The following is a 44,968-nucleotide window of genomic DNA, read 5'->3' as shown; positions in this document are numbered from 1 at the left end:
GTGGACCTGACAAGATTCGAACTTGTGACCTCCCGGTTATCAGCCGGACGCTCTAACCAACTGAGCTACAGGTCCATCATGGTGGAGGTTAGGGGGATCGAACCCCTGACCTCAGGCTTGCAAAGCCCGCGCTCTCCCAGCTGAGCTAAACCCCCACGGAGAAAGTAATAAACACCCCAGCGGCGACTCGGCTCTCGCTGGGGTGTTTATTGCGAAAGAAAGTGGTGGACCTGACAAGATTCGAACTTGTGACCTCCCGGTTATCAGCCGGACGCTCTAACCAACTGAGCTACAGGTCCATCGCGCAAGGGATATATTAGACGAGTCGTTACGCGCGCGTCAACAACTTTTTTGAAAAACTTTGGAGGGTGCCCGCCGAGCGGGCGAGATGGGTTAGGTTTGCTGCTCGGACAGTCCTGCGCAAGACGAAGGCCACATTAAGTGGCCTTCTTTGCGTGCGGAACTCGCGACAAACCTAACCCATCTCACCCGCTCGGCGGGCACGGGGTCCAAGATTGTCAAAAAAGCGGTCGGCGCGCAGGTGCGCCGACCGCCGATATATGGGGTCTGATATTTCCTACCAGCTAGTTCCTCTTACTCGTCGAGGAGATCTTCTGGCATGTCGTCGCCGTCGCCTAGGTCGACTGGGGCCTCTTCGGCGTCGGCTGCGGCCTCGGTGGCTTCGCCTTCGGGCTTCTCTTTGGCGGCCGTCATGCGGGCTACGGCGCAGATGCGGTCGTTGTCGTCGACGGCCATCATCTTGACGCCCTGGGTGGCGCGGCCGGTCTGGCTGATCTCGTCGGTCTTGACACGAATGACCGTCGCACCCTCCGTCACGATGAACAGCTCGTGCTGCGGGCCCACCGTCTTCATGGCCGCGAGGTTACCCTTACGCTCGGTCATTTGGATGGTGTAGACGCCCTGGCCGCCGCGGTTCTGCTCCGGGTAATCCGAGACCGGCGTGCGTTTGCCGTAGCCGCGCTCGGTAATGACAAACAGGTCACCGTTGCCGTTGGTAACCTCCATGCCCAGAACGCTCACGCCGTCCTTCATGCCGATGCCGCGAACGCCGCTGGTATCGCGACCGGTGGCGCGCACCTGATCCTCGGGGAACATAATCGCCTTGCCCGCGGTGGTTGCCATGATGATCTTGTCACCCTCGCGCACGCGACGCACAGCGAGCAGCGCGTCGTCGTCCCTCAGGTTGATGGCGATCAGGCCGTCGCGGCGGCTACGGTCGTAGGCGCTCATCACGGTCTTCTTGACCATGCCACTCTTGGTGGCAAACATCAGGTACTCGTCGGCGGGGAACTCGCGGCAGCTGATGACGCTCGCGATCTTCTCGCCCTCCTCGAAAGGCAGCAGGTTGACGATCGCGGTGCCGCGCGCCTGGCGCGTGCCAACCGGCAGCTCGTGCACCTTCAGGCGATAGACTTTACCCTTGCTCGAGAAGAACAGCACGTACTCGTGCGTGGATGCGATAAACATCTCGTCGATAACGTCGTCCTCTTTAAGGTTGACGCCCGACACGCCCTTGCCGCCGCGCTTTTGGGCGCGATAGGCGGCCACCGGGATGCGCTTGACGTAGCCGGTGTGGGTGATGGTCACGACCATGTCCTCGTCGGCAATCAGATCTTCGACGTCCAGGTCCTTCTCGACATGGCTGATCTCGGTGCGGCGCTTGTCGCCGAACTTCTTGGAAATCTCGCGCATCTCTTCCTTGATGACGCCCAGGATTTTCTCCTCGTGCGCCAACAGGTCCTCGTAGTAGGCGATGGCGCGACGCAAGCCGTCCAGCTCTTCCTGAATCTTGTCGCGCTCCAGGCCGGTCAGGCGGCGGAGCTTCATCTCGAGGATGGCCGTAGTCTGCTCGGGCGTAAAGCCAAAGCGCTCGATCAGGCGACTGCTGGCCTCAGAGTCGGTCTGCGAGGAGCGGATGATGCTGATGACCTCGTCGATATGGTCGAGAGCCATCAGGTAGCCCTCGAGGATATGGGCACGCGCCTGGGCCTTCTTGAGGTCAAAGCGGGTGCGGCGGGTGACGACGTCGACCTGGTGGTCGATGTAGTGCTGCAGCATCTCGCGCAGGCTCAGGCATTTTGGAACGCCGTTGACAAGCGCCAGGTTGTTGGCACCGAAGGTCGTCTGCAACGAGGTGTACTTGTACAGGTTGTTGAGTACGACCTGCGGAATGACGCCCTTCTTGAGCTCGATGACCAGACGGATGCCCTTCTGGTTGGACTCGTCGCGCATGTCCGAGATGCCCTCGATACGCTTGTCGTTCACGAGCTGGGCGATCTTCTCCTGCAGGGTGCCCTTGTTGACCATGTAGGGGATCTCGGTAAAGACCAGGCGGCTGCGACCGGTCTTGGTGGATTCCACGTGAGCCTTGGCGCGCACGGTGATGGAGCCGCGGCCGGTCTCGTAGCTCTGCTTAATGCCGGCACTGCCCATGATGATGGCGCCGGTGGGGAAGTCCGGACCGGGCATGATCTGCATGAGCTCGTCGACGGTGGCGTCGGGGTTGTCGATAAGGTAGCACGTGGCTTCGATCGCCTCGGTGAGGTTGTGCGGGGCGATGTTGGTGGCCATGCCGACGGCGATGCCCTGGCTGCCGTTGACCAGCAGGTTGGGGAAACGCGCGGGCAGTGCCTGGGGCTCGGCGAGCGACTCGTCGTAGTTGGGCTGCCAGTCGACGGTGTCCTTCTGCAAGTCGCGCAGGAGCTCCATGGCGGGCTTTGCCAGACGGCTCTCGGTGTAACGCATGGCGGCGGCGCCGTCGCCGTCGATGTTGCCGAAGTTGCCGTGACCGTCAATGAGCGGCGTGCGCATGGAGAACCACTGTGCCAGGCGGACCATGGCCTCGTAGACCGCGGAGTCGCCGTGCGGATGGTACTTACCGATAACTTCGCCGACCGTCCAGGCCGACTTCTTGTGCGGACGGTTGGGGTAGATGCCGCTCTCGTTCATTGCGTACAGGATGCGACGGTGTACCGGCTTTAAGCCATCGCGCACGTCCGGCAGGGCGCGCGCCGTGATGACCGACATCGAGTACTCGATAAACGACTGCTTCATCTCACGGCCGAACTCCGAAATCTGGAGCTGGCCACCGTTGATATCCTCTCCGGCCGAGGCACCACGGTCGACTTCGCCAAAGCTCTCCTCGAGCTCGCCGTCGTCGTCTTCTTCCTCATCATCATCGGCATCGGGGTTATAGGCGTCCGGGTCGCCATCCTCGCCCTGCTCAGCACGGGCAAGCAGGCGCTTCAGATCGTCGGGCATGCCGGCGTCGCCGGCCTCGCCCATACCCTCGTTATTGTTGATATCGTCTGCCACGTTACCTCCTCATGGTTTGCGTGGTCCATTAGTTCCCTACCACGGAGACGGATTACCGGGAACACCGGATAACCCTCCTAGGTTTTCCAGGCACCCCAGGTTGCCCTGAAGGATGAGGGCGCACGCCTTGCGTGCGGCGCCCGAAATCCTGAAGGGCAAGATGGGGTGCCTGGGAAAGCTAGGCGTCCAAGAAGCGTGCGTCATGTGCGTGCTTCTCGATATATTCGCGGCGGTAGCCGACCTCGGAACCCATGAGCTCGCGCACGGCGCGGTCCGCCACCACGGCGTCCTCGATCGACACGCGCTGCAGAATGCGGGTCTTGGGGTCCATCGTCGTCGAGGCAAGCTGCTTGGGGTCCATCTCGCCCAGGCCCTTATAGCGCTGGACGGTGTAGCCCTTGCGCTTCTTAGTGATCTTGCCGTCCTTGGCTTTGCCGTCCTCGTCGTTGTCGTCGGGGTTCAGTCCCAGGCTCTGGATGGTGTCGCGCAGGATCTCGTCTTCGGGCTGGCGGCCGTTGGGATACACGTAGTGAATCTTGTTGCGCACCTTGATGCCAAAGATGGGCGGGCACGCGACGTACACGTAGCCGGCATCAATCAACGGGCGCATGTACTTGTAGAAGAACGTCAGCAGCAGGATGCGGATGTGCGCGCCGTCGACGTCTGCATCGGTCATGATGATGATCTTGTGGTAGCGAGCCTTGGTAATATCGAAGTCGCCGCCGTCGCCGGCGCTCGTCGTGACGCCGCAGCCGATCGCAGTGATGAGTGACTGGATGGTGTCGCTCGAAAACGCACGATGATCGCCCACGCGCTCGACGTTCAGAATCTTGCCGCGCAGGGGCAGGATCGCCTGGATGTCTCGGCGGCGGCCGTCCTTGGCCGAGCCGCCTGCCGAGTCGCCCTCTACGATAAAGAGCTCGGTGAGCTCAGCGTCGCGCACCGAACAGTCGGCGAGCTTGCCGGGCAGCGATGCCGTCTCGAGCAGGCTCTTGCGGCGGGTCGCCTCGCGCGCCTTGCGGGCGGCGTTGCGCGCCTTGCAGGCCTGTTGGGCCTTCTTGACGATCTCGCGAGCGGGCTTGGGATGCTCCTCGAGGTAATCGGCCAGACCGTCGGTCATGATCTTGAGCGTCAGCGCGCGCATATAGGAGCTGCCGAGCTTGGCCTTGGTCTGGCCCTCAAACTGCGGATCGGGCAGCTTGACCGAGATAACAGCCGATAGGCCCTCGCGAACATCGTCGCCGGTCAGGTTGGCGTCTTTTTCCTTGAGCAGGTTCTGCTTGCGAGCGTAATCGTTAATCACGCGGGTGAGTGCGGTACGGAAGCCCTCAAGGTGCATGCCGCCCTCGGGGGTGTAGATGTCGTTGGCAAACGACATGACGTTCTCACCGTAGCCGCTATTCCACTGCAAGGACACCTCGACCTCGCCCATCTTGGTCACGGGCGCATCCGGATCCGATTTGCCCTCAATATAAATGGGCTCCTTAAAGGCCTCGGGGACATCCTTGCCCTCGTTGAGGAACTTGACGAAATCGATGATGCCGCCGGCATAGCAAAACTCCTCCACATGGGGAGTCGCCTCGCGCTCGTCGGTCAGCACGATCTTGAGGTTCTTGTTGAGGAATGCCGTCTCCTGCAGACGGTTGTGCAGCGTGTCGAAATCGTAGATGCAGGTCTCGAAGATCTCGTCGTCGGGCCAGAAGCTGACAGTGGTGCCCGTCGAGGTCGAGGTGCCCACGACCTCCATCTTCTTGACGGTCTTGCCGCGCGAGAACTCCATCTCGTAGATGTTGCCATCGCGGCATACCTGCACGACCACGCGCTTGGACAGGGCGTTGACGACGGAGATACCCACGCCGTGCAGGCCGCCCGAGACCTTGTAGGCCGAGTTATCGAACTTACCGCCGGCGTGCAGGATCGTCATGACGACCTCGAGCGTCGGGATCTTTTTGATAGGATGCTCGTCGACGGGGATGCCGCGCCCGTTGTCGACGACCGTGATGGAGTTGTCGGCGTGGACCGTCACCTGAATCTCGGTGCAGAAACCGGCCATGGCCTCGTCGACGGAGTTGTCAACGATCTCCCACACCAGGTGATGAAGACCGCTGGCGCTCGTCGAGCCAATGTACATGCCCGGGCGCTTACGAACGGCCTCGAGACCTTCGAGAATCTTAATCTCGCCGCCATCGTAATCGTTTTCGTTTGCCACACGTCCTCCTTCAGTTAAGAAAATGTGTACAGCCTTACTAGTTTATCGTAAAAAAATACCCTCGGGGACGAGGGTATTTGGCTCTACAAGGCCACCAGATGCGATTTAAGGCTCTTTTTTGCTCTGCACGCCCTTGGCCCACTCGGCACTGGCTCTCATGGCGTTCTCGAGGGCCTCGCGCAGTTTTTGGTCCTCGATGGGTGCCACTTGGTGCTCGATCTCGGCACGTTCGGCATCGCTGAGGTCGGCATGCGGAGCCGGCGGACGCTCGGCCACGGCCGGACGCAGGCGCTCTTTTGCAGCGGGCGGTGTGTGGCCGGGGGCGGTCGTCTTGAACACCAGCCCATCGACGTGCGCGCCGGCACGCTCCATGCGCGCGCGGATAATCTCGCGCAAAAGCGTCATCTCCTGCGTCCATGAGGGCGAATCGAGGTACACCAGCAGTTCGTTGGACTCGGGCAGGTAGCGCAGACCGGTCACATGGCGTCCCTCACGCGTGCCCGAGCACACCGCATTCCAGGCGCGATAGACTGCACGAGATTCCTCTGCAGCCTCCATCTGCGCGCGGCGCTCAGGTGTCGCGGCCGCCAGGATGCGCTGACGCTCGGCATCCAAAAAGCCGCCAAAGGCAACCGTTCCGTTCTCGCACTCGTAATTAGCACGTCTCACCCATGCTCACCACCTTGGCTCGATCAAGCAGGTCATCGGTAAAATACCCTAGATTGGTGGTGGTTATGACCGTCTGGATATCATCACCGATCAGCTGCAGGAAAGCGCCTCGGCGCCCGGCGTCGAGCTCGCTCATCACGTCGTCCAAGAGCAGCAGCGGCGCGGTGCCCAAGATATCACGCGCCACTGCCACCTCTGCCACCTTCCAGGCAAGCACCAGCGTTCGCTGCTGCCCTTGGCTGGCAAATGAACGGGCCGATCGACCCGCGACGGAAAACTCAATCTCGTCGCGATGCGGACCCACGAGCGTCACGCCGCGGCGGATCTCCTCGTCGGCGCGCTCATCGAGCGCCGAGAGCATGTGCTCATACGCCCAGCCCCTGAGCTCGTCGCGATCCTCGGTGCGAGGCAGGTCGCCAAGCGTGGACACATAGGACACGCCGGCGGACTCGCCGGATGCCACGCGACCATAGGCGTCGCGCACATGGCCCGACAGCCGGTCGAGCAGGGCCAGACGATGCACGAGCAGGGCCGAACCGGCGCGGGCAATAGATTCGTTCCAGGCGCCGAGCATCTCGCGGCAGCACCAGGTCTCCTTGAGCAGGGCATTGCGCTGGGTCACGCAGCGCCCGTAGGCGCTAGCCAAATCGGCATAGCGCGCACTCAGCTGAACGCCAAAATCATCAAGTGCGGTGCGGCGCACGCTGGCACCCCGCTTGACCATATCCAGGTGGTCCGGGCAAAACAGAACGCTCGGCAGTACCCCGTGCACGCCGGACGCAGCGCAGCGCTTGCCGTTGCGGCTAAACGAACGCTTGCCATCTTCCACGCTCAGCCCCATGTCCAGCACGCGCCCGTCACCTTCGAGCCTCAGCTCGACCTTGCATGAGCCCACGCCGTCGTGCACGAGCTCGGCTGCGGTCGGATGCCTAAACGAGGCGCCACTCGTCAGCAGCTGCAGCGCCTCTATGAGGTTGGTCTTTCCCGCCGCGTTGGGGCCTGCGAGCACTGTCACGCCGTCGCTCAGGGCAAGGCGGTAACTGTCGAAGCTGCGATAGCGCGCAACGGAAAGATCGCGTGCGAACATGGTCATGGGTAGTGCTAGATGCGTACCGGCATGACCAGGTACAGGTAGTTGATCTTGTCATAGGACTTGAAGATGCCAGCCTGCGAATAGCTCTTGAGCTCCAGCGTGATCTCCTTCTCCTTGGACAGGGCATTGAGGCAGCCAAAGATGTAGTGGTAGTTGAAGGCGATGGTGCCCGACTCGCCCTCGGCCTCGACATCGATCGTCTCCTGCGCCAGATCCTGGTCGTTGGAAATGGAGGACAGGCCCATCTGGCCGTTCTCGACGTCAATCTCAAACTTGACAGCGGGGTTGGCGCTCGCGATAACGGCCACACGCTTAAGGGCGGCGTTAAAGGCGGCCACGTCGATCTTGACGCTCGTCACGCACGAATCGGGGATGAGCTGCTTGTAATTGGGATATACGCCCTCGATGCGGCGCGACACGTAGGTGGTGTTGCCGGCCTCAAAGACAACCTGGGTGTCGGTGGCGCCGATCATGATGGTAGCCTGACTCGCCATGATGCTCAGCGCGTCGTTGAAGGCGTCGGCAGGCACGTTGAGCTCAAAGGAACCTTCGAGGGTCGAGGTCTCGACCTGCGTATCGCACACGGCCAGTCGGAAGGAGTCGGTCGCGACCAGGCGCACGGTGTTGTTCTCGACCTTCATGTGCACGCCACCCAGGATGGGGCGGGCCTTGTCAGTCGAGGTGACGCGCCATACGCGACTTACCATTTCGGACAGAATATCAGTCGGTAGCTCGACGGCGCTCTCGATGGCGTATGCCGGGAACTCGGGAAAGTCGTTAGCATCGAGCGTGTTGAGGCGGAAAGAGCTCTTCTCGCAGCCAATCAAAACCTGACGCTCGGACAGCTCAAAGGTGACCGGTGCATCGGGAAGGGTCTTGGTGATGCTGGAGAGCATCTTACAGGGAATCACCATCTCGCCCTCCTCTTCGACATGAGCCGCGATGCGGTGACGAATCGAGATGGTGTAGTTGGAGGTCTGGAATTCCAAGATGCCGTCTTGTGCCTTAACGAGCACGCCCGACAGAATGGGAAGGGTGGATGCCGAAGCGACGCCTTTCATAACGACGCCGATGGCTTGCGTAAGCGAGCTCTGGCTGACGGTGAACTTCATCTTTTAATACCTTTCTATAGATATAAATATCTTAATAATAGTAATAGTACTGACGAAACTGTTGATTACTCCTAAAAGTGCAGGTCAGCCCTAAAAAGAGAATCGACAGGAACCTGTGTGCAATCGGGTATGTTTTCCACGTTCAAAACCTGCGCAAAACTTTTCATCACCGCGGCTCGAGTTTTCGACACCTTATAACCGCCGTTTCGACAAGTTTTCAACAGCTGTGTCAATTTACCTACGAGCGCAGTGTAATTTTATCGCGCAGCGACTTGAGGTCTTCGGTAACAGTCCGGTCTTCCTGAATCATCTTCTGAACCTTTTTATAGCTCGTGCTGACGGTCGAGTGGTTGCGGTTGCCAAACTCGGCGCCCACGGCCGTCGTCGTCATCTCGCACATCTCAATCGCCAGGTAGATAGCGATATGGCGCGCCTTGGCGATATTGGCGTTGCGGCGAGGCCCGATGAGTTCCTCGTGCGTCACACCGTATTGCTCCTCGATGACGGACTGGACCGTCTGCACATTGATCTTCTTGGCCGATGTGTCGAAGTACTGGTTGGCGATGGCGTCGATGTCGTCAAAGGTGAGCTCCCCGCCCTCGCGCTCGCGATCGCCCGCTTCACCGGCGCAACGCTCGCAAAAGCTCTCGAGCTCGCGAATGTTGGTGCCCGAGACCTCGGCCATGTGTTTAAAGTGCGCGTCGGTCAGATGTCCGCCGCCGCCCCCGTAGGCCGCCAGCAGCGAGTCGTTGCCCGCCTCGGGTGCGGTGGCGATCGTGTTCTCGTAATAGCGCTGCAAAATCTTGTACTTCATCTCGTAGCTGGGCTCCGCCACCAGGCACAGCAGGCCGGCATTAAAGCGGCTGGTCAGGCGCTCGTCCATATTGAGGTCCTTGGGAGCGCGATCGGCGGCGATCACGACCTTCTTGTTGTTACGGATGAATTCGTCCATCAACTGGAAGAAGTAATCCACGCTCGCGCGCTTGCCAATGATGTTCTGGATGTCATCGATGATAAGCACGTCGACGCCGTGGTATGCCTGCATAATGGGGGCGTTGCTCTTCTTTTGGCGGTCGAATTCCGTCATCAAGTCGTCCAGATATGCCTGCGAGTTGGCGTACTTCACCTTGATCTCGGGCGATTTCTCTGCCAACTCGTTTTTGATGGCGAGCAGCAGGTGCGTCTTGCCCAGGCCCGATTTGCCGTAGATGAACAGCGACGTGCAGGTGCCGGGCGTGTCTGCAAGCATGGCGAATTTGAGCGCCGATCGGTAGGCAAGACTGTTCTCCGGTCCGAAGACGAAGTTTTCAAACGTGAATTTCGAATTCGCTGCGAGGGGTGCCCCGTCCGCGTTTTTCTCGACTGCCGTCGGGGCCGCCGAAGGTGCTGCCGGCGCTGCGGACGAACTTGCGCTTTTCGCCGGTGGCCTGCCATTCATTTGGGTCATCATGCGGCGGAAATCGTCGGCGGACAACGTGTTTTTGATTGCAATGCCCGATTCCTCCCCGGGTGTCGCCTCGTGTGCGACGGGCATGTGCGTGGCGGTCGGGATGGGCGAGGGGGCTGGCTCTACCGCCGGTGCGACCGAAGCGGTCGGCTGCGGTGCCATGGTTTCACGGGAAACATCGTCGCGTCGAGGTTCGGGCGCCGGCGTTGCCGCTGCGGCGGCGGTCGCTACCGGGTGAGTGACCGGGGCCGTATCTGCCGAGGCGCCTTGCGGTGCCACGATGTTGAGCGCGATCGGCGCAAAGGCTATCTCTTCCAGATAGGCCTCGATGGTCGGCTGATGCTTTTTGAGCTGAGCGATGGCAAAGCGTGAAGGGGCCTCAATCGTCAGAGTGTCCTCGGTTAAACTCACGGGGCGCGATTGTCCCAGCATATTGATGAGGCGTGCATCTTGGCCGTCGCGCTGACAAAAGGCGATGGCATCCCCCAGGATGATGCTTGCTTCCTCGTCCACTGTCTCTCCCGTTCCTTAACTTTGGGCTCGCACGCGAGCGCTGCCTATTTCGGTCAGATGATATTTCTGGCCATGTTTGATGACCAAGCCGGCTTGCGCCAAGTCGTTGAGCGTTCGCGACCACGTGGGCGCCGAGTTTCCAAACGCTCGTGCCAGGTCGGTTGCGCCACACTCCTGGTTTTGAGCCAGATAGCCCAGTGCCGCTTCGCCGCGCTCGCTCACAAATACGTTTTGCTGCGGCTGTGCATATTGATTCGCCGCATTAGGATACATCATTTGAGCTGCTGGTTGTTGAGAACTCTGCATGGGCAGCGGCTGCTGTTGAAAACTTTGCGGCCACTGTTGGTAAGGCTGCGGAGGCATCTGCTGGGCCCATGGGTTGTACTGCGCCTGGGGCATCTGTTGGTACGGCTGCTGGTATCCCTGAGGATACTGTTGGGGATACGGCTGGGCGTATCCCTGCTGCGGCATATATTGGGGAGGATACCCTTGCGGGTACGGTTGATAGCCCATTTGCGGGGCGTTTGGCATGGCCGCTGCCTGCTGCACGGTGCCTGTGTCCAGATCTGCCGAGCCTATGCTCTCCGGCATGTTTTGCATTGCGTTGCCCAGCGGTGCCTGGGGGTCTTGCATGGGGAAACTTCCAGGCTGCTGCATCTGCTGCGCCGCAGGCTGCTGTGCAAACGTGTTGGTTAGGGGATATGCCTGCTGCTCTGTTTCGGGTCGCACGGCTGCCCCGCGCCCGCCAGCACGCTCGATTTCCTGCACGCGCTTGGGGTTCAGACTTACCGTCACGACGGTGCCGTTACCCATGTTGTCCTCGATGGAGACGGCGCCGCCGGCGTTTTCCAAGTACTCCTGTACCATGGGAAACCCGGCGCCGGTGCCGCGGATATACCGTTTCATCTTGCTGTTTGCGCTGGTTACGCCAAAGTCGAAGGCACGCTCTTTGTCGTCGATGCCCGGACCCTGATCGGCAAAGCGGATGGTATCGCCACCGTCGAGAATTGAGATGATGGGCTCTGCGAAATGCGCGTGGATAAAGTTTTCGACAATCTCGCGGATAACCATCAGCGAGATGCGTCCTCCCTGCTCTTTCATGCACTGGTAGACGGTGTTGGTTGTCTCTTCCAGGTAGGTACGGACGTCTTGCGGTTCGATGACGATGACACGCGGTGTCGACAGCATGTCATCGTAGACCGCGATGCGCGCTGCATACATGGCCTTTGGTGCTTGTGCGGTGACCTGCTCGCTCTCGTTGCGTTCTTCGCGCACGCCGGTGATGTGCTCGTTGTCGGGTGCCGGATCACCGGAATCGACCATGGTGTAGAAGTCGTCAGACATGCCGCTCGCAATCTTTCAAAAGGTTTTGAACAAATAGTAGCTCACCGCGCAATGTTTCTCATCTTTCGACAAGTTTTCAAAACCTGTTGAAAACTTTGGAAAACGGACGAAAAGTTCTCAACATTTCCAATATGACCTGTTGAAAACTCGATGAAATATCGTGAAAAGTTGCCTGCTGCCTCAAATGCCGGTTCTGCTTATGGGGGAACCGTGTACTCTTTGCAACCTTTTACCTTTGATTTCTTGACATTTGAACATTGATTTCCCTACAATCTTCAAGCTCACGTGTCTATATCTGCGTCCGCGCCCCCGCGGACACTCGAAATGCAGCAGGAGGAACTTAAGATGAAGCGTACGTATCAGCCTAATAAGCGTAAGCGTGCCAAGACCCATGGCTTCCGTGCCCGTATGGCCACTAAGGGTGGTCGTGCCGTGCTCGCCCGTCGTCGCGCCAAGGGCCGCAAGCGTCTCACTGTCTAGCAGCGATACACACATCTCGCATGAAGACTATTAAGTCTCGGCAAGATTTCGAGCATGTGTTCAGTCAGGGGCGTCGTTTCAATCACCCTCTGATTCGAATGACCATATGTGAATCGGTTGGCGAAGGCGACTCCGGAAGGGTCGCCTTCGTTGGTGCTAAACGACTCGGTTGTGCTGTCGTGCGCAACCGATCTAAGCGTGTGATGCGCGAGGCCGCCCGCAGCTGTGGATTTCCCGTTGCGGGTTATGACATCATCTTGTTCGCGACTCCCAAGACGAGGGTTTCCTCGCCGCAGGAGATGGACAAGGCATTGCGTTCGCTTATGAAACGCGCCGGCGTTGCCGGGGAGGAGCGATGAGCAATCACGTTTTGCGACGTGTTGCCATCGCTCCTATTCGCATATATCAACAGGTTGTTTCGCCCTTATTACCTGACGCCTGCATTTATTACCCAACGTGCTCGCAATACGCCGTTCAGGCGATTGAGAAGTACGGTGTTTTGAGAGGCTGCTGGCTTGCCGTGAGGCGCATCGCTCGCTGCAATCCCCTGCACGTCGGCGGTTATGACCCTGTGCCTTAGCGGGCACTCGCTATCGGAGGAAAACTTACATGTGGGATTGGATCGTTAACATCCTTTTTGAGCTGCTCAAGCTCATCCAGACCTTTGCGGTCGACTGGGGCCTGTCCATCATCATTTTGGTGGTCATCATCCGTCTGCTGCTGACGCCGCTTATGCTCAAGTCGACCAAGTCGACGGCTCGCATGCAGGTGCTGCAGCCTAAGATGCTCGAGATCCAGGAGCGCTATGCCGACGATCCCCAGCGTCAGGCCGAGGAGATGCAGAAGTTCTACAGCGAGAACAAGTTCAACCCCATGGCTGGTTGTCTGCCGCTGTTGATCCAGATGCCCGTCCTGTTCGCCCTGTTTACGCTACTGCGTAACCTGCCGAACTACTTTAGCGACGGCACGTTCTCGTTCTTCAACATCCTGCCTGACCTTACCACCACGCCGAGCGCTTCCTTTGCCGATGGCTTTATGGTTGCGCTGCCTGCGCTGGTTTGCCTGATTCTGTTCGCTGTCTTGACCCTGATTCCGCAGCTGTATATGTCTCGCAATCAGACCGGTCAGCAGGCCCAGAGCATGCGCATGATGGCCGTTGTCATGACCGTCATGATGCTTTGGATGGGCTGGAGCCTGCCCGTCGGCGTTCTGCTTTACTACGATGTGTCTTCTGCCTGGCAGGTTATCCAGCAGATTTTTGTGACGCAGAAGGTTATCGACAAGGCCAAGGCCGATGAGGAGGAGCGCCTCAAGAACGCTCCGCTACAGGTCGAGGTTACCCGTCGCGAGAAGAAGCCGCGTCCGCACAAGAAGAAGTAGTCGGGATATCAATCTTATTTAGGTACCTAACTTTTGGAGTACGTTATGTCTGAAGAGATCATCGAGGATATGCTTGAGGAGGTTGCCCCGCAGATTGCGGGCGATTATCCCGAGATTGCACAGCGCTACAAGGCCGGTGAAGAGCTGACCGATGAGGAGCTCGACACCATTGCCGATGTTGCGATTTCCATTCTGCGTTCCATCCTTTCGCACTTCGATGCCGCCAACTCTCCTATTGATGAGTACGAGGGCGACGAGGGCGAGCTGATTTTGGATGTTACGGCTCCCGATCTTGCTGTTCTCATTGGCCGTCATGGCCGTACCCTTGATGCCCTTCAGGTTATGTTCTCTTTGCTGGTGAGCCGCAAGCTTGGCTTTAGGTATCCGGTTGTGGTTGACGTTGAGGGCTACAAGAGCCGTCGTCAGGACAAGGTTGCCTCTATGGCTCAGTCTGCCGCCGAGCGTGCCATTCGTACTCATAAGAGTGTTTCGCTTCCGCCCATGAATGCCTATGAGCGCCGACTGGTTCACATTGCACTTCGTGGCAATGATGCCGTCGATACTCATTCTGAGGGTTCTGACCCTGATCGCCATGTGGTGATTGTTGCTCGATAATCTGCTCGAGCTTATGCTAAGGGGACGTGGTTTCCACGTCCCCTTTTTTTGTCAAAAGTTCTCGATACACTGATTTTTGTCAGAAAGGAGCTTTCGTTGTTAGTACTTACTGATCAGCAAGCTGACGAGATGTTGACTCGTCTATCTTCCTATTGCAAAGAGTATTCCTTGAGCGTATCTGATGTTGAGCTGAGGAAATGTATTCAGCATTTGGATTTGGTTCTGGAAACAAATAAGACAACTAATCTCACCCGTATTCTTAACGTAGAAGATGCTGCGGTACTTCATATCCTCGACTCACTTGTTTTGCTCCCCTATATCAATAAGGCTCCTGAGGGAGCTTTGCTCGATATGGGTACAGGTGCGGGCTTCCCTGGTATTCCGTTAACCATAGCCACGCATCGTAAAACTACTTATATTGACTCTGTTGGTAAGAAGGTCGATGCCGTCAATTCTTTTGTTCATGCTCTTGGGTTGAAACATGCTCATGCGATTCATGATCGCCTTGAAGAATATGCTCGAAGGCATAAGAAGCAGTTTTCTGTCGTAACCGCCCGCGCACTTGCCCCTCTACCGATTCTTGTTGAGTATGCGGCTCCGTTCCTCAAGGATGGAGGTCTATTTGTTATCACCAAGGGTAATCCTTCGGATGAGGAGCTAGTTTCCGGTATGTCGGCAGCTAAGATTTGCGGCTTCACTTTGCTTCTTAATGACGCAATCGATTTGCCTGAGGGCTTGGGCCACAGGGAGTTCATTGTTCTCAAGAAGAGTCATCCAGCATCCGTTTCATTGCCTCGTGCAAATGGCATGGCTAAGAAGAATCCGCTTGCCTAGATGTTTCACGTGAAACATAATGGATACTAACAACTTGCAGTGTTTCACGTGAAACATGGCGGTTGATATCGAATCGGAATGTTTCACGTGAAACATCCTCCGTTTGACAGCTTTAATACACACCAGGAGGGACCGTGGGATTTCGCGACGTTAAGCGTTCTAAGAACGCAAAAGACACGCGTATCATTGCAATCATCAATCAAAAAGGCGGCGTCGGTAAGTCAACGACGGCTGTAAACCTTGCAGCAGCACTGGGTGAGCAGGGTCGTAAGACACTGATTGTCGATTTTGATCCGCAGGGAAACAGTACCAGTGGATTTGGAATTGAAAAAGAAGACCTTGATCACTGCATCTATGATGCATTGTTGAATGATGTGCCGGCAGAATCGCTTGTTCTTGATACAAATTGCAAAAAGGTATTCGTAATTCCAGCTACGATTCAGCTTGCAGGCGCCGAAATTGAGCTCGTAAGCGCAATTGCTCGTGAAACCCGCCTCAAAGATTTGCTTGAGCCGATTCAGGACGAGTTCGATTTTATTTTCATTGACTGTCCTCCTTCGCTTGGCTTACTTACCATCAACGCCTTGACTGCAGCAGACAGTGTTTTGATTCCAATCCAGTGCGAGTATTACGCACTCGAGGGCGTTACGAAGCTGCTTGAGTCAATGAAGATGGTCAAATCACGTCTGAACAAGAGTTTAGACACCTATGGTGTGCTTATGACCATGTATGACTCGCGTACTTCTCTATCGAATCAGGTTGTTGAGGAGGTTCAATCGTACTTTGGGGACAAGGCGTTTAAGACGCTGATCCCCCGTACGGTTAAAATCTCCGAAGCTCCGTCTTTTGGAGAACCAGTAATTACCTATGCACCTCAAAATAAGGGTGCAAAAGCGTATATGAACCTTGCAAAAGAGGTGATCAAGCGTGCCTAGTGCAAAGAAACGTGGCGGATTGGGGCGTGGACTCAATGCTTTGGTCTCTGAGGCCGAGTATGAGACCGGTAGTTCGTCTGCACCTGCTTCAAATGCTGCATCTGAAACAAAATTACCTATTGAAGATATCGTTCCTAACCCTAATCAGCCGCGAATTCACTTTAACGAAACTGAACTTCGTGAGTTGAGCGAGTCAATCCAAGAACATGGCGTTTTGCAGCCGCTTTTGGTTCGCAAGAATGGAAACGGCTATGAGATCATCGCTGGAGAGCGTCGTTACCAGGCGTCAAAGCTTGCTGGTCTTGAGGAGCTGCCTGTCATCATTAAAGATGTTAATGATGAAGAGATGCTGGCTCTTGCTCTTATTGAAAACCTTCAGCGTTCTGATCTGAATCCCGTTGAAGAGGCTAAGGGATATCGCCAGCTCATCGATGCCAGCGGTATGACCCAGGAGGCATTGTCGAAGGCTGTAAGTAAGTCACGCTCTGCAATTACAAACTCGCTGCGCCTTCTCGATCTCCCTGAAGTTGTTCAGCAGATGATTTTTGAGGGTAAACTTACTGCTGGTCACGCACGTGCGATTCTTGCAGTTCCCTATGAGGATGCTCGAATTCGACTTGCAGAGAAGGTTATTGCGGAGGGCCTTTCCGTAAGAGCGACAGAAAATCTTGCTCCATTGTTTTCTGCCGGAGAGACACCTAAGGCGCCGCGACCTGCAACGCCTCAGTCTTTTAAAAAGGCCGCGCGTGTACTTCGTCAGGTGTTTAATACCAACGTGCGTGTGAAGAGCTCGCGTGGAAAGAATAAGATTGAGATTGAGTTTAAAGACGAGGAAGAGCTCTCTCGTATTCTTGGCGAAATGATTCAGTTTGATCAAGGAGGCCAAGATGAGGAATAAGATTTTAACTGTAATTGCATTGGCGACGACTGTCGCGGCTGGTGCCTTTGCTGGATATAAGATCGCGACAGACGATGAACTTCGAGGCCGTTTGCTTCGTGGCGCGCAAGATATCGTTGATACGTCCAAGAAGAAAATGGATGTTATGACAGAAGATGTTGCCATGCGCACTGCTCAGGTAACGAAAAATCCTAGGATTAATCAAGGTTGGGTTAGCAACCAATGGGAAAATGTAGGCTATTAGGTACCTAACAATTACCCTGCATATTTTTTCGGGCCCTTGTCTGATTCATGAGACAAGGGCCCCTTATTTTGTCCGTAAAAAATGGGAAAGGTAGCAGTTGATCCAAAATCGAGGTCAATAAATGAAACGGCCCCGGTTGCATATCCTGCAACCGGGGCCGTTCGATGTTTCACATGAAACGTTTTGGAGCGCGACTCCCCTATGCGTTCTTCTGAACTTTGAAGCGCTGTTTCAGCTGTCCGCAAGCGGCGTCAATATCGTTACCGCGGGAGTTACGAATCGTGGTCTCGATGCCACGGGACTCAAGACGACGCTGAAGGTCCTCAACCTTATGAATCGGAGACGGCTTGAGCGGGCTGCCCTCGATGTCATTAAGCTGAATCAGGTTAACGTGGCACAGCGTTCCCTCGCAGAAGTCGCAGAGCGCCTGCATTTCGGGATTCGTATCGTTGACGCCTTCAATCATGGCATACTCATAGGTCGGGCGGCGCCCGGTTTTCTCGGTGTAGAGCTGCAGCGCCTCGTGAAGGCGCAGAAGCGTGTACTTTTTGACGCCAGGCATAATCTTGTTGCGCGTGGACTGGATGGCGGAGTGCAGCGACACGGCGAGCGTAAACTGCTCGGGAATGTCGGCAAACTTGCGAATACCGGGAATAACACCGCTGGTAGAGACAGTAAGGTGACGGGCTCCAATGCCGATACCATCGGGGTCGTTGAGGATTCGCAGCGCCTTGAGAACCTCGTCGTAGTTGGCAAACGGCTCGCCCTGGCCCATGAAGACAACGCTTGTGGCGCGCTCGCCAAAATCATTCGAGACGTGCAACACCTGGTCGACGATTTCCTGAGCGGTCAGAGAGCGCTTGAGGCCGTTGAGACCGGTAGCGCAAAAGGCGCAGCCCATGCCACAGCCTGCCTGTGTGGAAACGCAGACGGAAAGCTTGTTACGACGAGGCATACCGACGGTCTCGACGGAAATGCCGTCGTGGTACTCGAGCAGATATTTGCGAGAGCCATCTTTGGAAACCTGCTTGGTGAGTTCAGTCGGCGTATCAAAGGCAAAAGCCTCTTTAAGCTGCTCGCGGAAAGCCTTGGAAAGGTTGGTCATATCGTCAAACGAACAAACGTTCTTCTCAAAGACCCATTCGATGAGCTGCTTCGCACGGAAGGCGGGCTGGCCAAGTTCGGCAACAAGCTCGCGAATATCGTTTTGGCTCAAGTCGCGAATGTCCTGAGATTTAGTCCTGGGATTCATGGAAGCCTTTCGATTTTGGGGAAACGTAGAGGGTATCGCTACAATATGGTATCAGCTGCAGAAATTATAGAGGAGGAGTCTGCCCATGCCGGGTAAAAGCCTAGAGAACATGCACGTAGCGGTCTTGGCGGGCGGTCATTCCGCCGAGCGCGAGATCTCGCTCGATTCGGGAAAGAACGTTGTGGTGGCACTGAAGGAAGCCGGCTACACCTCGGTGGAGCTGCTTGACACGGCCGCCGATGACTTTATGGTAACCATGGCGACCGGCGGATTCGATGTGGCATTTATCGCCATGCACGGCGCCGGCGGTGAGGATGGCGCCATGCAGGGTGCCATGGAGACCCTGGGTATCCCCTACACGGCCTCGGGCGTACTTGCCAGCGCCTGCGGTGCCGACAAGGAGGTCTCTAAGCTCCTATACGCCAAGGCGGGCATTCCCATTGCCCCCGGCCTTGCGCTCGAGGTGGGCGATGAAGTCGATATCGATCATATCGTCGGGGTTTGTGGCGAGCGCTGCTTTGTGAAGCCGGCCGTCAACGGTTCCAGCTATGGCATTTCCCTGGTCCATGAGCCCTCCGAGCTGCCCGCGGCAATCGCCAAGGCGTTTGAGTACGGCGATAAGGTGCTGGTCGAGAAGTGCATCGAGGGTACCGAGATCACCGTCGGCGTATACGGCGAAGATGACGTGCGCGCTCTGCCGATTGTCGAGATTCGTAAGCCCAAGGACTGCGAGTTCTACGATCTGGACGTGAAGTATATCGACCCTACGGACATCCATCGCATTCCGGCGCAGATTTCACCCGAGAATTACGCTCGCGCTCAGGAACTTGCCTGTGCCGCTCACAAGGCCCTCGGTTGCCTGGGTATCTCGCGCAGCGACTTTATTGTGAGTGAGGACGGCCCCGTTATCCTCGAGACCAATACCATTCCCGGAATGACCGATACGTCGCTGTATCCGGATGAGATCCGTCACACCGACGACATGACGTTCCCGCAGGTCTGTGACAGCCTGATCCGTATGGGCCTTCGTCGAGCGGGCATTGCATGCTAATCGAGGACGCGGTTTCGTCAGGAACGCCGCAGTTTGTCATCGACTCCTATGCCAAGCTTGCTGAACGCGCCAAAACGCAGTCCTTCGGTCTTATCGAGGAAGATGTGATCGTTCTCGATACCGAGACCACGGGTCTTTCGGTGCAGGACAATGAACTGATCGAGATCTCGGCGGCCCGTCTTTCGGGCCGCGAGATCGTCGACCGCTTCGATACCTTCGTGCATCCCAAGCAGCTGATTCCCGCCGAGATCACCGAGCTCACGAGCATTACAAATGCCGATGTGGCAGATGCCCCGTCGGCCGTTGAGGCCGTCGCCGCTCTCGCCGATTTTGTCGGTGGCTGCCCGGTGATCGCACACAACGCCACGTTCGACCGCTCGTTTATCGAGTCGGTCAAAGGCGGCGTCAACGTGAGCGATATTTGGATCGATTCGCTGGCGCTGTCGCGCATCGCGCTTCCGCGCCTGGCCTCGCACAAGCTGTCTTTTATGGCCGATCTGTTTGGCTGCGACTCGGTATCACACCGTGCCAATGCCGACGTCGACGCCCTGTGTGGCGTATGGCGCGTGTTGCTCGTGGCGCTCACCGACTTGCCCCAGGGCCTCATGGCGCGCCTAGCCGACATGCATCCGGACGTGCCTTGGTCCTATCGTCCTATCTTCTCGTTCTTGGCAGGGCAGAACCCTGGTTCTATCTTCTCTCTCAGCGCCGCCCGCGCCGACGTACTCAAGGCCGATCGGGCCGATGATCGCGTTGATGCGGACGAGCTTCCGGTCCTTAAGATGCCGAGCCGCGAGGAAATCGAGGCGGACTATGCCCCGGGCGGCCTGGTCAATCGCATGTATCCCACCTACGAGCCGCGCGATGAACAGATCGCGATGGCGCTCGAGGTCCGTGACGCACTCGTTACGGGAACGCATCGCGTGATTGAGGCGGGGACGGGCGTCGGCAAATCGATGGCTTACCTGGTGCCTTTTGCTGAGGCTGCGCGCCGCAACAACATCACGGTCGGTATCGCGACTAAATCGAATAATCTTGCCGACCAGCTCATGTATCATGAGCTGCCCAAACTTGCCGAGCAGCTGGACGGAGGTCTATCGTTTTGCGCCCTCAAGGGCTATGACCACTATCCATGCTTGCGCAAGCTTGAGCGCATGAGCCGCGGCCAAGTCGAAATTACGACTAAGCGTGATCCTGCCGACACGCTTACGGCAGTCGCGGTCATCATGGCGTACGTGTGTCAGTCGGCCGATGGCGACCTCGACTCGCTCGGCATTCGCTGGCGCAGCGTCAACCGTCCCGACTTTACGACGGCGTCGCGCGAGTGCGCCCGTCGCCTATGCCCGTTTTTCCCTGATAAATGCCTGGTCCACGGTGCCCGCCGTCGCGCGGCTCATGCCGATGTGGTGGTCACCAACCATTCCCTGTTGTTCCGCAATGTTGCGGCCGAGGGCAGAATCTTGCCTCCGATTCGTCACTGGGTGATCGATGAGGCCCACTCCATCGAGCGCGAGGCACGCCGTCAATGGGCGCGCGTGGTATCGGCGGATGAATCGCGCGTTCTGTTTGAGCGCCTGGGTGGCTCGAGCACCGGTGCGCTGAGCCAGGTTTCCCGCGATTTGGCAACCTCGGAGGGCTCTACGCTCTACCTGGGTCTTACCGCCAAGGCGACGTCGACGGTCGTGCGTGCGAGCATGGCGATTGCCGATGTGTTTGACGGCGTTCGCGAGCTTGGCCGCCGTGCCCGCGGGGGCTATGACAATGCGAACCTATGGATTGGCCCCGAGCTGCGCGAATCTGACGACTGGCATGATTTCTTACAGTCGGCCTACACTGCCATCGACGCATTGGAACAAGCTGACAAGAGCGTCGACGCGCTGGTACAAGCCGTTGCCGCCGATAAGCCCGAGATTGTTGTCGACCTGGGTGATATCTCGCGCCGCCTGCACGAGCTGGCCGAGAACCTCAAGCTCATCATCGACGGTACCGACGAACATTACGTGTACTCGTTGCAAGTCAATCGCAGGCTGCGTGCCGGCGGAGAGTCAATGACCGCAGAGCGCATCGACATTGGCGAGGCCTTGGCAACCGAGTGGCTGCCCGAGGTTCACACGGCTATCTTTGCATCGGCGACCATGACGGTTTCCAAGAGCTTTGAGCACTTTAACCATGCCGTCGGCCTCGATCGCATCGGCGCCTCGACATCATCGTCACTGCACTTGGATTCGAGCTACGACTTCGATTCGAATATGGCCGTGGTCGTGGCTGGGGATATCCCCGATCCGCGCGATCGTGAGAGCTACCTTTCGGCGCTCGAGCGTGTGCTGGTCGACGCTCATCTTGCCATGGGCGGCTCGGTGCTCACGCTGTTCACCAACAGGCGTGACATGGAGGAACTGTACGCCCGTGTCGAGCCCAAGATGGCTCGTGCGGGCCTGGAACTCAACTGCCAGCAGCGCAACTCGTCTCCTCGCCGTCTGCGCGATCGCTTTATCAACGAACCGACCTCGTCGCTCTTTGCGCTTAAGGCCTTTTGGGAGGGGTTCGACGCCAGCGGCGAGACGCTGCGCTGCGTCATCATCCCCAAGCTGCCGTTCTCGAGCCCCACAGACCCGCTCTCATGTGAGCGCAATCTGCGTGAAGACCGCGCTTGGGCACGCTATTCGCTGCCCGAGGCCGTGCTCGAGGTCAAGCAGGCAGCTGGTCGCCTCATTCGTTCATCGACCGATTGCGGCGTGCTCATCTTGGCCGACCCGCGCCTGGTGACGAAGGGCTACGGCAAGAAATTCTTAACGTCGCTGCCCACGAGCTCCTATCAGCGCATCGAGTCGGCACAAATCGGGCACTATCTACAGCTGTGGCGCGCACGCCACGAGCGGCGCCGCTAAAGCGGACAGACGAGGGATTTTGCCATATTGCACAGACGCTCTGACAGGGCGGGGTCATCCAGGATGCGGATGGCCCCGCCCGCTGCGATTACCTGGCTTAACAGCCAGCGCTCGGAGCCGTAGCGTACGTTCACCGTTGAGCTGTCCGCCCCATTGGGTTCAATCGACATGATGCCGGGCCAGTCTAGGCGCTCTGCCAAGGCGCGCGGCATGAGAAGCTTCGCACTCCGCTCCGCCTGGGCGAGGGAGTCGTGGAGGGTTGCGGGCTCCGGTGCATGGCGCACGACGGAGTCGTCGGTCAAGGTCAGGCTCTCGATTTTATCCATACGATAGGTACGCTGCTCGTCGACCGCGACATCCCAGGCAATCAGATACGTTTGGTCGCCGTTTGTTGTGATGCGCAAGGGGTCGACCAAACGCTCGCGCGCTTGTGTGTCATCCATCGAGCGATACGAGATGCGGCAGCGAACGCCGTCCCGAATGGCGCAGCTCAGCTGCTGCCAGTGCGATCCGTGGGCGACGGTGTCAAAGACGCGCTGGTTGTAGCCGAGCTCTTTGGGAAGAAGGGCGCGCCGTATTCGAGCCGCCGCTTGGGGTTCGATCCCCAATGATTCAAGTTCATGGTTGAGCACAGCGCCCTCGGCGGCACTCAGGCGCAGCGGTAGCACGCGCCCCGCGTCACCGGTGAGGACCACGCACTCGCCGCGGCGTTCACAGATAATACGTGCACCCGATTCTCGGTCCGCAAGCGTCGAGACGATCTCGAGAATCTCGTCGAGCGATGCCCCCGTGATATCAAAGCGGCTGCAAAGCTCGTCTCGTGTCATGCCATTCTCGCCGGCGGCGTAGAGGGCCTCCATGATGTCGATGGCGCGCGAGAGTCTTTGCTCGCTGGTGAGTTTACGCACGGGCATACTCGTGCACCGTCCTTTCGATGAGGTGATTCCACGCCCGCTTGAGAGAATCGGGGGCGACGGGCCTCATGCCATCCATGGCATGGGCCATGCAAAACGAGGCTGCGGCTTCAAAGTCGCGCACGTCAACGGTCCATGTCCAACCTGCTTCGGTGCGCATGAGTCCGCCTCGTCCGCGCGTGAGACCGCTGATCATATCGGCCTGCGCTTCACGCGCAAACGAGAACGTAGCCGCAACGGGTGGGCGGTCGGCAAAATCGAACTCAAAGAATAAGTAATCGTTGAGGTTGAAATCCGCAGGAATGGCGTAGCCTTTCGAAGGCCTCCAGGCGCGAATGATGCGATCGCAGCGGAATGTTCTGATATTGTCGGTGGCATTGTCGAGGCCGCAGAAGTATGCCGTACCCTCGCGCTCGAACATGCCGTAGACGCAAACGGTCCGCTCACGTTGCTCGCCGCGTCCGTTTTGGTACAAAAAGCGCAGCGCGCAACGCTCGGCAAAAGCACTCCATACCGCATCGACGGCGGGAGAGCGGCGGATCGGTGCCTCTCCTGTCGTCGACATGCCGGTGAGGTAGGCAATCTTGGAGCGAATGTCGGCAAGCGGCGCGGCAAAGGTGGATGAGCCTGCCGCGAGTGTCTGGTCGATGGCGTTGAGCAGGATGTCGGCATCGTCTGCGGTGATGAGACCGCCCGCGGCAAACGTGTGCTCGCGGTCGATCGTCCACGCGCTCTCCTCGGTTTCCTGCGCTCCGGCAGCACGAACCTCCCTGATAACGATGCCGCGTTCGAGCAGCTTGTCGCGATCGCGGCGGAACTTGCGCTTGTCTGAGTCGATATTGCCCGAGCCGTACCCCAAATCGGAATCCAGGACGATTTGCTCGGTCGTCAGCGGTTCGGGAGAACTGTTGAGCACAAAGAAAAGGTTGAGGATGCGCTGAGCCGTTTTATCGAAACCGGGCTCGGGTGCCCCCTTTTTAATTGTCGCGGTCGCGTCGATTGCCGTCATAGAATCCTCGCATGAGAAGGTCGTTTGATGCCATGATTTTAGTCCGATATGGAGATTAGGCTATATCCTTGTCCGCTCGCGGCGTTAAGATGCCCCGAATTCGGTCGTTTGCGCTCGCTCGGGGTATACTTTCGACTATATACGGTTCTAATGTGCATGCATTGGGCCTATTTGTCGGATTATGGATGTGGAGCGCACATGGCGAACACCCAGAACTATATTAACCACCTGCTGCAGAACACCGGCATTACGCCGGCGTGCAGTGAAGAAGAGCGCCTGGCTGCTGAGGATATCGCTCAGATTTTCCGCAACCACGGCTTTGACCCCGAGGTGCAGGAATTTAATGCTCCCGCACCCAGCAGGTTGGCGTTTGCCGTTACCGGTATCCTGGCGTTTGCCGGCGCCTTGCTGATGGGCATCGGCGGCGGCATTGGCTTGGTCGGCACCTTGCTGGCCATTGTCGGTGCCGTGCTCTACGTGCTCGAGCGCACGGGGCATCCCGTGGTTTCGCGCCTGGGAAAGACCGGAGTGAGTCAAAATGTCATCGCCTATCACAAGGCCTCGGGCCCGCTTGCGTCTCCGCGCAACCGCCCGGTCGTCGTGGTGGCCCACTATGATTCCCCCCGCGCCGAGCTCCTTGCTCGCGAGCCCTACGCTCCGTGTCGCGCGCTCATCGCCAAGCTCCTGCCTGTCGCCACGATCGCGCCCGCGGCTGTCGCCATCCTGCGTATCCTGCCGCTTCCCGGCGTGCTCAAGGTACTGCTGTGGGTTGTCGCGATTCTGGCCTCCCTTGTGGCACTGGCCAACGCCGCCAATATCATCTCCAACCGTTTTGTGCTTCCCTACACGTCTGGCGCGGTGTGCAACAAATCCTCTGTTGCCGCCATGCTGGGTGTCATGGATAACGTCGCCCCCTATCAGGGCGAGAACGAGTTCCCCGACGATGTTCCGTTTGACACGTATTTTGGCGAGCAGAAGCGTCGCGCCGAGGAGATGGCGCGCGCGGCGGCCGAGTATGCCGCGGCCCAGCAGCAAAACGATTACGGCAACACCATTGAATATGAGGAACCTTCCTACGACGAGGACGAGTTTGGCCAGCCGGATGCGCCTGTCGACGCACCCGAGCAGGACGAGACTTTTGATGGACAGATCGATGGTTTTGAGGGCGCCTCTGCCGACGAGACGCTAATCGGCGTTATCGCGCCCGAGGCTCAAGACCAGACTGCCCAGGCCGAAGTGTCCACCGAGGAAAAGTCCTCCGCCGAGCCGGCGGAGGAGCCCGCGGTGGTCGAAGCCGCCGAGCCCAAGCCCAAGCTCTATCGCAATGCCGCCGGCAATATCCGCTTTGGTTCGGATGCCATCCGTGCGCTCGGCATGCTGCCCGAGTCCTGCACGCTCGATTACGAAGAGGGCGAGGAGCCGGCGTTTGAGCCGGAGCCTGTTCCCGTTGCACAGGAGCCTGCGCCCGCGGCCAATACGGCTGCTGCTCCCGCCGAGCCGGTCGCTACTCCTGTTGCTGCCGCGGAGTCTGACGCAAAGCCCGCACTCGATCCTGCAGCCGGTCTGGATATTCTGGCACCTGCCGCTCCGGCACAGGTTGAAGACGAGACCGCCGACGAAGACTATGACGAGTACCCGCAACGCGTGTCCTATGAGAGTGACACCGATTTCTCGGCCGAGATTCCCTCGACAACGCCCCATGCCGATATCGCTTCCGCGTTCTCCTCGATTGGTGCCAGCGCTTCTAGCTTCTTTAAGGGTGCCTTTGCGAAGGGCAAGAAGTTCGTCGACGACTTTGAGGAAAAGCGCGCCGCTGCCCGCGAGGCCGCCGAGCGGGAGGCCATCGCCCAACAGCAGGCCGCCGAGGCCGAGCGTGAGCGCGCGGCACAGGAGTTCGAGCAGAGCGAGGCCGAGCAGCTGGAGCCTGCCGATGTCGCCGATGCTACGACGTCTTTTGAGGCTCCGCAGCCGACATCCGCTGACGTTGCCGAGGCTACGACGTCCTTTGATGCGCAGCAGCCGGTCGATAGCACCATGTCATTTGATGCCACGATGACGTTTGAGAAGCAGGGCACCGCAATTGCCGAGCCCCTTCCCATCTCCGATGATGCCCAGGACGCCGCCGATGATTCGGTTATCGACGAGGCCGATTCCGTTGAGGGCAGCGCGCCCGAGCAGGTCGAGGCTCCTGCGATGGAGCAGGAGCCCCCTGCGGTTGACGAGACTCCCAAGACGGATGTGTCCAGGCCTTATTCTACGCAGATCTTTACCATGCCCGCACCGAGCGACCTCGGTGCCACGGTGGCCAATGTCGCTCCCACGCAGGACGAGACAGTCGACTCCCTCATGGCGCAGATTTCGTCTCAGGTGCCTCCGCGCCAGCAAATGAATATCCCCGATCCGGCCTCCGCGCCTGCGCCCTCTTCGTCGCCGCTGGCCTCGGTCCCCGATCCGTCGCTGCCTTCGATGCAACAGGCCAACGTCGCGTCCCGCACATCGCTATTCGATCTTCCCGATCCTTCGGCACAGACAAATGATCCCTTTGCGACGGCGCAGGGTCCCGAGCCCACATCGGCACCGGTCGCGACCCCCATGCCCATCTCCTCGGGCGCACAGCCGCTCGAGACCATCTCGGCTCCTGCTTCGACGGGCGCCAAGCCGCAGAAGCGTGGCCTGGGTGGCTTGTTCGGTCGCAAAAAGAAGAACGAGCAGGACAGCATGAGCGACTGGCTGGGCGTCGAGGACGATTACGATGCCAAGAAGTCTGGCCGCGGCATTGGCTCGTGGGATAACTTCGAGGATGATGACGACGGTTGGAAGGGTGGCGCCACCTCCTCCGATGGTGCTTCTGCCGAGGATATGCTCTCGGCTGTTGCCTCCATGGGTGACGATGAGCTGCTCGGCCACGATATCTGGTTCGTCGCAACGGGTGCGTCCGATTGCGACGGCGCCGGCATGAGGGCGTTTTTGGCCTCGCATCGTGACAAGCTCCGCGGCGTGTTCTTTATCAACCTCGAGTCTATCGGCGCCGGCAGGCTTTCGGTGGTAACGGTCGAGGGCGAGCAGCAGCTGTTTAAGGGCGATCGCCGCATCATGAATCTTGTCAGCAAGGTGTGCAAGTCGTTCCACGTCGATTGCGGTGCGTTCGAGATGCCCTATGCAAAAACCGATGCATCCGCAGCGCTCGAGGCAAGCCGTCGTGCCCTTACGATCGCCGGTGTGGACGGCCCGCGCCTTGCCTGCGCTCGCACCGAGGATGACCTGCCGTACAACGTCAATCCGACCAATATCGCTACGGTGTCCGAGGTCGTGACCGAGGTCATTCGTCGTTCGTAGACAGACCCGCTAAGGAGTCAGCGTGTTTTCGTACATCAAGCGCCATTGGCCCATCTATCTGATTTTGACCCTGATTGCTATCGCATTGGGTTTTGGGGCCGCGTATGTCGTTGGCGTTAAGGGCTCGACGCCCGAGACAACAATGAACGAAGAGGTGGAGCAAGAGCAAAGTTTGGGTGCCGACGGTATTTCCGAGTCCGATCAGGCAGCCATCGATGGCGGTTCGTTATCTGCTAAATAGCCGATTCATCGTTTATGCCCAAGGCGGGCGAGCCGGGAGACTGGCTCGCCCGCCTTTTTATCGTGCTAGCGCTTCCTTGTGGCTGACCTAAGGCGAGTGAACCATATGGCTGCAGTACCCGAGGTCAGGAGTGCGGTGATGCATGCGGCGACGGGAACAGATCCCGTTGCCGGCAGGTTCTGAGGCAGGGCGCATCGTTGGATGACGCGGTCCTCATCATGCGCCTCGAGTTTATCGCCACCGCCGTTGCGGCAAAGATCGACGCGCGCGCTGTTGGCAAGTGCGGTTTGGGGCGTATAGGACGACGTTGCCTGCATGTGCACGACTACGCCTCGGGCATCCGAGTTAAGGGCCGCCTTGGCATCGTCGAGATCGTCGTGTTCGTCTTTAAGGTCATCCCGGGTCCAAGAGCCCGCCTCGCTTCTGGTTGTAAAGTCGGCGGCTACCGCACCGTATTCAAAACGGATGCCCGTGATGACGGAGTCGTCCGTAAGATCAATCTCTTTCGTATCGAGCGTGACGGACTTGTCCGTCGGGATATCTGCTTTCCATAGGTGCCACCCGTCGTAATCGACGAGACGCACATCGTCGCCCAGCAGCTTTGTAACCTCTTCCGTTTCGAGCCAAGGATTGCGATGCCCGTCGTCAAGCGTTGCATTGACCTGCTTGCCCGTATCGCTTGTTCCTGCCGGAGACGTTCGATACCACACGTTGCACAGCCCGTTTAGATCACCGACCGCAATAGGGGTTTCAACGGCAACAAGTTTCGCTGCGCCATCTTTGGCACACTCAAGGTCGTCGGTGATGGTCAGCTCGTCGACCCAGGTGCTCGACTCATTTTTGGCGTCGATGGTATAGGAGAAGGCCCCTTGCGTATTGGCCCGTGCTTTGGCTCGGTTTTTTCCGTCGCCGTTGGCAACAAGTTTGCTTATGACTGGCTGTGTAATCTCTTGGCGCTTATCGACGCTCCCCCTGATCTCGATGGGGGCATCCTTCATGGCTACGGTTTGAACTTCTCCCGTGGCTTTTACTTCAAACGTTATCTCTTCGGCGAGGTCGTAGGTACGCGGAGACATCGTTTCGCGTAGGGTATAGGTGCCGGGTGAAAGGTGCTCAATGCGGTGCGGTTTGCCGGATGAGGTCCAAGAATCGATTTCGTTGCCATTGGAGTCGCAGAGGACAAGCTCGGCGCCTGTCACTTCCTGACCTCCGCACGCGTCGACTTTGGAGACATCGATCTTGGTGTAGTCGTTGGAAACGTCAAGGCGCACTTCGATCACGGGCGTTTGCTGGTCAGCGTACGACAACTTCACAGTATGTGGGGTCGGGTTGAGCAGATAGCCTTCGGGCGCTTGTGTCTCGACAACCTCGTAGGTGGCGGTACCGCATCCCAGCGAAAGATGGTCGACTCGCGCATGCCCCCGTTCGTCGGTTGTAACGGTGGCGACGGTTTCGCCATCCAGGGCAACGATGCTGCCATCGGTTCGCACGATGTCGCCATCAGCGCGGATGTCAAACGTGGCTCCAGCGAGGGTGCGCCCATCTACAGCATCCGTCTTAATGATTTCGATGCTTCCGGTTGCTGCGTCGTCATAGAACGAGGCGACGGCGACTGGTGTCAGATTTCTGTCGGAGGGAATCGTTATCTCCAGGTCTTCTCCGCGCAGATACGGTTCCTTGGCCGATGCCTCGTGCACGTAGTATGTTCCGGGATGAAGTGATTCGGGCAGCGTGACGGCGCCGGCTGTATCGGTTGTGAAGGTATTCATTACATTGTGGGTCGGATACCAACATGTTTGCGAGACGGGCTCGTGGTGGCTATCGAGCAGCTGGAACGTAAAGCCGGCAAGCGGTACGGTGCCGCCGGTCTGAGCATCGCGCTTTACGATTTGAAGGTGTGTCGATAGGGCATGGTTGTCAATGATGTACTGAAGCTCGGCGCCGTCTGCGGTCTGCTCTGCTGTGATGGTCCATTCCCCCGCTTGCTTAAATCCTTCAGGGACCGTTTCTGCAACCTCGCGAACGGTGTAGCCCGCGCGGTCGTAGGGAATGGCACCGTGAGCGCCGGCGGGTCGCTTGCCTGCGCCAAACCATGCTTCGGGCTGGTCTTTGGTGGAGGCAAAGCCGTAAACGTTTGTGGTCAACGTGCCGACGACTTGTTGGGAGCTATTGTTGACAACTTCAAAGACGACGCCTCCCGCCGGCTGCTCAAGGCCGGACTCATCGCTATCGCCATGGTCCTTAAACTTCGAGATTTCAAGGTCAAAGGCGATGGGGATGTTGGGAATACGGCTTTCGAGCTCAACGATGCCCGTATCTCCGAGTTGCTCGGCACCGACGGTGTAGCTCCAACAGTCGTTTGAAATCAAATAGCCCTCGGGTGCTTTCGATTCGTAGATGGTAAAGGTGCCCAGAGGAACGTCATTGAGGATCGCCCATCCGTTTTCGTCGGTCGTAAGGGTGCGAGTCCAGCCGGGAGTTGATTGCGAGACGCAGGTAAATTCAGCGCCCACAAGCGACGCCCCAACTTGGGCGCCGGCATCCGTGGCGGCATCGATTTTTGCAATACGCAAGGTGATGGTGCCGGGCTGCTCGTTGATAGTGACATGTTCGCCGCTGTTTTGTGTGGTGAAGGTTATTCGGTCGCTTCGAGGGATATAACCTGCCGGGGCTTTGGTTTCGACCAGGTAATATGCCGTATTGGGCAAAAGCGTTGCTTGTGCACGCCCGTTTTCGTCCATCTGGATAGTGCCGACACGTGCATCGCCCGCACTTTCAAAGATATCGAAGGTTGCGCCACCGAGTCTGTAGGTGTCGTTGCCGGCGGTGATGTCAGCCTGGGACGATTGTTTTTGGAACGATACGGAGACGGCGGGCAGAACATAGAGCATGTCCTGGTGCCGACCCTCGCCCGAGACCGGGCCGTGATAACGTCTGGCTCGATGTGGGGCTGCCTTAATAGATCCGGACTTAGCGCTCTCGTAGAGCCAACGTGCAGCCGCTACGGCCTCGGCGTTTTCGTAAAACCTACCGCTCCTGGCAACTCCCTTGCTATTTGTATACGAATAGGTGCCGTCGGGGCGCGTGGTTCCGTTGAGCATCCACACGGCAATCTGGGTGGCGGCACGAGCGAGATCGGGCGACAGATTGTGGCCGCCAAAGGATGTACTGGAGGGGTATCCGTGACAGACGATGGCGGCAAATTCGTCATCGAGCCATGTCCAGCCCTGGCTATATGTGCGCCATGGCCCTCCCGGCTTGCTGGGGCCGGGGCAGTCTTGATTCATGCAGTACGAAATTGAAGTGTCCTGTGCCTCGTATTTACCGACACCGAAGGGGCCGCAACCGTCGCTTATGGTGCGGAAATTGAGGACGTCACTCCCGTCGACGGCGAGTGCGGTCCCTGGGGCTAGGCAGCCGATCAGAAAAAAGAGGAGCAGGAGCAGCGGACCTGTTGCGATTGCGCTGTGGACAGAGTGCGTGGGTGCGTTGGACATGGCTGCTCCTTATCCCTCGTGCGCCGCACGGGGAGGCCGCGGCGCTTGGGATGAGGCTACCGCCATGGTTCATGCGGGTAAGTACCAGAAGCTGACCAAAAGCTTGCCCGATTTCTGACAAATCGAGCTCAAATACAACAATCAGATAAAAACGCAGGTAGAAGATGGTAAGAAAAGAACGACAGAGGTCCTCATCTCCACAATCGGCGCGGTTTTCAAACGATTCTCCACAGCTAAAACAAGCATCGACACCCTTGTATCGAACAAGACAACCGCGTTATACTAGCCAACACACAAGCGGGCATCGCCAAGTGGTAAGGCATCAGCTTCCCAAGCTGACACTCGCGGGTTCGAATCCCGTTGCCCGCTCCAGTAAAAAGCACAAGCACGGCAGCGTTACGTTGCCGTGCTTTTTACTACCAAGCGCCGGGACTCGAACCCGCCAGGGTGCGAGCGTAAAGCAAACGCGAAGCGTTTGTAGCGAGCAGGCGAAGGTGCCGGCAGGCGCCTGAAGCCGGTGCGGATTTGCGAAGCAAATACGCGGACGTCCCGTTGCCCGCTCCACCGAGCACGGGAGACATGGGGACGGCCAATTCAACAAAGTCTTCCCCCGCGGCTTCGTGAATCCGAGTGGATCGCCCGCAGCCGGTGCGTATTTGCAAAGCAAATACGCGGACGTTCCCATGGCCGCTCCTGTTTCAAAATGTTAGGTTAATGCCCGTTATCGCTACTCGCGCCCGCGCACGGTACAATGGTTGGGTTACGACCAACGTGCCAATAACCAAAAAGGAGCCGCTATGATCGATCGCTATACCCGCCCGGAGATGGGACATATCTTCTCCCTCGAGAACAAGTATGCCATTTGGCAGGAGATTGAGGTCCTGGCCTGCGAGGCTCAGGCGGAGCTCGGCAAGATCGGTATTTCCAAAGAAGAGGCCCAGTGGATTCGCGACCACGCCAACTTTGAGAAGGCGAAGGTTGACGAGATCGAGGAGGTCACGCGCCACGATGTCATCGCCTTCCTGACCAACATGAAGGAATATATCGACGCCGATGTTCCCGAGGGCGAGCCCAAGCCTAGCCGCTGGGTTCACTACGGTATGACCAGCTCTGACCTGGGTGATACGGCTCTGTGCTATCAGCTTACTCAGGCGTGTGACCTGATTATCGAGGACGTTAAGAAGCTCGGCGTGATCTGCAAGCGTCGTGCCTTCGAGGAGCGCAATACGCTCTGCGCCGGCCGCACCCATGGCATCCATGCCGAGCCGATGACCTTCGGTATGAAGTTTGGCTCCTGGGCATGGGAGCTCAAGCGCGATCTCGATCGTCTTGAGGATGCTCGCAGGAACGTTGCCTTCGGTGCCATCTCCGGTGCCGTCGGCACCTACAGCTCCATCGAGCCGTTCGTCGAGGAGTACGTCTGCGAGCACCTGGGCCTGGTCCACGATCCGCTGTCCACGCAGGTCATCAGTCGCGATCACCACGCCTACCTTGCCGGCGTGCTTGCCACTACAGCGGCCACCTGCGAGCGCATCGCGACCGAGGTCCGCAACCTGCAGAAGACCGATACGCTCGAGGCCGAGGAGCCCTTCCGCAAGGGCCAAAAGGGCAGCTCCGCCATGCCGCACAAGCGCAACCCCATCACCATGGAGAAGGTCTGCGGCCTGTCGCGCGTCGTGAAGTCCAACGCTCAGGTCGCCTTTGACAACGTTGCCCTGTGGCACGAGCGCGACATTTCGCACTCTTCCGCCGAGCGCGTCGCCCAGGCCGATAGCTTCATCGCACTCGACCATATGTTCCAGTGCCTCATTCGCGTTATCGACGGCCTGCAGCTGTATCCGGCCCGCATGATGGCCAATCTCAACAAGACCCGCGGCCTCATCTTCTCCTCCAAGGTCCTGCTGGCCCTCGTCGATACGGGCATCACCCGCGAGGACGCCTACGCTATCGTGCAGGAAAACGCCATGGCCACCTGGCACGAGGTGCAGGATTGTGTCTCCGGCCCCACCTTTAAGGAGCGTCTCGAGGCCGATCCGCGCTGCACCGTTAGCCAGGAAAAACTCGACGAGATCTTTGATCCGTGGGACTTCCTCACCCGTATCGACACGGTCTTCGACCGCCTGGAGCAGCTGAGCTTCGAGTAGGGTTAACCTAATTCGACCGCTTGCGGATGCATTTCAACCTTTGGCGCCTTGCCCATCTTGGGTGAGGCGCTTTTTTATCGCCGCATCAGCCCCGGGTATAAAATGAAATCCGACTGCTGTTTCGATGAAGGGAGGCGTGTGCCCGGACGTATCAAGCGAGCCGCCATCGTCTCGTTTACGCTCATACTTCTTGTTGCCGTCTGTGTGGGCGCCCTGACGTATATCGTTCGAAGCAGTTCTTCCTCCCCGAATGAAGCCGACAAAGACCTCCCGGTACTCAAAATCGGCGTTACGGATAACGACCCCTATGTGTATGTCGATACCACGGGCGATTACGCCGGTATCGATATCGGCATCGCCCGCGAGGCCTGCAAGCGCGCGGGGATCAAGCCGCAATTTATCGACATTTCTTGGAATGACCGTGACCGCCTACTCAAAAACGGCGATATCGATTGCCTGTGGTGCGACTATTCTCCCTGTTATCGCGAGGATAAGTATTACTGGACTGAGCCGTATTTGACCCTGACGGTTTCGGTCGCCGCCAAGAAAACGAGTGGCATCAATTCCTTGGCGCATCTCGATGGAAGCAAGACCATTGCGGTGATTGCGGGCTCGGTGAGCGAACGCCGATTGCTCGCAGGGGATCTGGATATCTCGCCGGACGTGCAAATCAAATCGTATGGTTCTGCCGAACTCTGCAAAGCCGCCCTCGCCAAAGGGTATGTCGACTGTTGGATGGCGGACGTTCAGTCGCTTGATCGACTCGTTGCCCAGTATCCTGGCGTTTATCGTGTGTTCGCCGGCAACGTTATGACGATTGACCTGGGCGTCGCGTTTGATGATAGCTATGAGGGGGAGTACGTCAAAAACCTCGATACCGCACTGTCCGACATGGATCGAGACGGCACGATAGAGCACATTGTGGACAATTACAAAGCAGGAGCGACGACAGGCGGGCAAGGAGCGGAATCATGACAAATGACGAGCGCCGCTTTCGCCGAAAGAGTTTAGCCGCAGTGGGCATCGGCATCGTGGCCAGCGTTGCCCTACTGAGTCTGCTCTATATGGTTGGCACGCATCGCTGCCTTGATAAAACGCTTGGGTTCGGCCAGGAAACCATGGTGTTTTTAAAAAATGCCTGCGAAAAATATGACCGATATGAACAGGGAAGAAAAACCGAGGCGACGCACAATTTGGATGCGGCGCTCGAGTCGTTTGCGACGTTCTTGCCGCCTGATCGATTTGAAGTCAACGACGATCTGGTCGAGGAATATGTCCATACCGAGAGCCTTTCGGGAATGTTGGTCATGGACGCCGATGGTCATATGGTCGCCCATTACGATATCGACGGCCGCGATCCACTCATGCTGTGGCGAGAGGAGCTGGCCTGTTCGTCGATCGCATCGATGTATCGAGGGTCCAAAGTTTCCTACTCGACCGCTGTCGAGCGCCGCGGTGTCGACTTTGCCGTGAGTGCCGTTCCATACGGTGATGGGGTGGCGTTGGGGTATCGATCCCTTGCGGCTGAGCCCGCCGATGACTATTCATACACGATCGCCGACGTCCTTGTGAACAACACGTTCCATCAGAGTCCAACAGTGCTTGTGATGCGCGATGCGCAAATCGTTTCTTCAAACGATTCGACCGGCGATATAACCCTTGCCCGGCTTCTCGCCGATAGCGGAATTGACTGGAAAGACGAGGGCGTAACACGTATCGAATATCGGGGGACCACCTTATATGCCGTGCGTGCGGCATATAAGGACTACCGCCTGTTTGCGCTATATCCCAAATCTGAGGTCATGTCCGACAGGATTTCATTTGTCGCCGTCGGCGTCTTGGTGTGCCTTGCGTTTTGGGTCGTGGTACTGTTGGCTCGAAATATCGCTGACCACCGCAATTTGGTCGAAAAGGATAAACAGCTCGGCATTATCAATGCCATAAGCGCCATCTACGATTCGACCTTCCTTTTGCATCTTGACACCCTCGAGATCGAGGGAATCAATATGTCGCCGGCGATAGCGAAGATGTTTGCCGAGCATAGCGAGGCATATGACTTTATGGACACGGTCTGCCGGGATATCGTGAGCCCCGAAAGCCGCGAAGCGGTCGTGGGGCTCGTAGATATAAGTACGCTTCGTGAACGCATGGAGGGCGTACCGTACTTGGCTGCCGAGGTGCGAGATTGTCGAGGCACTTGGTACTCGCTACAGGTTGTCCCCCAGCATCGCGATGAGCAAGGCCGGTTGGATTCGGTCGTCGTGGCGACGCACAACATATCGATGGTCAAGCATGCCGAGGAGCTGTCATACCAAGATAAACTGACGGGGCTTCGCAACCGCAACTATCTGGAATCGCGTGGAGATAGCCTGGTAAACGAGGACTTGCCAGTGAGCGTGATTATGGTGGACTGTAATTATCTCAAGCGGACCAACGACATCTATGGTCACGAGATGGGGGATGAACTGCTGCGACGGACGGCGTCCGTGCTGCGGCGGGTGGCTGGTGCGGATTACCTGCCGATGCGCGTTGGCGGCGACGAGTTTTTGCTGGTTTGCCCCCATACTGACAACGAGTCTGCGCTCGGGCTGGAACAGGATCTTCGTCTCGGTCTTGCCGCGGTAAGCGATGAGACCCTGACGGTCAGCGCATCGATTGGCGTGGCGACCGTCGAGACGGCTGGAAATACGCTGGCCGATGTATATCGCGTCGCCGACCACAATATGTATCGGGAGAAGCGCATGGTCCACGTACAGGGTGCGGACTGCTAATCTTGCCCCCGCCAGTCCAAGCATCGTAGGATGTTGAATCGGTGCTTGCGATAATAAGTCGGTCCAGGCGGGGATAATAGACGTCTGAAATTTCTTTCTGAGAGGGGATCTCAATGATTAGTTTTGACTACAAGCCTCAGGGTGTATGCTCTCGCAATATTCACCTCAATCTCTCTGACGATGGCAGCAAGGTGCTGGGCGTCGAGTTTACCGGCGGCTGCGATGGCAACCTCAAGGCCATCTCCAGGCTGGTCGAAGGCGCTCCCGCCGATCGCATAATCGAGGTTCTCGCCGGTAATACCTGCGGTATGAAAAAGACCTCTTGCGCCGATCAGCTTACGCGCGCTATCGAGGCCGCTCGCGCAGAGATCGCCTAATGAGCATCGCTGATCGCTTTAAGAATGGAATAACGCGTCGAGGTTTTGTGCTGGGTGGCGCCGCTACCGGTGCTGCTGCCGTACTGGCCGGTTGCTCGAAAAAAACGGGCACGAGTGATGACGCCGCTGGCGAGCCGCAGGTTATCAAGGACGATTCGAAGATTGTCTCGATCACTGATGAGTACGAGGCTGTCGATATCGATCTTGAGCCCGCGGCCTCGTGGACGCTGCCGCTGGGCACGCTGCTGTACTACTGCGATGGCGACTACGCTGCCGCGATGATGGCGCCTGCTTCTGCCCTGCATGCCAATACGCTTGGTGTGCTCAACCTAGGCGATGGCTCGCTTACCACACTTATCGAGGATCCCATTGAGGGAACCGGTTATGCGTTTTACGACGTTCGCGCGGGTGATGGCGTGTTCGCGTGGGTCGAGATGAACTTTGCCAATGCGTCCTGGAAACTCTATGCGCAAAACCTTGCAGGCTCCTCCCTTACCGGCAACGCTGTCGAGCTCGACCGCGGTGGCGAAAACTACGATCCGCCGCTCTTCACAGCGTATGGGTCGTCGGTCATCTGGTATAAGATGCCTTCGTCCGGCGGCACCAAGACGAGTAACGATTCGTACTGCTACCGTCAGTCGCCCAGCGAGTCCAAGCCTGAGACTATTTGGAAGTCAACGGGCCGTTTTGCATCCGCCCCGCGTGTGAGCGACGGCATCCTGACCATCTCGCCCCGCGTGCACAATGATGAGGGCGTCTATTACGGTATGACGGCGATCGACCTGACTGACGGCAACAACACGAAGCGAGCTCAGCTGGTGCTGCCTTCGTCGGTTTCGCCTTTCGAGGCCGTGTATATGGGCGACACCTTCGTGTTCTCCATCGAGGCGACGTATAGCGGTGTGGGTAGCCTGGGCAATATGGGCACCTATATCGGTAGCGAGGGCGGGCCGTACCTCTTCCTTTCGCGTGAGCCGCTCGCGTGCGCCGCGGGAAGGAAAAATAAATACCTGGTTAAAGTTCAGGCGTCGCATTTTTTGATTGACACTTCGGCTAAGACCTACGGCTCGCTTCTGTCGCCCGACCGAGCCTTGGAGTATGGCGATTATCCTGCTACGGCGGGTAAATCGAACTCGTTCTTAACGTACGCAACGGTGCGTAACAGTCAGGGGATTCCCGAGACGGTTACCGCTCGCTTGTTCTCTCTTTAGTCTCCGAGGGGTTAAAAAGGCGTCGACAGGGGAATAAGCGCGTTGTGACTATGAGTACCGCCCGCCGAGCTATCGCACCCATGCGATACCCGGTGGGCTCAGGTGCGTTAAAATGAGCTTGTTCTTAGCTAATTGAGACAGGGGGGCCGTGTTATGGCTTCAGATGCAAAAAAGATTCTGCTGGTCGAGGATGAGAAGGCAATCCGTGACGCTGTCGCTGCCTATCTCGAGCGCGAGGGCTATTGGGTTGTGGGCGTGGGCGACGGCCAGTCCGCTATCGAGGAGTTCGAGAAGCATCAGTTCGACCTGGTCGTGCTCGACCTCATGCTCCCTAAGATTCCCGGCGAGCGCGTTTGCCGCACCATTCGCGACACCTCGGATGTCCCCATCATTATGCTGACGGCCAAGGGCGAGATCGAGGACCGTATTATCGGTCTCGAGCTCGGTGCCGACGACTACCTGATCAAGCCGTTCTCGCCGCGCGAGCTTGTCGCGCGCGTGCGCGCCTTGTTCCGCCGTGCCCACCAGGCCGATGAGCCGGCCGTCGAGGTGCTCGACTTTGGCGATCTGGTCATTGACATCTCGGGCCACAAGATTTTGGTCGAGGGCAAGGAAGTCGACCTGACGGCTTCCGAGTTCAAGCTGCTCACCACGCTTGCCCGTCACCCCGGCCGCGTCTACAACCGCATGGAGCTGGTCGAGAAGGTGCTCGGCTACGACTTTGAGGGTTACGAGCGCACCATCGACAGCCACGTGAAGAACCTTCGCGCCAAGCTGGGCGACGACCCCAAGAAGCCCAAGTGGCTCTACACCGTCCACGGTGTCGGCTACCGCTTCGAGGCTCCGACCAAGACCGATAAGTCGGACGAGAAATAAAGGAAATCACATATGACACCTGCGCGCTTTGAAATCGGGCAAAAGCATAAGCAGGAGAACGAGGCGGGTTCCAAGGCTAGTTGGAACACGCCTCGTTCCGATTCACGGCCAACGATGAGCTATCCCTCGCGCATGGCCCTGGCCTTTGCCCTGACATCGCTCATGACGGTATTGGTGCTGGTGGGCGTAGTCTCCGTTGTATGGGGCACGGTTTTTTCGGACTACACGCGCGCCAATATCGTCGAGATCGCCAATTCCGCAGCCGAAAAGCTTGCGACGTCGTACGAGGAAAACGGCAATTGGGCTGCGGGCGAGCTGCGCACGGTCGCGACATCGAGTCTGGTGTCCGACGATCTTGGCATGCAGGTCGTCAACAAAAAGGGCGTTGTCGTCTATGACGACTCATGGCCCTCGGCAAGTGCGACCGCCGATGTGCGCGAGAGCGAATCGGCGTCGAGCAGCTCGAGCGGTAAAAAGGCCTCGCATAGTCCGGTTTCGTCGGCGCCCACCGACTCCGATAGCGTTGCCAACGTCGAAATCATAACGTCTTCTGGCGAGCATGTCGGACAGGTAAAGCTGTGGGCTATCGGCTCCGATGCCCTGCTCACCAGGGCAGACTCAGCATTCAGAGAGAAGACCTTTAACGCCATGGCCCTTGCCGCGGTTGTGGCCGTCTGCATCTCGGTCGTTATCGGAGCGCTCATGTCGCGCATGCTCACCAAGCCGATTCATCGTATTACCAGCACCGCCAAGCAGATTCGCGATGGAGACCTGTCCGCTCGTACGGGCTTGCGCGGCGATGATGAGATCGATCAGCTGGGAGAGACCTTCGACGAGATGGCCACCTCACTCGAAAAGGATATGAAGCACGAGAAGCGCCTAACCTCTGATGTTGCCCACGAGCTGCGCACGCCGCTCATGGCCATGCTTGCAACGGTCGAGGCCATGCAGGACGGCGTGTATCCCACCGACGACGAGCATCTGGAGACGGTCGCTTCCGAGACGCGTCGTCTGGCCCGTCTGGTTCAGCAGATGCTCGACCTGTCGCGCATGGAAAATAGCACTGCTCCGCTCAATCTCGAACCGGTGGACATGGTTCCGTTCGTGCGATCGATAGTGAACGGCCAGGAGCGTCTGTTTGCCGACCGTGACCTTCGTCTTCGCTTTGCAGATGAAACCCAGGGACATGACGATGTCGTCGAGGCCGATCCCGATATGATCACGCAATGCGTCATCAACCTCATGAGTAACGCCATGCGCTATACCCCCGAGGGTGGATGGGTCGTGGTGTCGGTGCTCAGTGACCGTAAACACGTCGATATTGCGGTCTCGGACACGGGTATCGGTATCGCCAAGGAAGACCTGTCGCGCATTTTCGGACGTTTTTGGCGTGCCGACGCCAGCCGCGCCCGCGAGGCGGGCGGTCTGGGCGTGGGCCTTGCCGTGACCAAGCAAATCGTCGAGCGCCACCATGGCTATATATCCGTGGAGTCGGAGCTTGGAAAGGGTACGACTTTTACGATTCATCTGCCACGCGAGCACACGGCGGACGCGGCATCTACTACAATGGAGCACTAGCTTTTCGCTATTCGGTGAAGGAGGGGTTTCGTCCCTGCCGCTCCGAGTTTGCGAAAACGTGCGGGGAAGAACCCGCATTACTGTCGTATTTAGGTAAGGAGTGACTCACGTGACAACGATGGAGCGTCGTCCGGATTCCCGTGGCAAGGTTCGTGATATCTATGATGCCGGTGAAAACCTGCTGATGGTCGCCACCGACCGCATTTCTGCGTTCGACTTCATTCTTCCCGACGAGATTCCGTTTAAGGGAGAGGTGCTCAACCGCATCTCGGCATTCTGGTTCGATAAGTTTGCCGACATTGTTCCTAACCACCTCGTCTCCATCGACCCGGCGGATTTCCCCGAGGAGTTTGCTGAGTACCGTGACTATCTCGCTGGTCGCGCCATGCTGGTCAAGAAGGCGCAGACGATTCCTATCGAGTGCATCGTTCGCGGCTATCTGACCGGTTCGGGCAAGAAGACCTACGACGAGAACGGTACTGTCTGTGGCATTCAGCTGCCTGAGGGCCTGACGGAGGCGTCCAAGCTCCCTGAGCCGCTGTTCACGCCCTCCACGAAGGCCGAGATCGGTGACCATGACGAGAACATCTCGTATGAGCGTTGCTGCGAGATCGTTGGCGAGGACATCGCCACGCAGATCCGCGATCTGTCTCTTAAGATCTACAAGGCTGCCGCCGAGTACGCCGCGACCCGTGGCATCATCATCGCCGACACCAAGTTCGAGTTTGGTGTTATCGATGGCAAGGTCACGCTGATCGACGAGTGCCTCACGCCCGACTCCAGCCGTTTCTGGCCTGCTGCCAGCTACGAGGAGGGCAAGATCCAGCCTAGCTACGACAAGCAATTCGTCCGCAATTGGCTCAAGGCCAACTGGGATATGACGGGGGAGACCCCGCACCTGCCCGCCGAGGTCATCGATGGCACGTCCGAGCGCTATCGCGAGGCCTTCCAAATCATCACGGGCTCCCAGTTCACAAGCATGAAGGAGAACGCGTAAGTGAGTACCCGTAGCGCCACGAACAAGCGCACGCAATCCCGCGAGGTTACCGGGGTTGCGCGCAAGTCCGCCGCATCCGCTAAGCCCGCCCGTCAGGCAGCGAGCTCTGTTCACGTCGTGCCGGCATCGTCCAAGGCACGACGCAAAGAGCTCGAGAAGGGCGAAAATCTGGAAGGCCTTTCCAAGGAGGAAAAACGCGCCCGCAAGGCCAAGCAGCGCGCCCACGAGGATCGCATCTACACGGTGTCGAATATCCTTCTCAAGCAGGATGAGGACTACACCAAGCGCCGCCGTATTTGGTGGGCTGTGCTCGCTATCGGCATGGTGCTCGTCGTGGCAATTTGGGCTTCGCTCTATTTCGCTCCCGGCGGCACGGTGTCCAGTCCCGTTCAGATGGTCGGCATCGTCTTGTCCTATGTCATCATCCTAGGTGACTTTATCTACGACTTCGCTCGTATTCGTCCCTTGCGCAACATGTATCGCGCGCAGGCCGAGGGCATGTCCGAGAACAAGCTCAACGCTCTTATCGAGCGCGCAGCTGCCGAGGAGGACAAAAAGGACTCCAAGAAGAAGTAGCGTTTGCATTTACACTTATCGCTAAGATATAAGGCGCGTCGTTTTGCGGCGCGCCTTTTTATTGTCCTATAGATAGATGGAGTGGCACATGATTCGAGCTGCCCTGACGGTCGAAGAAGCTCTGGAAGGCATGAAGGCCCTGGAGCCCAAGATTAAAAACTATGCGCGCCTGGTTGTCCGCAAGGGCGTAAACGTCAAGCCCGGCCAGGAGGTTGTCGTTCAGTCTCCGGTCGAGTGCGCGTCCTTTGCCCGCGTGGTGGTCGCGGAGGCTTATGCCTCCGGTGCCGGTCACGTGACGGTTATTTGGGCCGATGACGCCGTGACGAGGCTCACGTACGAGCATGTTGAGAAAAGCTATTTTGAGCAGACGCCCGAGTGGAAGCGCCTGCAGCTGGATTCCTTGGCCCAAGATGGCGCCTGCTTTATCTTTATCGAGGGCGCGGACCCTGCGGCTCTCAAGGGCATCGATCCCGCCAAGCCCGCCGCGGCTTCCAAGGCAAGGAACACGCAGTGCAAGGTCTTCCGCCGTGGGCTGGACTACAACATCAACCCGTGGTGCATCGCCGGCGCGCCGGTCGTTGCCTGGGCTCGCGAGGTGTTCTCGGGCGATGCGGATGAGGTTGCGATCTATAAACTATGGAATGCGATTCTGCACACCGCTCGTGCCGATGGCCAGGATCCGGAGAGCGACTGGGAACTCCATGACGCCGCATTCGAAAAGAACCTGCGCTTCTTGAACGATAATCGTTTTGACTGCCTGCATTACACCGCGGCAAATGGAACCGATCTGACGATTGGCATGACGAAGGGTCACGAGTGGGCCGGCGGCAAGGGCAAGACGCCCGATGGACACCCCTTCTTCCCCAACATCCCCACCGAGGAGGTCTTCACCTCGCCTGACCGTATGCGTGCCGACGGTATCGTGTATTCGGCTATGCCGCTCATTCACCACGGTAACAAGGTTGACGATTTTTGGATTAAGCTCGAGGCCGGCCGCGTAGTGGACTACGATGCCCGCGTGGGCAAGGCGACGCTTGCGAGCATCATTGACACCGACGAAGGTGCCGCTCGTCTGGGCGAGGTCGCGCTCATCTCCAAGAACACGCCGATCCGCGAAAGTGGCGTTCTGTTCTATGACACGCTCTATGACGAGAACGCCAGCTGTCACCTTGCGCTGGGCGTCGGCTTCCCCGAGTGCATCGAGGGTGGATATGATATGTCCAAAGAGGAACTCCTGGAGCATGGCGTTAACGTCTCGAGCACGCATGTCGACTTTATGATTGGCACGGACGATATCGATATTACGGGCATTACACCTGATGGACGTGAAGTTGTGATTTTCCAGAACGGCCAATGGAGTTGGGAATAGTCCCAGACCGTGGTACAATGCCACCCGCGGGCCGTTAGCTCAGCTGGCAGAGCAGGGGACTTTTAATCCCAAGGTCCAGGGTTCGAACCCCTGACGGCCCACCATAGAATAGAAAAGCGACTGGCGGATGCCGGCCGCTTTTTTGTTGCCGCGCCACGGGTTCGAACCCGTCGGGGCGCGGAGCTGAGTAAACGCGTGAGCGCTTGCCAGCGCAGCGCGCAAGGCGCGAAGCGCCGCAGCGGCCGCCTGCGGAGCAGGCTGAACCCCTGACGGCCCACCCAAAGAAAGGTAAACGAAATGAAAACAGATAGATACGGAATTAGCGGCAGCACATTAAAGATAATAGCAGCCATTTCGATGGTTCTCGATCATGTAAGCAGGATCGTCCTGACCAATGGAATCATGACTCACGCATCGTACAGTCAGATATCAGACGAACAGTGGGCGATTTTAAGCGAAGCTTCGGATGTGCTTCATGTCCTTGGCAGAATTGCATTTCCCTTATTTTGCTTTTTGATAGTTGAGGGATTTTTGCATACTCATGACATAAAGAAGTACCTGCGAAATATGCTTGTCTTCGCAATCATTGCAGAGCCCATATACGATTTCGTTCAAACCGGGCAACTATTTGACCTTCGGCAACAAAATGTTATGTGTGAGCTCCTGCTTTCCTTGGTCTTTTTGATTATTCTGGAAAAGATACAAAGTCTTTCAAAATGGAAAAGGTACATCGCAGAAACTGCTCTGATTGTTTTGACAGCACTGGCAGCTGAATACACTAAACTAGATGGCGGTGTGTATGGCATTCTGCTTGTGGCTGCATTCTATTTATTCCACGACAGCAAGGCCAAGATGTTCTTTGCTGCAGTATGCGCAGTGCTCCTTTCGTCGTGCCATATAGTTGGCGGCGGATTTGAGTTTGCTGCAGCTAATGTATTTAATCCTGATGTTGCTGCCGCGGTCGTTTCGTTGTTGCTTATCAATTTTTATAATGGCAAGCGAGGGCTGAAGCTGAAATATTTCTTCTACATTTTCTATCCGGCACATCTTGCTCTACTTTATGGTGTCTCACTTATTGTTTTGAACTGTCTTTAAAAACTCTCAAGCAAGTCTCTGAAAGCAGAAATAAATTGACCCTAAGACTGCTTGTGAATTTCTGGAAGACCGGAGGGATGCGAGGAGAGACAACGAGGACTGCAGAAAGATGCTTCTCAGTTCTCTGGCGGATCGCATGTATCTGTATGAGGATTACTTCCACACACTCATTAATAACAGTGATAAACACGGCAGATCCTCAAAACATGAGGCTGCGGAGGTCGAACGATGCTTCGAAAGCATGAATGGCAGCGAGAAAATGAGTTCGGAAGCACCCTCTGGATGCTCCAACATAGAATAGAAAGCGATCGGCTCCGGCTGGTCGCTTTTTTGTTGCCGGTGCATGGGTTCGAACCCGAACTTCTCTATATATAAGAACGCTTGGCGAACAAAACCCGCCTTTTACCGACGGGAAACAAATAGCTCATGCTTTTGGAGTAAAGTGGCGCTCCAGAGATGACCGATGCCTTAACACCTATAAACCAGCTGGTCATCGCCAATATCAGAAGCTGCAGCTTCGAATACGGCCTCAGTGAAGCAACTGAGGGTTCTATTCATTTGTGAACAAAATATGGAGTGCGCGATTCCCGCCCACGGGGGCCCTCCGGTCTGGCAATATATCTCCTTGCCGCGCGGCCCGGTCGAACCGGATCAGCCGCAAAGCGTGCACCTTGAGA

Annotated in this window: 35 protein-coding genes and 5 tRNA genes; 26 read left to right on the top strand and 14 right to left on the bottom strand. The window is 57.7% G+C overall.

From position 1 onward, the window contains the following. Window position 1: 1 nt before the first annotated feature. From ACEXKH_RS07845 to ACEXKH_RS07800, 10 genes are all read right to left on the bottom strand, one after another. A tRNA-Ile gene (locus tag ACEXKH_RS07845) sits at window positions 2-75 on the bottom strand. 4 nt (window positions 76-79) lie between these two features. Continuing rightward, window positions 80-155 (bottom strand) — tRNA-Ala (locus ACEXKH_RS07840). 67 nt (window positions 156-222) lie between these two features. Next, window positions 223-299, bottom strand: a tRNA-Ile gene (locus tag ACEXKH_RS07835). 295 nt (window positions 300-594) lie between these two features. Then, complete coding sequence (gene gyrA / locus ACEXKH_RS07830) at window positions 595-3,306, bottom strand: DNA gyrase subunit A (protein WP_373573706.1); 2,712 nt, start codon at window positions 3,304-3,306, stop codon at window positions 595-597. A gap of 208 nt (window positions 3,307-3,514) precedes the next feature. Continuing rightward, the gene (gyrB, locus tag ACEXKH_RS07825) at window positions 3,515-5,545 is read right to left on the bottom strand and encodes a DNA topoisomerase (ATP-hydrolyzing) subunit B (protein WP_373573699.1); all 2,031 of its coding nucleotides are present in this window, start codon (window positions 5,543-5,545) and stop codon (window positions 3,515-3,517) included. A 105-nt stretch (window positions 5,546-5,650) separates the two neighbouring features. After that, entirely contained in the window at window positions 5,651-6,214 is a 564-nt protein-coding gene (locus ACEXKH_RS07820) for a DciA family protein (RefSeq protein ID WP_373573698.1), read from the bottom strand. Beyond that, window positions 6,201-7,307: a DNA replication/repair protein RecF gene (gene recF / locus ACEXKH_RS07815; RefSeq protein ID WP_373573697.1), complete on the bottom strand. Its 1,107-nt coding sequence runs from the start codon at window positions 7,305-7,307 to the stop codon at window positions 6,201-6,203. Before recF ends, ACEXKH_RS07820 begins: the two co-directional genes overlap by 14 nt. Before the next feature lie 8 nt (window positions 7,308-7,315). Next, on the bottom strand, window positions 7,316-8,419 hold the full coding sequence (dnaN, locus tag ACEXKH_RS07810; RefSeq protein WP_118094012.1) for a DNA polymerase III subunit beta: 1,104 nt from the start codon (window positions 8,417-8,419) through the stop codon (window positions 7,316-7,318). 238 nt (window positions 8,420-8,657) lie between these two features. Next, window positions 8,658-10,379, bottom strand: coding sequence for a DnaA ATPase domain-containing protein (locus ACEXKH_RS07805; protein WP_373573696.1), 1,722 nt, complete (start codon window positions 10,377-10,379; stop codon window positions 8,658-8,660). Between the two features lie 15 nt (window positions 10,380-10,394). Continuing rightward, on the bottom strand, window positions 10,395-11,723 hold the full coding sequence (locus ACEXKH_RS07800; RefSeq protein ID WP_373573695.1) for an ATP-binding protein: 1,329 nt from the start codon (window positions 11,721-11,723) through the stop codon (window positions 10,395-10,397). A gap of 345 nt (window positions 11,724-12,068) precedes the next feature. Here ACEXKH_RS07800 and rpmH point away from each other — a divergent pair, with 345 nt between their 5' ends. From rpmH to ACEXKH_RS07755, 9 genes are all read left to right on the top strand, one after another. Further along, window positions 12,069-12,203: a 50S ribosomal protein L34 gene (gene rpmH / locus ACEXKH_RS07795; RefSeq protein ID WP_019127408.1), complete on the top strand. Its 135-nt coding sequence runs from the start codon at window positions 12,069-12,071 to the stop codon at window positions 12,201-12,203. Between the two features lie 20 nt (window positions 12,204-12,223). After that, entirely contained in the window at window positions 12,224-12,562 is a 339-nt protein-coding gene (gene rnpA, locus ACEXKH_RS07790; protein ID WP_006236191.1) for a ribonuclease P protein component, read from the top strand. Next, on the top strand, window positions 12,559-12,783 hold the full coding sequence (gene yidD / locus ACEXKH_RS07785) for a membrane protein insertion efficiency factor YidD (RefSeq protein ID WP_372542324.1): 225 nt from the start codon (window positions 12,559-12,561) through the stop codon (window positions 12,781-12,783). The genes rnpA and yidD overlap by 4 nt, the downstream gene beginning before the upstream one ends. Before the next feature lie 29 nt (window positions 12,784-12,812). Further along, on the top strand, window positions 12,813-13,583 hold the full coding sequence (locus ACEXKH_RS07780; protein ID WP_195363704.1) for a YidC/Oxa1 family membrane protein insertase: 771 nt from the start codon (window positions 12,813-12,815) through the stop codon (window positions 13,581-13,583). A 45-nt stretch (window positions 13,584-13,628) separates the two neighbouring features. Further along, on the top strand, window positions 13,629-14,198 hold the full coding sequence (locus tag ACEXKH_RS07775; RefSeq protein WP_117786710.1) for a Jag family protein: 570 nt from the start codon (window positions 13,629-13,631) through the stop codon (window positions 14,196-14,198). A gap of 96 nt (window positions 14,199-14,294) precedes the next feature. After that, window positions 14,295-15,032, top strand: a complete 738-nt coding sequence (gene rsmG, locus ACEXKH_RS07770) for a 16S rRNA (guanine(527)-N(7))-methyltransferase RsmG (protein WP_373573694.1) — start codon at window positions 14,295-14,297, stop codon at window positions 15,030-15,032. A gap of 134 nt (window positions 15,033-15,166) precedes the next feature. After that, complete coding sequence (locus ACEXKH_RS07765; protein WP_373573693.1) at window positions 15,167-15,967, top strand: ParA family protein; 801 nt, start codon at window positions 15,167-15,169, stop codon at window positions 15,965-15,967. Continuing rightward, entirely contained in the window at window positions 15,960-16,865 is a 906-nt protein-coding gene (locus ACEXKH_RS07760) for a ParB/RepB/Spo0J family partition protein (protein ID WP_373573692.1), read from the top strand. The genes ACEXKH_RS07765 and ACEXKH_RS07760 overlap by 8 nt, the downstream gene beginning before the upstream one ends. Next, entirely contained in the window at window positions 16,855-17,109 is a 255-nt protein-coding gene (locus tag ACEXKH_RS07755; RefSeq protein WP_373573691.1) for a hypothetical protein, read from the top strand. Before ACEXKH_RS07760 ends, ACEXKH_RS07755 begins: the two co-directional genes overlap by 11 nt. Window positions 17,110-17,308: 199 nt before the next feature. On the opposite strand, the gene rlmN is transcribed toward ACEXKH_RS07755, so the two are convergent. Beyond that, window positions 17,309-18,361, bottom strand: a complete 1,053-nt coding sequence (rlmN, locus tag ACEXKH_RS07750) for a 23S rRNA (adenine(2503)-C(2))-methyltransferase RlmN (protein ID WP_373573690.1) — start codon at window positions 18,359-18,361, stop codon at window positions 17,309-17,311. An 85-nt stretch (window positions 18,362-18,446) separates the two neighbouring features. Between rlmN and ACEXKH_RS07745 the strand changes: the two genes are divergently transcribed. Together ACEXKH_RS07745 and ACEXKH_RS07740 are read left to right on the top strand one after the other, a co-directional pair. Beyond that, window positions 18,447-19,412 (top strand): D-alanine--D-alanine ligase family protein, encoded by a 966-nt coding sequence (locus ACEXKH_RS07745; RefSeq protein ID WP_373573689.1) that lies wholly within the window; start codon window positions 18,447-18,449, stop codon window positions 19,410-19,412. Then, window positions 19,406-22,300 (top strand): helicase C-terminal domain-containing protein, encoded by a 2,895-nt coding sequence (locus ACEXKH_RS07740; protein ID WP_373573688.1) that lies wholly within the window; start codon window positions 19,406-19,408, stop codon window positions 22,298-22,300. Before ACEXKH_RS07745 ends, ACEXKH_RS07740 begins: the two co-directional genes overlap by 7 nt. Here ACEXKH_RS07740 and ACEXKH_RS07735 read toward each other — a convergent pair. Continuing rightward, window positions 22,297-23,214 carry a helix-turn-helix transcriptional regulator gene (locus ACEXKH_RS07735; protein ID WP_373573687.1) on the bottom strand — a complete coding sequence of 306 codons (918 nt, stop codon included), beginning with the start codon at window positions 23,212-23,214 and terminating at the stop codon, window positions 22,297-22,299. The two genes, ACEXKH_RS07740 and ACEXKH_RS07735, sit on opposite strands and share 4 nt — an antisense overlap. Beyond that, entirely contained in the window at window positions 23,201-24,223 is a 1,023-nt protein-coding gene (locus ACEXKH_RS07730; protein ID WP_373573686.1) for a helix-turn-helix transcriptional regulator, read from the bottom strand. The genes ACEXKH_RS07735 and ACEXKH_RS07730 overlap by 14 nt, the downstream gene beginning before the upstream one ends. Before the next feature lie 198 nt (window positions 24,224-24,421). On the opposite strand from ACEXKH_RS07730, the gene ACEXKH_RS07725 reads away from it, so the two are divergent. Next, a complete protein-coding gene (locus tag ACEXKH_RS07725) occupies window positions 24,422-27,559 on the top strand; it encodes a hypothetical protein (RefSeq protein ID WP_373573685.1) in 3,138 nt (1,045 codons plus the stop codon). A 22-nt stretch (window positions 27,560-27,581) separates the two neighbouring features. Then, the gene (locus tag ACEXKH_RS07720; protein ID WP_373573684.1) at window positions 27,582-27,800 is read left to right on the top strand and encodes a hypothetical protein; all 219 of its coding nucleotides are present in this window, start codon (window positions 27,582-27,584) and stop codon (window positions 27,798-27,800) included. Between the two features lie 65 nt (window positions 27,801-27,865). Here the strand turns inward: ACEXKH_RS07720 and ACEXKH_RS07715 are convergent, their stop codons facing one another. Beyond that, window positions 27,866-31,297, bottom strand: a complete 3,432-nt coding sequence (locus ACEXKH_RS07715) for a SpaA isopeptide-forming pilin-related protein (RefSeq protein ID WP_373573683.1) — start codon at window positions 31,295-31,297, stop codon at window positions 27,866-27,868. 297 nt (window positions 31,298-31,594) lie between these two features. Between ACEXKH_RS07715 and ACEXKH_RS07710 the strand changes: the two genes are divergently transcribed. From ACEXKH_RS07710 to ACEXKH_RS07650, 13 genes are all read left to right on the top strand, one after another. Further along, window positions 31,595-31,669: transfer RNA gene (locus ACEXKH_RS07710), tRNA-Gly, on the top strand. A gap of 425 nt (window positions 31,670-32,094) precedes the next feature. Then, window positions 32,095-33,441, top strand: a complete 1,347-nt coding sequence (gene purB, locus ACEXKH_RS07705) for an adenylosuccinate lyase (protein ID WP_329738776.1) — start codon at window positions 32,095-32,097, stop codon at window positions 33,439-33,441. A gap of 57 nt (window positions 33,442-33,498) precedes the next feature. Beyond that, a complete protein-coding gene (locus ACEXKH_RS07700) occupies window positions 33,499-34,416 on the top strand; it encodes a substrate-binding periplasmic protein (protein ID WP_373573682.1) in 918 nt (305 codons plus the stop codon). After that, entirely contained in the window at window positions 34,413-36,212 is a 1,800-nt protein-coding gene (locus ACEXKH_RS07695) for a GGDEF domain-containing protein (protein ID WP_373573681.1), read from the top strand. The genes ACEXKH_RS07700 and ACEXKH_RS07695 overlap by 4 nt, the downstream gene beginning before the upstream one ends. Window positions 36,213-36,325: 113 nt before the next feature. After that, window positions 36,326-36,589, top strand: a complete 264-nt coding sequence (locus ACEXKH_RS07690; protein WP_373573680.1) for a TIGR03905 family TSCPD domain-containing protein — start codon at window positions 36,326-36,328, stop codon at window positions 36,587-36,589. Next, window positions 36,589-37,800 carry a twin-arginine translocation signal domain-containing protein gene (locus ACEXKH_RS07685; protein WP_195361596.1) on the top strand — a complete coding sequence of 404 codons (1,212 nt, stop codon included), beginning with the start codon at window positions 36,589-36,591 and terminating at the stop codon, window positions 37,798-37,800. The genes ACEXKH_RS07690 and ACEXKH_RS07685 overlap by 1 nt, the downstream gene beginning before the upstream one ends. 153 nt (window positions 37,801-37,953) lie before the next feature. After that, a complete protein-coding gene (locus ACEXKH_RS07680) occupies window positions 37,954-38,676 on the top strand; it encodes a response regulator transcription factor (protein WP_117735814.1) in 723 nt (240 codons plus the stop codon). A 12-nt stretch (window positions 38,677-38,688) separates the two neighbouring features. Then, window positions 38,689-40,254, top strand: a complete 1,566-nt coding sequence (locus ACEXKH_RS07675; protein ID WP_373573679.1) for a sensor histidine kinase — start codon at window positions 38,689-38,691, stop codon at window positions 40,252-40,254. Window positions 40,255-40,372: 118 nt separating this feature from the next. After that, the gene (locus ACEXKH_RS07670) at window positions 40,373-41,251 is read left to right on the top strand and encodes a phosphoribosylaminoimidazolesuccinocarboxamide synthase (RefSeq protein WP_349074458.1); all 879 of its coding nucleotides are present in this window, start codon (window positions 40,373-40,375) and stop codon (window positions 41,249-41,251) included. Beyond that, window positions 41,252-41,827, top strand: coding sequence for a hypothetical protein (locus ACEXKH_RS07665; RefSeq protein WP_349074407.1), 576 nt, complete (start codon window positions 41,252-41,254; stop codon window positions 41,825-41,827). An 88-nt stretch (window positions 41,828-41,915) separates the two neighbouring features. After that, complete coding sequence (locus ACEXKH_RS07660; RefSeq protein WP_373573678.1) at window positions 41,916-43,196, top strand: aminopeptidase; 1,281 nt, start codon at window positions 41,916-41,918, stop codon at window positions 43,194-43,196. Window positions 43,197-43,224: 28 nt separating this feature from the next. After that, a tRNA-Lys gene (locus tag ACEXKH_RS07655) sits at window positions 43,225-43,300 on the top strand. Between the two features lie 193 nt (window positions 43,301-43,493). Then, window positions 43,494-44,291, top strand: coding sequence for a TraX family protein (locus ACEXKH_RS07650; RefSeq protein ID WP_373573677.1), 798 nt, complete (start codon window positions 43,494-43,496; stop codon window positions 44,289-44,291). The last annotated feature ends 677 nt before the right edge of the window (window positions 44,292-44,968 follow it).

This window comes from Collinsella aerofaciens ATCC 25986, from assembly GCF_964259375.1.
Lineage (GTDB): Bacteria > Actinomycetota > Coriobacteriia > Coriobacteriales > Coriobacteriaceae > Collinsella > Collinsella aerofaciens_BO.
The sequence above is the reverse complement of the archived record's forward strand: the minus strand, read 5'-3'. Positions and strand labels throughout refer to the sequence as shown.

Coding starts and splice junctions, on each gene's coding strand:
- ACEXKH_RS07800 (WP_373573695.1), bottom strand. CDS start 11,723: ATGTCTGACGACTTCTACACCATGGTCGATTCCGGTGATCCGGCACCC.
- ACEXKH_RS07730 (WP_373573686.1), bottom strand. CDS start 24,223: ATGACGGCAATCGACGCGACCGCGACAATTAAAAAGGGGGCACCCGAG.
- ACEXKH_RS07725 (WP_373573685.1), top strand. CDS start 24,422: ATGGCGAACACCCAGAACTATATTAACCACCTGCTGCAGAACACCGGC.
- ACEXKH_RS07745 (WP_373573689.1), top strand. CDS start 18,447: ATGCCGGGTAAAAGCCTAGAGAACATGCACGTAGCGGTCTTGGCGGGC.
- ACEXKH_RS07715 (WP_373573683.1), bottom strand. CDS start 31,297: ATGTCCAACGCACCCACGCACTCTGTCCACAGCGCAATCGCAACAGGT.
- ACEXKH_RS07650 (WP_373573677.1), top strand. CDS start 43,494: ATGAAAACAGATAGATACGGAATTAGCGGCAGCACATTAAAGATAATA.
- yidD (WP_372542324.1), top strand. CDS start 12,559: ATGAGCAATCACGTTTTGCGACGTGTTGCCATCGCTCCTATTCGCATA.
- ACEXKH_RS07755 (WP_373573691.1), top strand. CDS start 16,855: ATGAGGAATAAGATTTTAACTGTAATTGCATTGGCGACGACTGTCGCG.
- rnpA (WP_006236191.1), top strand. CDS start 12,224: ATGAAGACTATTAAGTCTCGGCAAGATTTCGAGCATGTGTTCAGTCAG.
- ACEXKH_RS07735 (WP_373573687.1), bottom strand. CDS start 23,214: ATGCCCGTGCGTAAACTCACCAGCGAGCAAAGACTCTCGCGCGCCATC.
- purB (WP_329738776.1), top strand. CDS start 32,095: ATGATCGATCGCTATACCCGCCCGGAGATGGGACATATCTTCTCCCTC.
- rpmH (WP_019127408.1), top strand. CDS start 12,069: ATGAAGCGTACGTATCAGCCTAATAAGCGTAAGCGTGCCAAGACCCAT.
- ACEXKH_RS07690 (WP_373573680.1), top strand. CDS start 36,326: ATGATTAGTTTTGACTACAAGCCTCAGGGTGTATGCTCTCGCAATATT.
- rlmN (WP_373573690.1), bottom strand. CDS start 18,361: ATGAATCCCAGGACTAAATCTCAGGACATTCGCGACTTGAGCCAAAAC.
- ACEXKH_RS07660 (WP_373573678.1), top strand. CDS start 41,916: ATGATTCGAGCTGCCCTGACGGTCGAAGAAGCTCTGGAAGGCATGAAG.
- recF (WP_373573697.1), bottom strand. CDS start 7,307: ATGACCATGTTCGCACGCGATCTTTCCGTTGCGCGCTATCGCAGCTTC.
- ACEXKH_RS07695 (WP_373573681.1), top strand. CDS start 34,413: ATGACAAATGACGAGCGCCGCTTTCGCCGAAAGAGTTTAGCCGCAGTG.
- gyrA (WP_373573706.1), bottom strand. CDS start 3,306: ATGGGCGAGGCCGGCGACGCCGGCATGCCCGACGATCTGAAGCGCCTG.
- dnaN (WP_118094012.1), bottom strand. CDS start 8,419: ATGAAGTTCACCGTCAGCCAGAGCTCGCTTACGCAAGCCATCGGCGTC.
- ACEXKH_RS07775 (WP_117786710.1), top strand. CDS start 13,629: ATGTCTGAAGAGATCATCGAGGATATGCTTGAGGAGGTTGCCCCGCAG.
- ACEXKH_RS07740 (WP_373573688.1), top strand. CDS start 19,406: ATGCTAATCGAGGACGCGGTTTCGTCAGGAACGCCGCAGTTTGTCATC.
- ACEXKH_RS07780 (WP_195363704.1), top strand. CDS start 12,813: ATGTGGGATTGGATCGTTAACATCCTTTTTGAGCTGCTCAAGCTCATC.
- ACEXKH_RS07675 (WP_373573679.1), top strand. CDS start 38,689: ATGACACCTGCGCGCTTTGAAATCGGGCAAAAGCATAAGCAGGAGAAC.
- ACEXKH_RS07670 (WP_349074458.1), top strand. CDS start 40,373: ATGGAGCGTCGTCCGGATTCCCGTGGCAAGGTTCGTGATATCTATGAT.
- ACEXKH_RS07680 (WP_117735814.1), top strand. CDS start 37,954: ATGGCTTCAGATGCAAAAAAGATTCTGCTGGTCGAGGATGAGAAGGCA.
- ACEXKH_RS07685 (WP_195361596.1), top strand. CDS start 36,589: ATGAGCATCGCTGATCGCTTTAAGAATGGAATAACGCGTCGAGGTTTT.